The sequence below is a fragment of the Streptomyces sp. NPDC026062 genome (assembly GCF_055568375.1).
Window position 1 is genome coordinate 56,300 of record NZ_JBVHOQ010000029.1, and the last position, 57,197, is coordinate 113,496.

Below are 57,197 nucleotides of genomic sequence, written 5' to 3' on the forward strand. Positions count from 1 at the left end.
TGTGGCGCAGTCTGGTAGCGCACCTCGTTCGCATCGAGGGGGTCTGGGGTTCAAATCCCCACAGGTCCACCGCACAACTGTTCTTGAGTTAGCTCAGGAATGGTGATGAGATCCCGTCCGATCGCAAGATCGGGCGGGATCTTCGTCGTTTCAAGGGTCGTTCGATGTCTGTGCGGGGTGGCAGCATCGCCCGGTGGGCCGTGAACGCACCACAACTCGTCGCCCTGATCCGGGCAGGCGCCCGGATCACACGCGGCCACCGCGTCGAGCGGCCGGAAGGGAGGGCGGCATGACCGGCCCGCATCTGGACGAGGAGCCCGCAGAGCACCGGCGCTTCGACCACTATCTGCAGACCCTGGAGACCGTCGCCGAGGAGGACGAACCCGGCCTGGTGGCAGCTGTCCTGCGCGACGAGGATGCGACGATGGCGGACAGCGCGGTGGGCCGCCATCTGGACCGCCGGGCCGCCGGCCTGCTGATCGACCCCCAGTTCGTCGCCTGGGCCCGAACCATCACCGCGGTGATCACGGACCGCGACTTCCTCACCCGCCGCCTGCGCGAGTGGACCCTCCTCAGAACCATCGTCCTGGGCAGGCCGTGGGACGCCGAGGAGCTCACCACCGCATCCGACTGGTGCCAGCGCATGGCCGGGACCACGCAGATCGTGACCTCGCCCGAGGCCCTCCGCCTGCTGACCGAGCGCGGACGCACCCGCCGGGTTCGCAACGCGGCAAGCCGCCGACTGCGACACCTGCACCAGTCACTCTGACGCGCGCAACACCTGCGCCGGTCACTCTGACTCGGTCCACATGTCTTGCCCCTTCCTCGCGCCACCAGGCGATCGGAGGGCCCGAGCACCATGGCCGGATCGGCCGCCCCCTCGGCGTCGACGGCCCGGCGAGTGCCGTGGCGTCCGGGTGCACCTGGTCAGTCGTCGCTCCTTCGCGGGCCAGGAAGGAAGCCGGCGTGCAGGCGCTCGTGAACGTCACCGTGTCGTGCGTGACAGCACTACGCGATACTCCTCGTATGGAGTGGTTCGAGGAGGCTCGGGCAGCGGAACAGCTCAGGGACTGGGGTGCGGCCATCGCGCTGGTGAGTGCCCGCGCCGAGTGCTACTCCGCCGATCACCACATGCACAGCAACCATCTGTGGCACATGGATCTGCTCGCCGGTGCGGGGATGTTCCCGGAACTCACGGAACTCGCCCTCACGGATGTCCACGCACGGCGGAGACTCAACCGATCGCTGCGTGACCACGGGATGGAGGCCGAGCTCCGCGGCCGGGCGGAAGAGGGCGACCGCGACGCCCTGTACGTACTCGTCCGGTTGCTCTGCAAGACGAACCGGGTCCAGCGGGCGCATCGCGCGGTCCAGGATCTCGGCCCGGAGGACCAGCACGCACACGAGATCGTGGCCGGCTTCCGATCGCCGTCGGGCGACGCGTAGCCGCGCGCTGCGCCTGTGCCGTCGCGCCGGCGGTGAGGCGGGCGGTGAGGCGGTGACGCGGTGGCGGGCATCATTCCGCTGTGGATACGCGGTTGGCGGCTACGGCAGATCGCGTTCCGCATCGCGTCCTGCCGCGATTCCCGACATCACGTCTTCGAGGACGAGTTCCGGAAGTATCGCCAGGCCCAGAGTCCGAGGATCCACGTTCGGGCCTGCGCCCTTCTCCGCGATGCCGGGCAGCCAGGAGGCCAACCGGTCCAGTGCGGCCGGCAGGCTCTCCCGGTCGTCGTCGAGCAGTGCCGCGACGAGCGATACGACATCGGCGCGGGAACTGCCCGCCGGAGCAGGCAGAGCTGCCAGGCCCGAGAGCGCGCGCCGGTCCTGAGCGCCGCAGAGCGCCGTGAGGGCTGCGAGAGCGAACCGGGCGGCGTCGCTCTCCCGCTCCCGGCGGGACAGCAGCCTCGGCAGCCCGCGCCCGATGGCCCGGTGTGTCAGGTGGTCGGCCGCCGACTCCTCCCGGGCACCCCCGAGTGCGGCTGTGCGGTCGGCCAGGGAGACCGCTGCCGCCGGGCCCGACGCGGCAAGCCGCACCAGGTCGCAGAGCAGGACCAGCCGGCTGCCGGGCGCGAAGCTTTCGTCACAGACCAGCTCCATCAGGAACGGGACGGCCTCTGCGGTGTCTTCGGTGCAGCTGCCCTGGTGCGCCACGGCATCCGCGAGGTCGCCGAGGAAGTCGCCCGTCGACCCGTACGGCTCGCCGAACGCGAACTCCTCGTCGAGCAGCCACCCCACGGCGTCCGGCGCGTCCTCCGCGCTGCCGTACATACGCTCCGCTACCGCCACCACGGCCCGGACCACCGCTGCGGGTTCCCCGATCGCACCGCTCTCCCAGGGCGGACCCGCCGGAGGGCGTGCGGGGTCCTCGGGCAGGGGATTCGGGAGGGGGACTTCGGCGGCGTCCCGCTCATGGGCCAGGCCGTCCCGGGTGAAGAACTCTTCGAGCGTCGCGGCATGCCCCTCGCTGTACCCCTGCTGAAAACCGCCGTGGGCACGGGCCACGCCGGCCACTCGAATCCGTTCGCTCCGGAGGAAGGGCTCAAGAGCCGTCCGCTCGTGTCCGCGGTGGACGGCCAGCGAGAAGACCTGCCACCACCCCTCCAGCTCCGGATCCGTCGACGGCCGGCCGTACCAGAAGCTCGACGGCACGTACCGGAAGTGCTCGTGGACGCGCACCGCCGTCAGACGGTGCCCCGCCCCGGACAGTTCGGCGGCGGCGGCGCGGGCGGCCGCCTCATCCGGCAGGCTCAGCGTGTACTGGACTCCCCAGTCGGGAGGTGCCGCGACCATCAGCCGCACTGCCAGGTGAACATCGCACGCTCGAAGCGCCGTTCGGCGAGATCCTCCGGGCGGATCAGCCAGTACAGGGCTCCGGCATCGCCCCACATCATGTCTGCGGCGTCCTCGCTGTCGAACTGGGCGAGCAGCACCCAGGCGGCCGATTCCTCGGACAGCCGGGGGTCGTCCCAGGACGCGCCGCCGTCCAGGACGGCCTCCGCGATCTCGATCTCGACCGGGTTCTGCACCGAGTGAGCGTGGCCGCCGATCTGATGCCCCACCTCATCATCGAACTCCCCCAGCGCGTCGAGGAACTCCTGCGAGCAGACAGGGTGGTCGTACCGGTTGCTCAGCGGGGCGCCCGGCGCGAACGCTGCCCGGACGGACGGATGCCAGGGCTCCGTCGCCGTCATCTCCATCCGGGCGGCCAGCGGCACGGCCGGGTACGGCTTGAGACCTGCGGGCGCCTCGCGCTCCGCCACCTCTTCACCGGCTGACACATGGAGCACGCGGGCGCCCGCCCAGCTCTCCGGGTCCTCGGCCAGAACAAGAGCGTCGCCGTCGTCCAGCTGCCCGTCGAAGTAGAAGAACAGCAGCGTCCCCGCAGTGGGCAGACCGATGTCCAGCCCCGTCGCCGGCAGGCGCCCGCAGTCGATCGAGGCGACGAAGGAGTGCGGACCGTGCCCCTCCCACACCGGCCACTCCGTCGCAGCCGGCAGAGCGGGAAGGCCACCGAGCCGGCCCACCACCTCGTCGGAGCCGGTCGCCACCTCAAGACGCACACCAGGACGGAGCAGGCCGAGCCATTTCTCCGCGTCCTCGGGCGACAGATGCCGCAGGGCGAGGGAGTGAAGTGCCTCTCGGGAACCATGTGTCATACGCCCGATCATCCACGGCACCACTGGCAGAGACCACGGCAGCCCGTCAGCAGCACGTCGCGGCGGCGCCGGTCCGCGTTGTCCGGGCCCGCTCCACCGGCCGGCCCTGTCCAGCCGCCGGGCCACCCCTCGCGTGACTCCCGGCAAGGCGGCCGCGGAAGGGGCCGGCCGCGTCCCGCCCTCCCGCTCCGGGATCAGGGAGGGAGCGGGCCGGTGCGCGGCGGCGGTTCCGCCTGCCCCGTCAGGCCGCCCTGCCCGCCGGTTGCCGAGCCGGTGCCTCGCTCCGGAGCGGCTTCGCGAAGCAGCGGCTGGAGTCGTACATGCGGTAGTGGCCGAACTTCGGGCAGGGCGTGTAGCCGCTGGAGAGATACAGCGCGATCGCCTCGGGCTGCTGGTCGCCCGTCTCCAGCACCATGCGGGTGCGGCCCGCCGCGAGGGCGTCGGCCTCCAGCGCGGCCAGGATGCGGCGGGCCAGGCCCTGGCCGCGGCCCTCGGCTATCACGAACATCCGCTTGAGCTCGGCGTCACCGTCCGAGTACTCCTCCGCGTTGCGCTCCTGCGAGCGCCAGCCACCGGTGGCGACCGGGCGCCCCGACGCGTCGTAGGCGAGCAGATACAGGCCGTGCGGCGGGTCGAACATCGTGGCGTCCAGCGGTGTGATGTCGCCCTCGTCCCCATAGCGCTCGGCGTATTCGAGCTGCACGAGATCGTTGAGTTTGACGGCATCGGGGTGATCGAAAGGACGAGGCTGGATAAGCATACGGTGAATGGTACATGTATGCGGTCGATCGGGTCGGTATCGTGCCGGAATGCTCACTGTGACCACCGTGAATGTAAACGGTCTCCGCGCCGCCGCGAAAAAGGGCTTCACCGAGTGGCTGGCGCAGACCGACGCCGATGTGATCTGCCTCCAGGAGGTGCGGGCCGAGGCGGAACAGCTCCCCGACGAGGTGCGTGAGCCCGAGGGCTGGCACACCGTCCACGCCCCTGCCGCGGCCAAGGGCCGGGCCGGCGTCTCGCTCTACTCCCGCCGGGCGCCCGAGCGCGTACAGATCGGCTTCGGTGGCTTCGGTGACGCCGGGGGCGAGGAGTTCGACGCGAGCGGCCGGTACGTCGAGATCGATCTTCCGGGCGTCACCGTCGCGAGCCTGTACCTCCCCTCCGGCGAGGTCGGCACGGAGAGGCAGGAGGAGAAGGAGCGCTTCATGGCGGCCTTCCTGCCCTACCTCGTCGGTCTGAAGGCGCGGGCCGCCGCCGGGGGGCGTGAGGTCGTCGTGTGCGGTGACTGGAACATCGCCCACCAGGAGGCCGACCTCAAGAACTGGAAGGGCAACAAGAAGAACTCCGGCTTCCTCTCCGAGGAGCGGGAGTGGCTGACGCGGGTCTTCGGCGAGGCGGCGTACGTCGACGTCGTGCGCGCCCTGCACCCCGGCGTGGAAGGGCCCTACTCGTGGTGGTCCTACCGGGGGCGCGCCTTCGACACCGACACGGGCTGGCGCATCGACTACCAGGTGGCGACGCCCGGTCTCGCCGCGCGTGCCGTGAAGGCATGGGTCGAGCGGGCCGCCACCCATGGTGAGCGGTGGAGCGACCACGCCCCGGTGACGGTGACGTACGAGCAGTAGGGGATGACGTACGGGCGGTAGGCGCGGGGCGACCATGTGCCGATGCCGATGCCGATGCCGATGCCGATGCCGATGCCGATGCCGATGCCGGTGTCGGTGTCGGTGACCGTGGCGTACGAGTGGCAGGGAAGTGGTCAGGCCGGCGGTTGCGGTGGCGGCGATTCCGCGTCGCGGCGCAGCCGCCGGTCCAGGGCCATGGAGAGTTCCGCGTCCACCACCGCGCGGGCCAGTGGGCGCAGTTGGGGTGGTTCGGCCTCCGTGCTGTGGGCGCGCAGGGCCGAGACGAAGAGGTCGGCCAGCGCGTCCGCGTGTTCGCGGACCTTGCGGCCCGAGGCGAGCACCTCGGCGAGCGGGACTCCTTCGCGTACGAGTTCGGCCGACACGTCCAGCAGGCGGCGGCTGATGTGCACGATCTCGGCGCCGTCCGTGCCGAGGTAGCCGAGTTCCATGGCCGTCGCCAGGTTCTCCGGCGTGGAGTCGTCCTTGAAGTAGTCCGCCAGCTGCTCCGGTGTGAGCCGGACCGGGGTCTCCTCGGTCGGTTCGCCCAGGCCGAGCACCTCGGCGACATCCCGGCCGCTCTCGAAGGTGCGGGCCAGGTCGGCGATGCCGGTGAGGGTGTGGCCGCGTTCCAGCAGGCCGGCGATGGTGCGCAGGCGGGCCAGGTGGTGGTCGTCGTACCAGGCGATCCGGCCTTCGCGCCGAGGTGGCGATATCAGGCCGCGTTCGCGGTAGAAGCGCAGGGTCCGCACGGGGATGCCGGCCTTCTCGGCCAGTTCCTCCATGCGGTATTCGCGGTGCGCGCGTCTTTCAGCCACCCCCGCACCCTACCGGCCTCCCTGTGGCAGGGGCCGGTGGTTGTACCGTCGGTAACTTTCCTCTGCGGGCCCCCTACCCATCGGTACGAAGCTGCTCTACTCTCCCAACAATGCCAGTGATTGCTGGCAGAGTCGTGTGACGTACCGCAGGAGGCGGCAGCATGGCCCAGCACGAACATGTACGAGTGGCGGTGATCGGATCCGGATTCGGGGGACTTGGGGCCGCCGTCCGGCTGCGCCGCGAAGGCATCACCGATTTCGTGGTCCTGGAGCGGGCCGATTCGGTCGGTGGCACCTGGCGCGACAACAGCTACCCGGGCTGCGCCTGCGACGTACCGTCCCACCTCTACTCGTTCTCCTTCGCCCCCAACCCCGAGTGGCCGCGCACGTTTTCCGGACAGGAGCACATCCGCGCCTATCTGGAGCATGTCGCCGACACCTTCGGGCTGCGCCCGCACCTCAGGCTGAACCATGAGGTGACGATGATGCGTTGGGACAACGACGCGCTGAACTGGGTCATCGAGAGCGCCAATGGCGCGACGGTCGTCGCCGATGTCGTCGTCTCCGCGACCGGCCCGCTCTCCGACCCGAAGGTGCCCGATATCCCGGGGCTCGCCGACTTCCCCGGCAAGGTCTTCCACTCCGCCCGCTGGGACCACGACGCCGACCTGACAGGCAAGCGTGTCGCCATGATCGGCACCGGCGCCTCCGCGATCCAGATCGTGCCGGCGATCCAGCCGAAGGTCGGCAAGCTGACGCTCTTCCAGCGCACCCCGCCCTGGGTCATGCCCCGGATGGACCGCCGGATCAGCGGCGCCGAGCGCTGGCTGCACCGCACGCTCCCCTTCACCGGCACCGCGCGTCGCGGACTGCTGTGGGGCATAAGGGAGTTGCAGGTCAGCGCCTTCACCAAGCATCCGAACGAGCTGGGCCTGATCGAGACCATAGCCAAGTCCAACATGGGCCGTTCGATCAAGGACCCGGCGCTGCGGGCCAAGCTGACCCCCTCGTACCGCATCGGCTGCAAGCGCATCCTGCTCTCCAGCGCCTACTACCCGGCGCTCGCCCGGCCCAACGTGGATGTGGTCGCCTCGGGTCTGAGCGAGGTGCGCGGCTCCACGGTCGTCGCGTCGGACGGTACGGAGGCCGAGGTCGACGCGATCATATTCGGCACCGGTTTCCACGTCACCGACATGCCGATCGCCGAGCGGGTGGTGGGCGCGGAAGGCATCACGCTCGCCGAGGCCTGGAAGGGCGGCATGGAGGCGCTGCGCGGTGCGAGCGTCCCCGGCTTCCCGAACTGGATGACGATCATCGGCCCCAACACCGGGCTCGGGAACTCCTCGATGATCCTCGTGATCGAGTCCCAGCTGAACTACATGGCCGACTACATGCGCCAGTTGAACGTGCTGGGCGGCCGCGTCGCACTCGACGCGCGCCCCTCGTCCGTCGGGGCGTGGAACCGGCGCGTCCAGGAGCGGATGAAGCGCACGGTCTGGAACACCGGCGGCTGCGACAGCTGGTACCTGGACGCCAACGGGCGCAACACCACCGTCTGGCCCGGCACCACCTCCGAGCTCCGCAAGGTGACGCGCAGGGTCGACGTCGCGGAGTACGAGGTCGTCCGGGTCCCCGCGCAGCGCCGGGCGGACAAGACCGTGGCCGAGGAGGTGGCGGGATGAGCCGGCCGGTGCACGGCGCGCACCCCCGGCCGGTGCCGGGGCGCGAACTGATGGCTGTCTCCGCCGACGGATCCCGCATCCATGTCGAGGTGCACGGGCAGGACGGCGCACCCGCGGTGGTCCTGTCCCACGGCTGGACCTGCAGCACCCGCTTCTGGGACGCGCAGATCAGGGACCTCGCCGTGGACCACCGCGTCATCGCCTACGACCAGCGCGGTCACGGAACCTCGCCCTCGGTGGGGCGCGAGGGCTACAGCACCGAGGCGCTGGCGGACGACCTCGAAGCGGTACTCGCTGCCACCCTCGCCCCGGGTGAGAAGGCCGTGCTGACCGGCCACTCCATGGGAGGCATGACGATCATGTCCGCCTCGCGGCGGGCCGGGCTGCGCGAACACGCGGCGGCAGCCCTGCTGTGCAGCACCGGCAGCTCCCGGCTGATCGCGGAGTCGCTGGTGGTGCCGCTCGGGCCCGGCGCCGTGCGCACCCGGATGACGCGTGCGATCCTCGGGGCGCGGGCGCCGCTCGGACCCGTCACGCCGCTCTCCCGGCGCATCCTCAAGTACGCGACGATGGGGGCCGGTTCGGCTCCTGACCGGGTCGACGCCTGTGCCCGGATCGTGCACGCCTGCCCGCGTGCGCCCCGCTTCGCCTGGGGCCACGTACTCGCGGACCTGGATCTCGACGAGGGGGTACGGAACCTGAACGTGCCCACCGCCGTCATCGCGGGTACGGACGACCGGCTGACGCCGCCCGCCCACGCCAGGAGAATCGCGGCGGCGCTGCCCGACAGCCTCGGTCTCACCGAACTTACTGGTATGGGTCATATGACACCGGTCGAGGCGCCGGAGACAGTCACGGCGAAGATCCGGGAACTGGTGACCATGTATCTCCCGGTGCGGGGTACGACTGGCATCGAGGGCAAGGAGGAGGTCGCATGAGCGGCAGGCGTGTTCTGGAGGGGCAGGTAGTCGTCGTCACGGGCGCGGCACGGGGTGTGGGCGAGCTGCTGGCCCGCAAGCTCTCGGCGCGCGGCGCGAAGCTGGCGCTGGTGGGCCTGGAGCCCGATGAGCTGAAGAAGGTCTCCGAACGGCTGCACGGGGACAGCGACCACTGGCACGCGGACGTCACCGACCACGAGGCGATGGCGCGGGTTGCCCAGGAGGTCAAGGCGCGGTTCGGGAAGGTCGACGTGGTCGTGGCCAACGCGGGTGTCGCGATGGGCGGGCCGTTCGTCGACTCCGACCCGGTGGCCTGGCGGCGGGTCATCGAGGTCAACCTCATCGGCGGTGCGGTGACCGGCCGGGCGTTCCTGCCGGTCCTGATGGAGAGCCGGGGCTACTTCCTCCAGATAGCGTCGCTCGCCGCGATCACCCCGGCCCCGATGATGACCGCGTACTGCGCGTCCAAGTCGGGCGTCGAGGCGTTCGCCCACAGCCTGCGCGCGGAGGTCGGCTACCGGGGTGTGAGGGTCGGGGTCGGCTACCTCTCCTGGACCGACACGGACATGGTGCGTGGTGCGGACGAGGACGACGTGATGCGGGAGCTGCGCCAGCGGCTGCCGTGGCCGTCCAACCGGACGTATCCGCTGGGCCCGGCCGTCGACCGGATCGTGGCCGGTATCGAGCGGCGTTCCTCGCATGTGTACGCCCAATGGTGGCTGCGTGGCATGCAGTCCGTGCGGGGCTACCTGCCCAGCCTGATCGGTGCGGTCGGGCAGCGGGAGATGAAGCGGTTCGGGCCACGTCTGGAGAACGTCGGCAAGGGGCTCGTGGGCGCCGGAGGAGCCGCTGACCAGGACGAACGTATGTCGAGAGCGTCATCGAATACGCAGCGTAAGTGATCGAAATGCGTTGAATGTGCCGTCGTGTAAGTCTGGTCGAGGCCCTGACGGGGCCACCCCACGCACCCCCACATAGGAGTGAACAGCATGGGCATCGCCGACCAGTTCAAGGACAAGGCGCAGCAGCTTGCCGACCAGGGTCAGAAGCGGATGAAGGACGGCAAGGGCGAAAGCCGGCGCCAGGGCCAGGGGCAGGGCCAGGACCGTCGCCAGGAGGCGACCGACCGGGCCCGCCAGGCGTCCGAGCAGGGCCGTGACAGGGCCCAGGGTGCGGCGGACGACGTTCGCGAGAAGTTCGACCGCTGACGCGAGTACGGCTCATGCCGGTACTGCTGACGGCAGTACTGCTCACGTGAGTACTGCTCACGGCAGTACCGCCGGCGCGTTCTTGCGTCGCATGGTGAGGGGCGCGCCCGGATCTTTCGGGGCGCGCCCCTTCCCGCGTGGTGGATGCGATGTACGGCCGGGGAGCCGGAGCCGCCCCCGAAGCCCTGGGCCCCGCGAAGCCCGAGCTCGACCCGGAGCCGGGCAGCACGGGCCGGCAGGCAGGCGCAGGCCCCCTGAAGGCAAGGATTTCCCAGGATCCAGACATCTCCAGGGATCCAGACATCTCCCGGGTTCCAGACATCTCCCTGAAGGCAGAGATCTTCCGGACGGCGGCTGTCAGCCTGACGTCAGAGGTCGCCCTGAAGATAGGCGCGAGCCGCGGTCATGACTTCCTTGTAGCGCTCACCGGCGATCGCCGCAAGTGGTGAGTCGTCGTCCAGTTGGGGGTTCATCCCGATCATCCAGGCGCGAGCGGTGTGGAGATTCTCGGCACTCTCGATGAACTTGAAGATCTGGTAGGCGGTGCGCATGCGCATTTCGGAGTCGAAGCGCGGAGCGTTCTGCTCCCTGCACCACTTTCCGACCTGCTTGGGATCTTCGATGCCTGCGATGAACGCTACGACGCGCTGACTGAAGGTGTCCTGAAGGAAGCGCGCGATGCCCGCGATGGACTGCTCCGTCGTGTCGCGGAGTGCGCGGGCTTCGGGCGTGGTCTCTCGCTGAGTCTGCATGGTCTCCTCGTTTCCTCGTCGCTCGCCGGAGGCGTCAGCGGAGGATGTGTGCGCTGGATGCGCGAAGGCTGGGCGTGGGCGCGATTCGCTGCCGCTTGTCAGCCATGTCCATGGGGTGCTTGCGGCGGGTGGGCAAGGGGTATTGCCGCGGCCGTGGTGTGCACCACTACAGAAGGGAGGAGGTGACCGGGATGCCGGGGCGAGCTGATCGCTCCGGGTCTGCGGATGGGCGCAGCACTCGCTAAACGTAAGTGACTTGAGGTCAACATTGCATCCCCCCATGTGGTGTTGACGAAATGCTACCCGCTTACATGCAACTTACTCCATGGATTTCCCTCCTTGAAAGGGTGGTAAATCCCTCCTCATGTTGCCGGTCGGGCCTGTGAGCTGCATGTTTTCCGAGGGGTCCACTGACGTGGACTCACAGGTGCTACTCCGTACGAATCGCTCAGACATCAGATCGGGGGACATTTCGCACGGCCAGTCGGTCGAGCGGGGGCGCTCACGAGACGGAGAACGTCGAGCGGGGCGTTCGCCGGACGGAGAACGTCGAGTGGGCGGCGTTCGTCGGGAGGAGAGCGGAGAGCGAAGAGCGGCGAACGAGCGGTGCTCACCAGACGGTGAGTCCGTACTCGCGAGCCACTTCCTGTAGTTCGACGGATTCGGCGAGGATCGGGCGGCGTTCCGCCTCCGTGTAGTCGGTCCCGCTCAGGACGGCCCAGCAGCGGCGTCCGCCGAATCCGGAGCGGTAGACGATTCCCTGGGCCAGCTGGTGGCCTTCGGCGTTGCGCTGGGCGACGGTCCAGGCAGCGATCTGGCGGGCGACACGGCGGTCCTTGCCGTGGATGTGTTCGTCGGTCAGCTCCCCTTCGACCCCCCATTCGCGGAACTCGTTCCGGAGCTCGTCCGCGAGTACCTCGCGGGTGATGTCCGCGTCCACGTCGAGGAACCGGGCCTCGGCCGCCAGCTTCAGCCGGACCAGGATGTGGGCGTCGCGCCAGCCGGACGCCAGGTGGCCGATCCTCATGTGACCCGGCTTGTGGGGTTCGTCGGCGAGGAGGGCCCGTACCTCCGGATGGACGCGGAAGTAGGCGAGCGCCTCGGCGTAGCAGCCGGTCGGTTCGGAGGCGCAGTACAGCATTCCGTAGGTGAAGAGACTGAAGCGGCCGGCCGAGGAGCCCCCGATGGTTTCGGGTTCGACGCGGTTGAACCTCAACGGTGCGCTTGCCTTGCCCAGGCGCCATACACCCCGGTCGGGGGCGTGGGCGAGTACGACAGGGGGTACGGAGGCGGTCATGCCTGCGGCCTCCGTCCAGCGAGGTCGTTCCCTCGTTTCCCCGTCCGTTCGGATTGTTCGACCCGTCCCGGCCGGTCGTCCCGGCCGGCGAACGCGTGCGGGCGGGTGCGGAGGCGGGTGCGGGGCAACGGGCCGGCGGTGGGTGCTAAGACAGCGGTCATGGATCCTCGACAAGGCTTTTCGCGACGGTCGTCGGGCAGGAGTCGGCGGCGGGTCCGGGCGGGCCTCTCCGGCCGCCGACGCGGCTGATCATTGTTGCGCAGGTGAGCATCGCGTGACGGCCCGCTCGCCGACACCGGGCAGGCGCAAAGACATCGCGTTGAGGCGCGCAGAGGGCGCATCCGGTCCCGGAGGCCGTCGGACGACCAGCGATCGGGCGCCCCCTCACAGGCGGTCGTGATGGATACGGAAGATCATGGTGCCCGCCTCGCCGGTCGCCAGGAGCACCGTGGAGGGGTCGCCGGGTTGCTGCGGGGCGGTGCGCAGCGCGTTGACGCGATACCCGGTGACGATCTGAAGGAGATGCCGGGAGGCCGAAGGTTCCCACAGGTGGATGCTGGTGCTGCCGGCCGCGGCGAAGGCGACGCGCTTCCCCTGGACGGGGAAGGCCGTCACCGCGTTCAACTCACCGTCACCCGGGTCGAACTCGTACAGGGCCTCGGTTCCGGTGCCGGGCTCCCAGAACTTCAGGGTGCCGTCCTGGCCGGCGGTGACGAGCTGCGGGCCCGCCGCGCCGCTTCCCGGGGCGAAGGCGACGTCGTTGACGATGTGCTGACCGCACCGGATGGTGCGGCCGTACTGGGTCAGATCCGCCGCCTCCCAGATCCGGAGATTGCCGTCGCTGCCGCCCGACGCGAGAAGGACACCGTCCTCGGCGCTCCCGGAGGCCAGGCACCGGACGCTGAACTTGTGATCCTTGCGCATCGCGACGGCCCGCTCGGTATCGAGGTCCCACAGGCGTACGGATCCGTCGGCGCTCGCGCTCGCCAGCCGGGCGGAATCGCCGGGGCCCTCGATGGCCACCATCGCCAGGGCGGGGGAGTAGTGACCGCGCAGTATCGCCGCGGGGGCCGAACCCCTGGGGGCGGAGGTGTCGAACAGGGCGATGCTGTTGTCGCTGCGGGCGGCGGCCAGCAGCACACGGTGACGCAGCCTCGCCCAGGCGAGTGCGGTGACTGGTTCGTCATCGATGACGGGCTGCTTCCCGCCGGTCTCGATGTTCCACGTCAGCGTGCTGCTCCCCTCGGTGACCGCGAGCCGGTGCGGCAGCCCGGGGGACAGTGCGCTGGCGGTGACCGGGGTCCAGGCGGCCCGGCCGTGCCGGAACGTGTCGCCGTCCAGGGGCCAGTTACGCACGGTGCGGTCGGCTCCGGCCGTGATGAGGCGGTCGCCCGGCCGTTCGGTGAACGAGGAGAGCGCGGTGACCGGGGCGGAGTGCGCCTGGACCGACTGGCCGAGGGCCTCCAGCGGGTCGGTGCGCCACAGGCGTACGGTGCCGTCCGCCCCGGCACTGGCAAGCGCCTGCCCGTCCGCCACCTCGACCGGCGCCAGCGCGGTCACCGCGCCCTCGGACGTCGCGACGGTGCTGACGACACCGGTCCGCCCGTGGGGGGTCACGTCGTGCACGGACAGGGTGCCGTGGCCGTCGCCCACGGCATACCGGCCGGCCGACGGCAGGGCGACGAGGGCGCGCACGGCCGCCGGATGGCGGGAGCGCATGACGGCTGTGCGCCCGTCGAAGCTGCTGACGGTGTCGTGCTGGGCGTAGAGCAGGAGTCCGGCCCCGTCCGGTCCGGCCGTCCCCCGCAGAATGGCCGCCGCTCGCTCAAGCCTCGGGAGCGGTACGTCGATCCGCTGGAACGCCGCGGTGTTGAACGCGGCGATGTGGCCGTCGCTCCACGCGGCGAGCAGCATCCGGGCCCGGCCGCCCGGCCGGTAGAGCGTCAGCGAACTGACCCAGGTGCCCGGACGCCGGAGCACCGGCACGATGGTGCGGCCGCGGAGCGCGTCCAGGACGGAGACGGTGCCGTCGGTGGCGCCCGTGGCGAGAAGGCCCTCGTGCAGCGTGACCAGGTGCTCGATGGCGCCGTCGTGTACGGCGATCGGGGGAGCGGCGGCGGAGCCGTCGTGCCGCAGGATACGGATGACCCCGTGGTCGTCCCCCGTGACCAGCAGCGGCTGGACCCGCGCCCGCCGGCCCGCGTTCACCGTGGTCAGCGAGGTGACGGCGGCCTCGGTCACGGCCCAGACATTGTCCGGGCTCGCGCAGTCGCTCCAGAGCGGGGTGACCGGTGACCCGGCGAGCACCGCGTCCTCCGGAGGCGAAGGGGGCAGGGGCTGGTGGCGTGCCGTGGCCGCGTGGTGGGCCAGGTGCAGGCTGGTCAGCCGCGACAGCGGAGTGAGCCCCCGGGAGAAGGGTTCCAGCTTCGCCCAGGCCTGCAACCACTGCTGACGGTCCGACGGGTTGTTCCCGCCCGCCAGCAACCGGCCGAGACCGGAGCTGGATTCCCACGGGAGGAGGGACGGGGGTACGTGGACGTCGTCCAGCACCCTTCCCTGAGCGGCGTGTTGGGCCAGATGGCGCCGGAGGTAGGGGTGCGGCGGGATGCTGGGATCGTCGGGCACCAGCTCGGCCAGGGCCGCTGCCAGCCGACGGTGGATCTCGGCATGCCGGTCGCCACCCGGCCGCCGGCTCATCCGCCCGCGCCCGGGGCGGACGGGGCCGAGCCGGTGTCGGCGGCGGACGGGGCCGCGTCTGCCGAATCCGCGCCGCGCGGCTCCCTGTCCGCCGGCTCCGTGTCCGCCGGCTCCGTGTCCGTCGGCACCCCGTCCGCCGGGCCCGCGTCGAGCAGGTCCGCGTCGAGGTCGCACAGCACCTCGGTCACCGCTTCGTGGGCCGGGCGGTAGACCCGCCGGTCGTCCTCGTGATCGTGCGCGAGATAGCCGTTCAGGCGGCTCTTCAGCAGCTTCCCGATCATGTCGTCCCAGTCCGGTAACTGACGGCCCAGAAAGACCCGCCCCATCCTCGGCCAGATATTCGACCAGGGGATTCCCGCCCCTCCGGCGAAGGCCGACGCCCGCAGCAGTGCCAGCGCCACATCGGACGGAAGTCCGTCCCCGGCCACCAGCACCAGATCGCGTCTGAGGAGCCCCGACATCCCCCGCTGAAGCATCGCCAGCCACTCCGCCTGCCGCGCGACCTCCGCCGGATCATCGGCCGAGCGCAGCTGCTCCCCCGCGAGACGGGCCAGTATGAAGGACGGCCACACCTCGGGCGCCACCAGGGCCGCCGCCTCCGCGGCCGTATCGCGGTGCCCGCCCTCGCCGATGAACGCCTGAAGATACTGCTCGATGTCCTTCACGCTCGCCTCGCCGTCCGTCCGCTGCTCCTCGGCGGTGGGGAACGCGGCCTGAAGGGCCTCGCTGAGCCCCTGCTCCGCGTCGGCCAGCTCCACGGGTGACTCGCTGAGCGGCAGGCTGGAGCGCACCCCGATGAGCAGGCGCAGGCCGGCGGGCGCGGACGGGGGAGGCGGGCCGCCGTCCTGGCGGGGGGCGGGTACCTGTCCGAGCTGCGGGGAGCAGAACTCGCTGAGCGGGGCGAGGACATCGTCGATGACACGGGGGAGTTCGGCCGCCTCGTCGAGACCGTCGATGACCAGCGTGACCGGCTCGCCGCGGTCGCGGAGGGTATCGATGATCTGCTGGGTGCAGGTGATGACGGGGTCCTCGGTCGAGGCCGGCGGGCCGGGTTCGGTCCCGAGCGCCCGCAGGATGTCGCGGGCCAGGTCAGCCGGTCCCCGGTGACGCGCCAGAATCGCCCCGGTGATGGAACCGGGAGCGGGCACGGTGCCGTCCGTGGACAGGTCGACCGCCGCCTTGAGGACGGGTTCGTCCTGGAACAGCGGATTGCTCAGAACCACCGCCCGTGCCAGCACGGCGGACTTGCCGCTGCCCGCGGTCCCGGTGATCAGCAGGACCCCCCGGGTACGCGCGGGGCTCAGGAACTCGGTGACACTGCGGTTGATGTCGTCCCGGCCTCGGAAGTACCACCCCGGATCGCTGTCCTGGGTACGGCCGGTGGCCCGGTCGAGCCAGTAGTCGTCGGCCGGGGTCCCGGTCTGCCGCAGCCCCGCCCCGACCGGGTCCTGGCCGTAGCGGTAGCCCGGGTTGGGGATGCACGGCGTCGGCGTGAGGATGCCGCTGCCGTCGATCACCCGGTGCAGCCGGTGCAGTCTGATCTCGTCCTCCGTGCCCAGCCCGCGTTCGAACTCGGCCATGAGCTCGGCGACCGTGAGGTACGGGGTGGTGATGCCCGCGGTGGTCCGCAGCCGCTGGAGGGCGCCGCGCAGCAGCGTGGGGAACCGCCGCACCTGGACTTTCCTGTCGTGCCCGCACGTCACCAGGACATCGAGACTGCACTTGGTACGCCGCTCCGCGCGGATGTCCTCCAGTACCTCGTCGAGCTCGCTGCGGATCTTGCCCGCGTAACAGGTGTTGACGATCACGAGGACGTTCCGGACGTGCGAGTCGAGGGCGGCGGTGATCAGTTCCGTGGTGCGTACCGAGGTGTTGAGGTGCCGTCCCCTTTCGGAGCCCGGCAGTTTGAGGAAGTGCGTCCGGGTGGTGGAGACTCCATGCCCGGTGATGAACATGACGAGCGCCTGCCCCTTCATCTCCCTCACCTCGTGCTCACGCAGGAAGTCCTCGACGTCCTCGCGCCTGACCAGATCCGGAGGCGGGACCTGGCGGAAGGGCGGCTCGGAGCCCTGCCCGGACCACCACTCCGACACGACTTCCAGCTGCTCGTCGATCCCCTCGGTGAAGCTGTCGTTCCCGTCGCCGTAGTCACGTACCGCCAGGGTCAGCAGCGTCCGTTGCGCGTCGGAATCCGCCTCGGCGTCCTGCGTTTTCGTGAACTCCCCCGCCCTGTTCCGCATCTCCCTAGTGTTTCAGGCATGACTGAGCAGCCGCAGACGAATCCGCCGGGCCGTGTCCCCGGCGGCCGTCCACGTACGACTCCGGGACTGACCCCCGCCGTCACGCACGACGCCGTCGTTCTCGTACCGGGAATCATGGGGAGCGAGCTGTACGACACCGACGCCCGCAAGGTGGTCTGGGGTCTGGCACATCCCACCTGGCTGGCCAAGGCCTGGCTGACGAAGGGCGGGCTCGCGCCCCTGCATCTCACCCCCGAGGAACAGGCCGGGGAACACGGCCGGATCGAGGCGCGCAGGCTCCTGCGGATCCCGGCCTGGAGCCCGGTCCTGCGCGGCATCGAGCCGTACCACAGGATGACCGCCGCCATCGAGAACACCGTCGCCCATCCGGCCGCCGTCATGCCGTTCCCGTACGACTGGCGGCTGTCGGTCGAGGTCAACGCGCGACGGCTGGCGAGCGAGGCCCGTGACCACCTGGAGCGGTGGCGACAGCACCCGGCCCACGCCGCGGCCCGGCGGCAGGCGGTGGACGAACGCGAGGCCCGCCTCGTCTTCGTCGCCCACTCGATGGGCGGCCTCGTCACCTACGCGGCCCTCACCCTCGGTTTCGACGGCGATCTCGAAGCGGACACCCGGGGCGTCCTGACCCTCGGTACGCCCTTTCGCGGTTCGGTCGTCGCGGCGAACATCCTGAACACGGTCCAGGGCGCCCCGCTGCCGCTTCCGCACAGCCGACTCGCCGCCCTCGCCTCCGCGATGCCGGGCGTCCACGATCTCCTGCCCGGCTTCCTCTGCGTCGAGGACGGCCTCGACGTCCGTCGCCTGACCCCCTCCGACGTCGCCGCGCTCGGCGGTGACAAGGACCTGGCCCGAAGCTCCCAGGAGTTCTTCGACGCGCTCCGGGCGAAGCCGTTCCCGCACCACCGGCAGGTCGTCGGAACCGGTCAGGAGACCGTGCAGTCGATGCGGCTGGAGAACGGCACGGTCATCGCCTCGGAGTACTGCTTCAGGACCCACTCGGACGGTGAGCTGATGCGCGACCCGGACGGGGCCCCGCGCCGCTTCCAGGTCGGGGGCGACGGCACCGTCCACCGCGAATCGGCTGCCCTGACCCGTGCCGCGGTGCCCCTCGCCCTTCAGCACGGCGCCCTCGCCGCCGACAAGGCCGCGACCCGGGCCGTGGTCGACTTCCTCCTGGAGGACGACCACTTGGGCCCCGACCAGGCGGACGACGACCTCGGCCTGACGGTCCCCGACTATGTGGTGCCGAACACGGAATGGACGGTGCGCGTCACCGGTACGGACGACCCGTCCGGGATCGACTGCACCGTGACGGCGGTCGACGGCGGCTTCCGGCAGGAGACCGGCCTCTACGCAGGTGACGACGGTGCACTCGAAGCGGACCTGGAGGTCCCCGACACCGGCCTCTACCGGGTCACGGTGGAGGCCGACTACCTCAACTCCCCTCTCACCCAGCTGGTGTTCGCGGGGCCGGACGGTGTGACGCCGCTGGACGACTGACCCGACGGCGTCGGAGCGGGGCGTCGACGGTGTCAGGGAGCCTTGACGGACGCGATGAACGGCAGCCAGGCGGCCGCGTGCACGGTGAGCACGGGGCCGTCGGGGCGCTTGGAGTCGCGTACGGGGACGAGGCCGGGGACGTCGTCGGCGACCTCTAGGCAGTCGCCGCCGGACGTGTTGCTGTAGCTGCTTTTACGCCAGCGGGCGAAGTCCAGTGCCACTTCGAGGCAGTTGCCGCCGCTGCCGTTGCTGTAGCTGCTTCTGTGCCAGGTGGCGGTGCTGAGGTCAGGGTCGGTGCTGGCCATGCCGGTACTCCTCGGCCGCCTTTTTGATCAGGGCGAGGGACGCCTCTGGCGGCAACGCGGCGGCCCTCAAGTGATCGTAGGCCTTGCGATACAGCTTCACGAGTGCCGGATCATCAATGGTCTGACCGTGGTACGGGCCCTCGGTGTAGACCAGTGGTGGCTCGTTGTCGAAGTCCATGAAGAAGAGCGGCAGCTCGGTGAACGCGCGGGTCGGGGCACTCCACGGAAGGATCTGTGCAACGATCCGCCCCCGTTGCACCAATCCTGCGATGTGGTCCAACTGCTCGGCCATCTCCGCAGGCGTGACAATGGAATGGTGCACCACTGACTCGTGCAGCACCACCCAATATTCGGGCCGCTTGGGGCTGTCGAAGAGCTTGGCCCGCTGCATCCGGACTTCGACTTTGGCGTTCGCTTCCTCCGGCGTGTCCAGCATGTGTGTGGACAGAACGACGCGATGGGCATAGGCCCTGGTCTGAAGTAGGCCGGGGATGAGAGTGCCGGACCACTCGTCGATGGCCGCAGCCCGCGTCTCCGCTTCGGCTACGCCGGCGAAGAACGCCGCGTGAGCCCCCTGCCTGGCCTTCCGCACATCTTCACAACGCCGCTCGAAGAACCCGTCCGTCCTCAGTACCAGGTCCACATGCCGCGCCAGTTCCATCGGCATCCGCCGGTGTCCGTGCTCGATCTCGCTCAGGTACGTGATGCCGAAGAAGCTGCCCTCCGCCAGCTTTTCCAGGGTCAGGCCCGCTTCCTCCCTCTTGAAGCGCAACTCCTTCCCGTAGAACTGCGGGACTCCCGCCGATCCGTCGATCTCCTTGCGTGTGGCCACTTTCCCGACCGCCTTTCGCGCTGTGTTCTGTGGAGCGGGAACCCCTTTCAAGGTAGAGGTCCGTACGGCAGCGTGTGAGGTGTTCGTCACAGTCAGCAACGAAAGGCGTACGGCCCCCCATGGACGACTCGCAGGACGTCACGTACGACATCGGCGCGGAGATCGACGCGCTCCGCGCCGCGCTCACCGCGCACGGGATCACCCTTCCTTCCCTCGGCGTCGCCCCCCTCACTCTCGCCGCGCGCACGACCAGGCCGCCGCTGATCGCGCTCGGCAACTGCAATGCGGCCACCGCGCGTCGGCTGGCCGAGGCGCTGCGGACGGGGGCCGGAGGGTGACCGCCGTGCTGCCGTTCGCGGTGGAGCTGCCTGCCGTGCCGAAGGCCGTACCGGACCTGCGGCGGATGCTGCGGGCCCGGTTCGCGGGGGAGGACGTGGACGATCTCCTGCTGTGCGTGGGTGAGTTGCTGTCGAACGTGATCGCGCATGTCGGTGAGGGGGCGCCGGTCACGGTTCGTATCAGCCGCACGCGGACGGGCCGCGTCCGTGTGGAGCTGAGCGATCCCGCGCCCGGTGTCCGGCCGGTGCTCCGGTCGGCCGGTGACGGTGACGAGTCCGGACGCGGGCTGCTGCTGGTGGAGGCGTTGGCGCTGGGGTGGGGCGTGGAGCGGGGACCGTACGGAAAGACGGTGTGGTGCGAGCTGCCGGCCCCGGTCCGGTCCGCCTACCTCGCTGGTGGCAGGGGACTGTTCGGGACGGTGTCGTAGCTCGGGGGGTGGACCGGTGGTGCGTCGCTCTTCTCGGGCTTGCGGGCCGGGTGCAGTGCGGCCAGCAGGACGGCCGCTCCGAGGAGGGCGATGCCCATGATCCAGACGGCGCCGACATGCATGGAGTGGATGAACGCCTCGTCGGCGGCGCGCGCGAGTCCGGGCAGGTGGGAGACCTCGGCGGCGTGCCGGGCCTGTTCGGCGGAGATCCGTGCCTGGTCCGCCACCGGGCCGGGCACATCGTGCAGCGAGGGTTCGATCGCGCTGCGGTAGACGATCGACATGATCGTGCCGCCGACGGCGATCCCGATGACGCTGCCGGTCTGCCGCACGGTGTTGGTGACGGCGGACCCGGCGCCGGCCCGGTCCAGCGGCAGTGTGCTGATGAGGGCGGCGGTCACCGGTCCGAGGACCATCCCGGTGGAGAGGCCCATGACCAGCAGCAGGAACTCGATGCCGATGAGAGGGGTGTTGAGCCCGAAGAGCCCGTACGTGCCCATGCTCAGCCCCGCGACGGTGAGGGCGGGGACGGTGACGAGGCGCAGGGACCAGCGGCGTACGAGCCGGGCGCCGACGGGGCCGCCGAGGATCGCGCCGAGCGCGGTCGGCAGCCCGGCCAGGCCCGCCTCGATCGGTGAGTAGCCGCGTGCGCCCTGGAGGTAGAACGCGCCGTAGAAGGTGACGCCGGCCACGGCGAAGAGGAGCAGCCCGAGCGCCGCGTTCCCGCCGCCGAAGATACGTCGGGCGAGCAGCCGGGGTTCGAAGCCCGGTGCCCTGGAGCGCAGTTCGACGCGTACGAACACGGCCAGCAGGACCAGTCCGACGGCGAGGGGCGTCCAGACGTCCGCCCGGTTCCAGGCGGCCATCTGTCCCGCGCGGATCAGTCCGTAGGCGAGCGCCGCGAGGCCGCTGACCGACAGCAGCATCCCGGCCGGGTCCAGGGGGCGTGCCACGGGGCTGCGGAAGTCGGGGACGAGTACGGCGATGCCGGCCAGCGCCACCACCACGACGGGCACGTTGACGAGGAAGACCGAACCCCACCAGAAGTGGTCGAGCAGTACCCCGGCCAGGACCGGGCCGACGGCCATCCCGACACCGGCGGAGGTCGAGGAGATCGCGACCGCGGACGACCGGGCGGGGCCGGTGAAGGTCCACATGAGGATGGCCATGTTGGCGGGCATGATCAGCGCGCTGCCGACGCCCATCGCGGCGCGTGCGGCGACGAGTTGTCCGGCGTCGCCCGCGTAGGCGGCCCAGACCGAGGAGCCGGCGAAGACCACCAGGCCCGCGATGAGCACGGTCCGGTGGCCGAACCGGTCGCCCAGGGCGCCCGCGGTGAACATCAGGGTCGCGAAGGCCAGCGTGTACGAGCCGGTGGCCCATTGCAGCTCGGACGGTCCCGCGTTCAGGCCGCCGACCGGGTCGGCGAGGGTTTCCAGGGTGGTGCTCAGGACGGTGTTGTCGAGCCAGATCAGCAGGGAGCACACCATGAGGACGGCAAGGATCAACTGCTGCTTGGACTTCGGCAACGCAGATGTGGTCATGAATACCTTCGGTCGCGATCAGGAAATGCTGACGACCGGACCGTAGGTAATCAAGAAGCGTGTGTCAATTCCCTTTCGGTGATTTGATGTTGGCGTTTTTCGAGTGAATGCAAGGGCATAATGGCGGGCTTTCTGTCAATTACCGATGTGCCTTTGACTTCACGCCCATTTCGTGCCCCGGGGTGGAAGGGAAAACGAGGAGCGGGCCGGAGCCCGCCCCTCGTCGGGGTCAGATCCTGACGGTCGGGCGGTGCATGTCGAGCCAGGCCCCCAGGTCGAGGGTCCTTTCCAGGAGCATCCGCTGCCGCTGGTTCAGGTCGGCGGCAGGGAGGGTGGTGGCTTCGGTGAGGAGCGCACGGTTGACCAGGTCCGTCGCCGCGTGCCCGGCGCGCAGCAGGCCGGCCCCCTGGGACTGGATCGCCTCGACATAGGCGGGGTCGAAGGTGCCCGGATAGCCGCTCTTCTTGCGGTTGGCGACCGACGCGGGCAGGACGTCCCGGGTGGCGGCGCGCAGCAGGCTCTTCTCCCGGCCGTCGAAGGTCTTGAGGGACCAGGGGGCGTTGAAGACGTACTGCACGAGACGGTGGTCGCAGAACGGGACGCGCACCTCCAGTCCGACCGCCATGCTCATCCGATCCTTGCGGTCCAGGAGGGTCTGCACCATGCGCGTCAGATGGAGGTGGCTGACCACCCGCATACGCTGGTCGAGGCCGGTCTCACCGTCCAGGACAGGGGTCTGCGCGACGGCCGTGCGGTAGCTCTCGGCGATGAAGTCACCAAGGCCGAGAGCTGACTTGAGGTCTTCGCTGACCTGACCGCCCGACTCGACCAGCGAGTGGGACCCCGCCAGCCAGGGGAACGTCTCGGCGTTCCGCCGCTCGTCGTGGAACCACGGATAGCCGCCGAACACCTCGTCGGCCGACTCGCCGGACAGCGCCACGGTGGAGTGGCGGCGGACCGCCGCGAAGAGCAGATAGAGGGAGTTGTCGCGGTCACCGATGCCGGTCGGCAGGTCACGGGCACCGACGGCCGCGCGGCGGACCTCCGGGGCCGACAGGGCCGCCCCGTCCAGGACGATGTCCTGATGCGCGCAGCCCACGTGTTCGGCGACGGCGTGGACGTAGGGGGTGTCCTGGGTGGGCGAGACGTCGATGGCCTGGAAGTGCTTCTCCTGGTCGGGGAAGTCGACGGCGAAGCTGCGCACGGTCTCGCCCTGGGGCGCGAGGTGGATCTGGGAGAGAGCGGTGAGCGCGGAGGAGTCCAGCCCGCCGGAGAGCAGGGTGCAGCGGGGCACATCGGCGACGAGCTGCCGCCGGACGATGTCGTCGAGCAACTCCCGTACATGGGCGACGGTTTCGTCCTTGGTGTCGGTGTGCGGCTCGGAACGCAGCTGCCAGTAGGTGTGGCGCCGCAGCCCGCCCCGGTCGAGGACGATGATCTCGCCGGGCCGCACCTCGTTCATGCCTTCCCACACTGCGGCGCCGGGGGTCTTGGCCCCGGCGAAGATCTCACGCAGTCCATCGAGGCCGACGACGGGGGCGACGGCGGGGTTGGCCAGGATCGCCTTGGGCTCCGAGCCGAAGATGACGCCGTCCTCGGTCTCGTAGTAGTAGAACGGCTTGATGCCCATCCGGTCGCGGATCATCACCAGGCGCTCGGTCCTGGCGTCCCAGATGGCGAAGGCGTACATGCCGTTGAGGTGTTCCACGAGCTTCTCGCCCCACACGACGTAGCCCCGCAGGACCACTTCGGTGTCGGAGTCGGTGTCGAACCGCTGCCCCGCGCGGCGCAGTTCCGCGCGCAGCTCGGTGAAGTTGTACGCCTCGCCGGAGTAGACCATGGAGACCGCCCCGTCGGGGGTCTCCACCGTCATCGGCTGCGCGCCGCCGGGCAGGTCGATCACTGCGAGCCGCCGGTGCCCGAGGGCGGCGTGGGGTGCGACCCAGACGCCTGCGGCGTCGGGGCCACGGCACGACATGGTCTGCGTCATGGCGTCGATGTCGGCCTGGTGTTCGGTCAGATCACGCCGGTAGGAGACCCAGCCGGTGATTCCGCACATAACGAACCTCGATTCACTCGATCGAAGAAGGTTGCCTCAGACAACTGTTGCCCTATGCATGCAGTGAGTCCACGGCGCAATGCGGATTGCCTGTGTGGTATTTCAGACAGGTAAATTCCTGTTAACGCCAGGTTTCGTACGGGCCCGGAAACTTTGAGCCAATTACGGGGCGAGAGGGAAATGCCCTGGTGGGTGGTGGGGGGTGAGGGGGCGGGCCCGTGGGGCCGTGAGGCCGAGGGAGGTAGCGGGCAAGAGATCTGCCGGGCCGGTGATCGGGCGTGTTCAATCCATGTGCGCCTCATGGGCCCCGCCTCGTAGCCTCCGGCCCATGACTGAACGTGCGCTCGTCCCCGAAGACTTTGTCGTCCCCGTGGAACTGATCACCCCTCGGTTCCGGCTGGAGCCCTTGGGCCCCCAGCACAACGCCGCCGACCACGCCGCCTGGACCAGCAGCATCGAGCACATCCGCGCCACACCCGGCTTCCAGGACCGGGAGTGGCCACCTGTGGACGGGATGTCTCTGGAGGCGAACCTCGGCGACCTGCGGAGTCACGCGGCCGACTTCGCCGCACGCAGCGGATTCACCTACACCGTCATCGGGACTGCGGGTGGGGCCGAGGGTGCGGGTGAGGCTGAGACTGCGGGTGGGGCTGAGGCTGCTGGGGGCGGTGAGGGTGGTGCTGCTGGTGTGGGCGGTGAGGCTGCTGCTGGTGGGGCCGAGGGTGCTGGTGGGACTGGTGCTGTGGCTGCGGGCGGGAGCGCCGGCGGCAAGGTGATCGGGTGCGTCTACATCTACCCCTCCCGCAGCGACGACGATGTCACTGACGTCCGCTCCTGGGTCAGCGCCGACAGGGCCGACCTGGACGAGCCCCTGTATGCGGCTGTCATGGCCTGGCTGACGGCGAAGTGGCCCCTCGGCACCCTCAACTATCAGCCTCGTTGACGTCCGGCGACGGGCCCGGTCGCCATCGGCCGCCTCCGGGCGTCGGCCGGGGACACGCGCAGGCCTGTGTATGTGCCTCCGGCGGTGGGCGGCCGAGTTCGTCAGCGCAGCTTCAGTTGTTTGCGAAGCCGCTTCACGTGGGCCTGGATGTCGCGCTCGATGCCCGGCTCCTCGGCGGATCCCGGACCGGCGTCGGGGCCCTGGGCGGGCCGGCGGCAGGGGCCGCACAGGCCGTCCCGGAACGCCTCGGCCCTGCCGGGCGCGCCGCAGTCGGTGCACTCGACCATCAGGCGAGGTGCGGGAGTTCCCGGCGGCGCGGGTGAGGGGGCCGGTGCGGGGGACTGCCGGGGCGGGAGCTTGGTGACGAGGCGCTTCCTGACGAAGCCCAGGGGCGAGTCCACGGTGGCGGGCAACCCTGCGGTGAGCGTGTGGACGAGGTAGTCGGCGTCCGCACCGCGTGCGAACCACTCGGCGGCCAGCCCCTCCAGCTCCCGGCAGTCGTCCTCGGAGAGCCCCAGGCGCCTGTCGGCGGGGCCGAGCCGGGTCAGGGCGAGGAAGGCGGGCGACGGGTCTGCCGGATGGTCGGCTTGAGACGGGATTCCCGGGGCGTCGGCCCGCGACTGTCCGCTGCGCTGCTGCGGCAGGAGCGGGGCGGGGACGGGCCGTTGGGATGCGTGGTGGTGGGGCGCGTGGTCGTCGTCAGGCGAGTGGCCATGGGAGGTGTGTTTGTCGGGTGCGTGCTTGTCGGGTGTGTGCGTGTCGGGGGCTGCGGGATCCGCCGGGACCCACGGCGGAGGGGGCGCTGCCGATGTGACCACCGGTTGCGGCAGCTGGTGGCGCGCCTCGGCGGTGAGGAAGGTGTTCCACCACTCGTTGTCGCGGGCCGTCCGGGACCAGAAGGTACGGGTGACCCAGCGGAGGTTGTCGCCGTCGCCGACCGCGCACCGCGCCTGGCGCAGGTGTCCGGCCACACCCAGGGCCCGCAGCGCGCTGCCGACGGCCATCTGCCCGTACAGCGGCTGGCATTTGGCGAGCCACTTGATGTTCATGGCCGCGCCCTCGGGGAGCGTGTCGACGTATCCGGCGATGTACCGCTCCCGCTCCGGCAGAAACGCGAAGTCGTCGGCGCGGGGCGGGAGCTGGTCCGGGACGGAACGCTTGCCGTAGCCGGGCCTTGCCCTCGGGTACGGGGACGGGACTGGCGCCGGAGCCGGGTCCGGCGCCGAGGGCGGGGCCTGGGCCGGGACGGCGGGCGTCGGCGGGGCAGGGCTAAAATTCTGGGCAGCCACGAGATCGGTTCCTTTTGCTGCGATCTTGAGGTGAGACCCCGGCCGGTGCTTCAACACCGAGTCGGGGTCGTTACGTTGGGGGCACCGTAAGCAGCCGCCACGCTGTGCCGCAAATCGGTCACAAATAGTCACACTTGCTCGCCGTTACGGGTCCGGGAGGTGGGGAGGTTTTCCCTCACCACCTTCTTTTACCTACCGGTTGTCAGACATCGCTCGAATCTCGGAACCCGGAACTCGACGCTCGGATCCCGAGGCCCAAGACCCGGGCCGAACCCTCGTCACGTACCCACGAACGAGTGAACAGGACCTTCCGTGTCTCGAACCCCGTGTCTCGAACCCCGGGTCTCGTGTCTCGAACCTCGGGTCTCGAACCCCGGGTCTCGTGTCTCGAACCTCGGGTCTCGAACCTCGGTTCTCGGGTCCGGGGTTCGAGAGCCGAACCCCGGACCCGAGGCGGGTGTTCGGGTGGCGCTCTCGTGCTGCGGCCATGGTGGGCGTCCGCCAACCCCCCTCCGCCGGGCGGCACATGGAAGGCCCCTGGCACGATGCGGGGATGACGGAGGACATACAGGCCCGGGGTGAGGCGCTCGTCGCCGCCGCCCGTGCCGGTGACAGCAAGGACGCCCGACGGCACACGGATTTCTTCGTGTTCGGCAAGCACGTGGACGAAGGAATCCCCTTCTGGGAGCAGGCCGCGGCGGCCGGGGACGCCTTCTCGAACTACACCCTGGCCAGGTACCGGAAGATCCGGGGCGACCGGCCGGCGGCGGACGCGCTCTACCGGTCCGTCGCCGATCGGCACCCGGGCTCCGCGTACGGGCTGGGCGTGCTGTTGAAGGAGGACGGGAACCCGGAGGCCGCCGAGTGGTTCCGGCGGGGCTGGGAGAACGGGCGGCACCTGGACTGCAAGATCGAGCTCGGCAAGCTGATGGCTGCCGAGGGGCGGGTGGAGGAAGCGTCCGAGTTCCTCATGCGCGGTGCCGAGTTGGGTGACATCGGGGTCTACCGATGGTTCCAGCTCTTCGACTCGTTCCGGGAGGCGTTCGAGAACACCGCCAGGGGTCTTGATGCCGCCGAGGCCGACGCGGACGGGGAGGCGGCAGTGGAGGCGGTGCGGTCGCTCTTCGACCTGGACAAGCACTTCGCGACCTACCCGGGGCTGACCGTCAAGGCCGACGCCCTCTACCGCCGGGCCGCCGCGCTCAGCGCCCAGGCGGGCCTGTACTACGCGATGTTCCTCACCGAGACCGACGGCGACGCGTCCTGGCCGCGCGCCCGCGACCTCCTGGTACGGGCACACGAGGACGGGCGCGAGCAGGTCGCTGCCCTGCTCGGTACCAAGTACGAGCAGCGCGGGGAGCTGGAGGACGCCGAGCGCTGGTACCGCCTCGCGGTCGAGGCCGGTGGGCAGGCGTCCATGTGGAACCTCGGCATGCTGTGCATGCGGCAGGGCCGGTACGAGGACGCCGAGCGCTGGTTCGGGGGGTTCGGCGCGGGCGACGAGGAAGCCGTCGGACAGATCGCCCGGATCGCCGAGATCCGCGGCGGCGATCCCGCCACCTCCGAGGAGGACTGCTACCGCGGGCTGCCCGAACGGCGCGAGCGGGCCGAGGCCGGGGACGTACAGGCCGGATACGCGTACGCGTCGGTCCTCAACGACTGGCGCGGTCAGAACGCCCGCTACCTGCTGCCCTTCATGGAGCCCGCCGCCGAGGCCGGTGACGCGGACGCGGCGTACGCCGTGGGGCGGCTCCACGAGGTGCTGGGCCGCTACCCGTTGCGCGACGAGTGGATGCGCAGGGCCGCCGACGGCGGTCATCACCGCGCGTGCGCCCACATGGGCTGGCTCTCCGACTTCCATCGCGACTACCAGGAGTCCGAGCGCTGGTACGTGCGCGCGGCCGAGGGCGGGTCCCTCCGGGACGTCATGTTCGCGGGCAAGCTGAAGGCCCAGCGGGGCGCGTACGCGGAGGCGGAGCCGTTCCTCCGGAAGGTCTGGGAGGAGGCGGAGGACGGCGACTCCTGCCGGACGGAGGCCGCCGGTTACTACGGCCTTGTCCTGCACCGGCTGGGCCGCCCGGAGGAGGCCTTCGAACCGCTGGAGGAGGCCGTGGACCGGTGGGAGGAGGACGTGATCCCCCGGTACGACCCCGACGACCTGGACATGCTGTCGCGCATGGTCCGGCCGGAGAAGGTGCTGGAGGAGGCGGAGGCGGCCCTGCTGGCCTGATCCCGCCCCCTTCCCCGCACCCTTCCCTGTTTCCCCGACCCCGCCCCCGCCCCGTCCTCGCCTCCGTCCCTTTCTCCTGGCGCTACTTGACTTCGTGCTTCCCGTGATTCCCGTGCTTCCCATGAAGCACGAGGTCAGGGCGTCACGGGTGCCAGCCGTAGCCGCCGGACCGGCCAGGGCGGTGGCTCGGCCGGGCCGAACCAGACCCGGACGTCCTCCCCGGTGCGGACGGGCAGGCGGGGAAAGTCGTTCTCGGCGTGCTCGGTGCGGTGCAGCGCATGGCCCGGACCCAGGTGCCGGGCGGCGTACGCGTCGAAGGCGGCCGCGTCGGCGGGGTGGCAGACGGTCGCACACACTTCACCGACGCCGGGCGGAGGTGTGAAGGCCGGGCCGCGCAGCAGCAGGACGTCATCGCTGTCGATCATGGTGGCGTTGGCCGCGTCGCGGTGCTCCCGCCAGACCGGGCCGGAGTAGAAGGCCTCCAGCGCGCGCCGGCGGTGCGCCATGTCGGGGAACGCGCGCAGCCAGACGAAGCGGTCCGGGTCGTCCAGGTCGCGGAACCGGCCTGCGACGGTGATGCCGACCGCCTGCTGACCGGCCACGAACTCGCCCTCGAACAGCTCGATCAGCGTCTCCCGGGCTCCGGGGTGCAGGGTGTACTGCCGGAGTTCGACGATGCTCATCCGCCGGCCCGTCCCGTGCGCGTGAGATCCATGATCCAGTTGAGCTCCCAGGAGCGGCCGTCGTCGGCGGAGAACTCCTGCTCCCAGCGGGCGGTGTCCGGGCCGAGGCGGTACCAGGTGAAGTGCACGCGGATCGGCCGGCCGTCATACGTGTCCTCTCCGTGGAAATCGCCGCGGTCACCGGTGAAGGAGCCGAACACCGGCGGATCCAGCCGGCCCGTCCGGCTGTCTGACCAGTGGAGGGACCAGCGCTCCGTCTCCCGGTCGAACAGCCGCAGGGTCACGCCCTGGCGGCCGAGGGTGGGAAAGGTGATCTCGTCGATGTTGCCGGCGCCCCCGAAGAGCGGCCGGACCGACGCGTGGCCGGGGAACTCCACCCAGGTGCCGGAGCCGGTGCCGAGTGGGGTGGTGAGGCGGCGGTTGGCCACGTCCCAGAAGCCGTGCAGAAAGTCGAAGTCGTTCATGCGCCGCAGGCTAGGGCCGCTCCACTGACATCTGCTGTCAGTGGATATGGGCTCCGGATATGGGCTCCGGACATGGGCTCCGGATATGGGCTCCGGACATGGGTTCCGGATATGGGGTCCGGACAGGGAAACCGGATACGGATACTGGGCGGCATGCGAGCGAGCCGTTTGGTCACCCTGCTTCTGCTGCTCCAGAACCGGGGCCGGATGACGGCCCGGCAACTGGCCGACGAGCTGGAGGTCTCCGTAAGGACCGTCTACCGGGACGTCGAGGCACTCGGCTCCGCCGGTATCCCGCTCTACGGGGACGCCGGACACGCGGGCGGCTACCGGCTGGTCGACGGCTACCGGACCCGGCTCACCGGACTGACCGCGGACGAGGCGCAGGCCGCGTTCCTTGCCGCGCTTCCCGGCGCCGCCGCCGAACTCGGGCTCGGCGAGGCGCTCGCCACCGCCCGGCTCAAGCTGCGGGCCGCCCTTCCGGCGGAGCTGCGCGAGCACGCCGAGCGGATCCAGGAGCGCTTCCTGCTCGATGCCCCCGGCTGGTACGGCGACGCCGACCGTACGCCCCACCTGACCTCGGTCGCCGCCGCGGTGTGGGCGCGGCAGGCGGTGGTGCTGCGGTACCGGCGGTGGCGGGCGCCGGAGGAGATCGAGCGGCGGGTGGAGCCGTACGGGCTCGTACTCAAGGCGGGCCGCTGGTACCTGGTCGCGGGCGGGCCGTCCGGGATCCGTACCTACCGCATCGATCAGATCCTCGGACTCCGGCCGCTGGACGAGCAGTTCGCCGTTCCGGAGGGGTTCGACCTGGCCGGGTACTGGAACAGCCATCTGGCCGGCTTCCGGGCCCGGCTGCACACCGGGGAGGCCCTGGTACGGCTCACCCCGGAGGGCGCTCGCCGTCTCGGCGTCACACCCGGGGGCGACGGATGGACGGAGGCCCGGGTGCCCATCGAGTCGATCGACCACGCCCACGGAGAGTTCCTGCGGCTGGGCGCCGACGTCGAGGTCATGGCACCGGCCGAACTCCGGGACCGCATCGCGGAGACGGTACGGAACCTGGCCGCCCACTACGGGGAGCGGCCCTCGGCGGAGGGGCCTGGCAGCACGGGAACCCGGGATCCGTTGTCGGTGGCTGCGCGTACGGTCTCCGCATGACCGATCAGTGGTGGGTGGGCGTACGTCAGCGGGTCGAGGCGGCTGGGGCAGCGCCCGGGGGCGACAAGGTGTTCGGGGCACGGGGGCACCAGTGGGTCGTGGAGGAGCCGCTCACCCGGGGCGAGCTTGCCGAGTTGGAGGCCCGGACAGGCGTGCGGCTGCCCGAGGAGTACCGGGACTTCCTGCTCCACGTGGGCGCGGGTGGCGCAGGACCGGCGTACGGCCTGTTCCCGGTAGGACGGCAGCAGGGCCGGTGGAGTTGGGAGGGCGACGGCGCGGATCTGGCCGATCTTTCGATGCTTGCCGAGCCGTTCCCCGACCGTGGCCCGGACCCGAAGGTGCTCGATGACCTCCTTGCCCAACGCCCCGAGGAAGAGGACTTCGATGACATCGAGGACTTCGACGATGCCGTCGAGGCGTGGGACGAGCGGTGGGAGGCCGTCATGTTCGCCCCGGAGCGCACCGCCGGCGCCCTCGTGGTCTCCCATCTGGGCTGCGCCCAGCGGGAGTGGCTGATCATCAGCGGCAGCCACCGCGGCACGATCTGGTCCGACTGCCGGGTGGACGACGTCGACCTCGCGCCGCTCCTCGACGACGACGGCAGGCCGCTGGGGTTCGCCCGCTGGTACACCGACTGGCTGGAGAAGGCCGAGCAGACGGCCCTGTCGGCACCGTAGGCGCGTTGCGCTGTGCTGTGGGGCGTTTCGCGCCGGACAAGAGAACGGTTCGCCGGGTAGGGCTGGTGGAGGGGGAGCGGAGCCTGCGTCTCCAGGCCTTCGGCAAAGTAACGCTTCGTCCGGATCGGTGATCAGGCGATCCCGAGGAGAGCGAGGGGCCGGTGGGGGCTTCTCGCGTGATTGGGGGCTTCTCGCGTGATGTCGCAGGCAGGCGGCGACGCTTCTCGGGTACTCACCTGCTCACCTGCTCACTGCGGTCTCGCCGGGGGCTGTCTTCCGGGGGCGGATGGGGATGCTCCGTAAGCCACAGCATGGGCGGCACCGCCCGTGACGCGGCGAAGGCCCGCGCCCCGCACGCCCTGGCGGTCACCGATACGCTCGACATGCACTGCCGGTCACCACTGTTGCCCCGTGAGCCCCCGTCTCTGCCACACGGACGCTCTCCCCGGCACGGCGGCCGTCACAGCCGCCTCCCTCATGCTTGCGGCGGAGCGATCCTGCACACCTGTGCTTCTGGGGGCGTCACCTTCTCGGACGACGTCGGTGTGCTCAGCTCCGGAATTCCCACCGGTGGCGGCGGGCCGGCTCCGGAGTCCGTCGGCCACCAGCCCGAAGGTGGCTGCGGCGATGACCGCGGCGGCGACGACGGGTAGGGCTCCGGCCTGCCAGGTGTCGAGTACCGCCCCACCGAGCGTCGCCCCGGTGGCGATCCCGAGGTTGAGCACGGTGATGCCGATCGCCCCGGAGGCGGCCTCCCGACCGGGGGAGGCGATCCGTAGCAGGTGCATCTGGAAGACGGGGGGCAGCAACCCGATGAGTACGCCCCAGCCCGCGATCACCACGACTGCCACGGAGAGATGGAGATCGAGCAGGAGCAGTGAGGCGGCGCTGCCGGCGAAAGCGGCGCCGACCCAGCTGAGCGCCTGCCGCGGGAACCGGTCGGAGAGCGGTCCGGCCCCGATGGTGCCGACCACCCCGGCCGCTCCGAAGACGAACAGCATGATGCCGCTGGTGGCGTTGTCGTAACCGCCGAACTGCTTGAGCAGCGGTGCGATGTACGTATAGATCAGGAAGTGGCCGGTGAGGACGAGCCCTCCGGCCAGCGCGACGCCGAGTACGGTCCACAGCGCGGGGTCTCGGCCTTCCTGCCGTACGGCCGGCCGGGGCGCGTCCGGAAGCGTCAGGGAACGGACACCCAGGGCCGCGAGCGCGAGCAGCGCCGCCAATACGCCGAAGGAGACCCGCCACCCGAGCGAGACGCCGACGGTGGCGCCGAGCGGAATGCCGACGATGCCGGCCATCGCGGGACCGGCCAGCACCACCGAGACCGCCCGCCCGGTCCGCGCCGGCGGGACGAGCGTGGCCACCGTCGGCACGAGCAGTGACCAGAAGAGGCCGTGCGCGGCGGCGGCGGTGATACGGCTGGCAAGCGCCCACCCGTACGAGGGGGCGAGCGCGGCGCCGGTGGTTGCGAGGGCGAGCAGCAGCAGAATGACCGTGAAGAGCCGTCGGCGTGGTACCCGTGAGGTCAGCCGGGTCAGCGGGACGCTGGCTACGGCGATCGTCAGTGCCCATGCCCCGACCAGTCCGCCTGCGGTCGCGGGTGTGATGTCCAGGCCGTCGCTGAGCTGCAGCAGCATGCTCGCGGGCAGCAGTTCGGTGGTGACGGTGGCGAAGGCCGCGCCCGAGAGGAGAAGCAGTGCTCCCCAGGGCAGCCCCGGCATCGATTCCGCAGAAGTTTCGGTGGATTGAGTGCTCATGGCCGGTACCGTAAAGTCTCACATTCATGTGAGAGTCAAGGAGCGGTTCATGCGGATCGGCGAGCTGTCCGAGCGCACCCGGATTCCGATCCGGATGCTGCGGTACTACGAGGAGCGGGGGCTGTTGGAGCCGGAGCGCGCGCCGAGTGGCTACCGGCACTATCAGGAGGCGGACGTCGAACAGGCAACGCTGGTGAGCAGCCTGGTCAGATCAGGGCTGCCGACCAGACTGATCCTGCCGCTGCTCCAGGAGAACCAGGCGGGCGGGGACGAAGCAGACGACGGAGACGACCTGATCGCACTGTTCGACGCCGAGTTCGCCCGCCTCGACAGCCAGGTCAAGTGCCTGAGCTTCAGCCGGAACGCCGTCCAGCAGCACCTGCGACGCCTCCGCGCCGACCGGGCCGGTCAAGAGCCAACGGGCACCTGAGTTGCCCAACCACCTTGCGTACGGCGGGTGCCGGCTTCAAGGCGCTCGTGCGGTCGGCCTGCCGCCTCATGCGGAACGTCACCGGCCGCGAGCCGCTCGCAGGATACGGCGCGCCCTTTAGCGGCACTCACGTGCGGACAGGGCCGACGACAGCAGCCTCGCCACGAGGCATCGTGTCGTCCATGCGGTGTGAGCTGTGATGACGGACCGACGTGAAGGCCCGGGGACCGCCGATATCCCTCAGTGAATCCATACCGGGCCGAGGTCGCCGGGCGTACTCCCCGGCCTCTGCTCATTCCGTGGATTTCGGCGATCGGCGGTCATGGCTCCTTCTCGGTGCCGCCCACGACCGGGGGTGGTGAAGTGCGGAGAAAGAGAAGTGATTCAGGAGGCCTTCGTGACGATTCCGCCACTCTGGATAGTTGTTTCTGGCGGGCAGTAGGCCACGGAGTACCCGCTGCTGCTCCAAGCAGTCGGCCGATGATGGACGGCAGAGCCACCCCGCCAAGGCTTACACAGGGCAGTCGCCTTGTAGTGCCCGCCATTGCTTCCATGGCTTCCCTCTCCGTCGAGCGAGCGGCGAAAAGGTGGAATCCCTCGCGATGCGCACCAATAGCGCATCTCCGACACCGAGGCCGTGCGCTCCAGCAGACGAAGCGGCCCCCCCGGACCCCGGCCCGGCGCGGGCGACCACTCCGATCTCGCCGTGGTCGAAGGGCCGCGCCTCCACCCTCTTGGCGGGCGGCGCCGCAGATCGTCGCGGTGCGGCGGAATCGCGACGAACTCGACAGCAGGCACGGCCGGTTGCCATTCCGAAACACTCATTCGAAATCGGCGAACCGCTCGGACGAAATGCCACGATATAAAGACCATGCATGTTCTGAACGAGCCCTGCGAGGTCAACGGATCCAAGCCGCATGTGCCCGGACCGTTATCATGCAAAGCGTGCGACCGTACGAGTGAGTCGGTTAACGTTCAATGGCCAGAGTGAAAACCGCCATATCGAAGAAGGTCGCTATTCATGGCAAAGTCCCTCGCCGATCTCGCATCAGCAAGAGTGCGGAGGATCTTGCGCTTCTTTCCGGAGAGCTCGCAGGCCGAGCGCGAGGAGTTGCGTGCCGCGGCGCGGGACCTGCTCGACGCCCACGGGGAGGAGGCACTCGCCGGCCTCCGCCCGACCGAGCGCGTCATCTGGCATCTCGCTGCCGAGGGGCGCGCCGAGGATCTTGTCGAGGTGGTCCGCAACCAGCGCAGGGACCCGGGCGCCTTCCACGTGGCGGGCACCAGGCGCCCCCGGATGGTGCTGCCGGGGCTTCGGAGCCTCGCGCTGCCCGAACGGATAGCCGCACTCAAGCCGCTCGACCTGCCGGTGACGGCTCAGCTCACCTCGGTCGACTGGCGGGGCGACGACCTGGTGTGGGAAGGGTACGCATTTGTCGCGAACCTGCCGCGTCCGTCGAGCCGCGTCATCGGCCGGTCCGCGGTGCTGGAGCACGGCGAGACCGGCCGGCGCATCAAGCTGCGCCTGCGCCGCACCAGAAACGAGCAGGCCACCGCCGCCTCCGGACAGGCGCTGCACTGCTACGACCGGACGGGCTTCGAGGTCGTCGTCCCCGCTCGTCGGCTGAGCGAGCTGGCCGAGCTCGGTGCCGGTCAGTGGTTCCTGCACATCGGCATACCGGGTCCCGGCGGGACCTACGAGGCCCGGGTGCGCCAACGCGACGCCGGCTCGGCCGGGCACAACCAGGTGCGTCATCTGGCTGACGGCTCACGCCTCGTGATCGGCTTCTCCAAGAACGCCGTGAGCATCACAGTGCGGCAGCCCACGGTCGAGGTCGAGTCCTGCACCGTCGTGGACGGCGAACTGCGACTCGTCACCAGGGCGCGGAGCGGCGGCGCGAAGGCCCCCACCGCCGTGAGCATCACCGAAGGCGACAACAGGCTCGACAGCCCGCTCACTCCTCTGCCCGCTTCCGCCGACGCGTTCCGGCGTCACCAAGCGGTCTTCAGTCTTGCCCAGCTGGTCGCGGACGACCCACGGGGAATCAAGTCCCGCCCCTTCAAGGTGACTTTGCGTGGGGACGACGGGCAGAACCAGGAAGCGCTTCTCGCCGAGGGCTTCACCACCTCACGGCATGGGCTCACCTCCGGCCGCGAACTGGCCGTCCACCGCGACGGGCCCGGCAGGCTGATGCTCGCCACGCGAGCCGTACGGCCCGTCGTCGACGCGATGACCGTGACGGGGTCGGGGGATCTGGTACTCGAAGGCACGTATCCCGGTGAGGAGGTGGCCGGGAAGAAGTTCATCCTGCGGCACGGCGTCCGCTTCGAGGAGAAGGAGCTACCGGTCGAGCTCGCCGACGGGCGGTTCACCCTTCGGATCAAGCCCGAGGCGGCCCCTCAGACACACGGTCCCGAGCTTCCCCTGTGCCCCGGTCGCTGGTACCTGTTCTTCCGCGACGCGGACGCCTGGGACAAGTCCGGGGACGTCCCGGTGACGTTGCGCCCGGAGCAGGTGCAGGAGCTTCCCCTGCGCTCGACGGGCGGCCCGCGGCGGGCCTACACCGTGGACCGCCGCTACTTCGACCGCATCTTCATCGAGCCGGAACGGCTGCTCGGCCCGGATGAGCACGGCGCCTACCGGCAGCGCATACTGCGCGAGTCCTACTTCCACGAGCAGCGCAAGCTCCCTCTGCGCGACGCGGTCCTCTACATCAGCCTTGAGGGCAGGCAGTTCTCGGATTCCCCGCGGGCGGTCTACGAGGAGCTGGTGCGCCGGGGCGTCGAGGTCGAGCACATCTGGGCCCAGGACGGGGGGCTGCCCGAGATGCCGCCGGAAGCGCGTGTGGTGGGCTGGGGCAGTCGCGAGTGGTACGAGGCACTGGCGCGCAGCCGCTACGTCGTCGTCAACACGGCGGTGGGCGACTGGTTCGTCACCCGTCCCGGGCAACGGGTCGTGCAGACCTGGCACGGCACGCCGCTGAAGAAGATCGGCAAGGACCTGCTCGGCTCTCCCCAGTCGAGCCCCGCCTATATCGCCGGTCTGCCGCACAGCTACCGGCAGTTCGACTTCGTGGTGTCGCCGAACGCGTACACCACGGAGATCATGCGCAGGGCGTACTCCATCGAAGGCGACATGCTCGAAAGCGGCTATCCGCGCAACGACGTCTTCCACGCCTCCGACCGCGACGCGCGGGCCGCGCGGGTCAGGGAGCGCCTCGGCCTGCCCGAGGGCAAGAAGGTGGTGCTCTACGCTCCCACCTGGCGGGAGGACCAGCGGCACGCGAGCAATCTGTACAAGCTCGATCTGCACATCGATCTGGCCGCGGCCCAGGCCGAACTCGGCCATGACCATGTGCTGCTCTTCCGTAAGCACCCGAGGGTCCACGACAACGTGCCGGGTGCCGGCCAGGGCTTCGTATGGGATGTCACCCGCTACCCGGACATCGCCGATCTCTACCTCGTCGCCGACGTCCTGATCACCGACTACTCCTCGGCGCTCTTCGACTACGCGCACTCGGGCAAGCCGATGCTGTTCTTCACCTACGACCTGGCGCACTACCGGGACTCACTGCGCGGCCTGTACTTCGACTTCACCACCCGGGCGCCCGGTCCGCTGCTGGAGACGTCCGAAGAACTGGTCAAGGCCCTGCGCGACGTCCATACCGTCGAAGCGGAATACCGGGAGAAGTACGCCCAGTTCAGGAAGGACTTCTGCGAGCCCGGGGACGGTCTGGCGACAGCGAGGGTCGTGGACCGCATGCTCGTCGACGGACCCCATGCGCCGGCCCCGGCCGAGGCCTGAGGGCCGGGTGTGCCGGACGAGCCCGGCCCTCCGCCCGGTCCAGGAGACCGATGGTCGCCTCGCTCGGCGGCGCCCAGCAGGGCCGCCGGTCATGGTGTGAGCAGGAACGCCATCGCCGTTCATTTCGGATAAAGGACTCTGTCAGGCGCATCTCGCCTCATGCGCGGGCTATGCATGACGTGTGGTTCTACTCCGGCATGAAGGAATTCCTTTCAGGCCAAGTTCTCAGTGACCGACACCCTGCGAATCGGGCACTTGGCGGCCTCTCGTGCCCCTCTGTGTCTTATTCATTGGCATATGCCGGAAGGTGCGGTGGGGTCGGGTTCCGGGCATGTTCTTTCACGGGCCATGTAATTCGTTGACGTGCGACGTTCGCCGCGCCTAGAGTCCGCCAGCGGCCTTCACGAGAAGGTCACAGGTGTGATGGGCCCGGGGGGGTCCTGCAACGGGGCCGGGGTGGGGCATGTCTGTTGGCAGGCGGAGATCTGCACGGGTTCTGGGCCCGCTGTTGGGCCTCGCTCTCATGGCCGGGGCGGCGCCCGCCTATGCGACCAGCCCTGGTGCCGTGGCTGAGACGACCGCGCAAGCGCCGGGCTCGGTTGCGGAGCAGACCGCACTGGCCCGGGCCGCCGAGACCGGGGAGCCGGTCGAGATCACGGCAGCCCGTACCGAGTACTCCATCACCGAGGCGAATCCCGACGGCTCGTTCACGCTGACCCAGTCGACGGCGCCGCAGCGCGTGCGTGTCGGTGACGGTTCGTGGCGCAGCGTGGACACGACGCTGGAGCGCCGTCCCGACGGTTCGGTGGGGCCGAAGGCGTCCGTGGTGGACCTGGCTTTCAGCGGCGGCGGCAATGGCGAGGACATGATTCGTCTGGGCGGCAAACAGGGTTCCTTGTCACTGAGCTGGCCGGACGCGCTGCCCGAACCGACCCTTGACGGCCCGACCGCCACGTACGCGGATGTCTTGGCGGGGGTCGACCTTGAGTTGACTGCGACAGCCGAGGGCTATCACGAAGTGCTGGTCGTCAACTCGGCGTCAGCGGCTGCCAGCCCGGAACTGGAACAGGTGACCCTGTTGGCCTCCGGTGAAGGCCTGCGGGTGGTGCCGGGAGCCGGCGGGGGCTGCGAGCGGTCGACGAGAACGGGAACACCGTCTTCAAGGGGCCGGCCGGCCAGATGTGGGACTCCGCAGGCAGTCAAGCTGAAGCAAGCCCGTCTGTCCGCGCGGCGGTGACGGAGGAGCCTCAGGATCCAGCAGGTGAGGGCAATGGCACTCAGCCGGGGGTGGGCGACTCCACCTCGGTGCTTCAGGTGCGAGTCGACGGCGAGGCCGTCTCGGTCACTCCTGATCTGGACCTGCTGCGGGGTACGGAGACCGTGTACCCGGTACGTATCGATCCCTCGGTCGGGCTCGGTGTTTCCGAGCGGTCGGTGATCTCCTCCGACGGCGACCGGTGGTGGCAGTTCGACGGGGATTACGGAGTCGGACTCTGCGGGAACGCGGATGGGTACTACTGCGGTAACGGATACAAGAACCGGATGCTGTTCGAGCTTGCCCCGACTCAGCTGGCAGGCAAGTACGTTCTGGACGCGACGTTCCGCGCGCATGAGACCTGGTCGTTCAACTGCAACGCGCACTGGGTGGATCTTGAGCGGACCGACAACATGTCCGAAGGTACACGTTGGCCGGGACCGAAGGCCCTTGACCTCATGGGGGACAGGAATGTGTCCTACGGGCGGGGAGACAACTGCAGTCCTTCGCAGCCCGACAGCTGGGTCGAGTTCAATGACAACCCTGCCGAGTCGAACGAGAACCTGACGCCGACGGTCCGTTCGTTCGCGGACGGCAAGATCAGCCGTTTGACGTTCATGCTCAGGGCGAAGGACGAGACCGATGCCCGAGCTTGGAAGCGCTTCGACGACAACGCCGAACTCAAGGTCAACTATGCTCACCGGCCAGGCGTTCCGACCAGCGTGGGAGTCATCCCGGGCAACGGCAACACCGCCTATTGCAGGAAGACTTCGACGGACCCGCTGATGGTGACCCGGATCGACCCGATGGTCCAGGCACGTGTTCAGACCAAGGTTGAAGCGCATCTGGGGGAGAACGAGGGATCTCTGCAGGCTGAGTACGTCGTCGAGCGTGGCGACGATGCGGCCTGGCACGAGGTCTGGTCCGCCTACCGGCCTGCCAGCGGCTGGGTCCCGGACGAAACGCTGCAGAGTCTGCGCACCTCCAGCCGTGCGGACGGGGGTCTGTACCGGCTCAAGGCGCGTACGCAGTCCCATTGGTCGTACGACGGTGGCTCCGGCGACCTGTTCTCCCCGTACTCGTCCTGGTGCTACTTCAAGATCGACTCCACGGCACCGAAGGCGCCCACCATCACTGCGGGCACTCCGTACACCGAGTGCACGGTGAACCTGTGCGAGCCCGGCGGAGGCCCTGGCACACCGGGTAGCTTCACCTTCGCGCACAACGCTGCGGACAGTGACGTCAAGGCATTCCGGTGGCGCCTGCTGACCACCTCGGCCCAGAAGACCAAGCAGGTCAGCGGGTCCACCGTGACAGTGAACGACGTCACCCCCTCACTCGCCGGCACTCAGGTGCTGTCGGTGGAGGCCAGCGACCTCAAACTCGACTCTTCCGGCCGGACACGTTGGGGAACGCCGTCGGAGTTCACCTTCAAGGTGTCGACACCAACCGGCCCCGTCGGTCGCTGGCACCTTGACGACGGCACCACCGGATCGGGTGTCGTGGTGGCGAAGGATGTGGCCACCGAGCCCGGCGCACGGCGCGACGCAACGCTTGTCGGCGCTGCCGGCGCCACCTGGTCGGGTCGCGGACGCCGCGGCGATCCGGACTACTCGTTGCGTCTCAACGACGCCGCGACGAACGTGGCTGACCAGGTCGGACACGCGGCCACGGCCTCGGCTGCGGTGAACACGAAGGACTCGTTCACCGTCTCGGCGTGGGTGCAGTTGTCGGACGACTCGAAGAACCGGGTCGTTCTGTCCGAGTCCGGTGCGAACGGCAGCGCGTTCGCTCTGTACTACTCCGCCAGTTTCAAGAAGTGGATCTTCAATCGTATGGACAGGGACCAGGCGAATCCCGCGTTCATTCGATCCGTTGCCGAGGGGAGTGACCCACCCCTGAACGTCTGGACACATCTGTCCGGAGTGTTCGACTCCCAAGGTGATACGAACAAGAGCAACGACACCATCCAGCTCTTCGTGAACGGACGACCTCAGGGCGAACCTGTCACGCTTGCCGCAAGCGCCTCCACCTACGAACCGTGGGTCGCCAACGCAGGCTTGCAGATGGGCCGTTCGATGGAGAACGGCGGGTACGGCGGATACTTCTTCGGCCTCCTGGACGAGGTCGCCGTCTGGCAGCGCCCACTCACCGGGGACGAGATCATGGAGGAATCGAAAGCCGTCGAGGACGATGTCCCCACCAACGAGTTGGTAGCCCACTGGGATGCCGCAGCAGCCACGGACACAACGATTCCGGAGAGTCCTGCCACGCTCTACGCCCCGGGTTCCCTGACGCTGGCCGGCGGGGCGGTCCGCAACGACGAGCACAGCGCTGTGGTGCTCAACGGAACCACTGCCTACGCGTCTGTGAAGGGCCCGGTGGTCGACGAAAGCGGTTCCTTCACCGTCTCGGCGTCGGTTGAGTTGGACGCGATGGCGCTGGGAGAGAAGCCGGTGGGCTATACCGGGCAGGTCGCGGGCCAGCGCACGGGTAATGAGTCCGCCTGGGCGCTGTGGATCATAAAGATCGCGGACGACGCGTACCAGTGGGAGTTCACCCGGACCGCTCTCGGCTCCGACGGCCGGGTCGAGCAGAGCGCCGAAGTCCTGGGCGAAGATCTCGCAGAGACCGACACATGGGTTCAGGTCACCGGGGTCTTCGACGCCCAGGAGAGCGGGGGATCGGCCGACGCGTCCTACGGGCAGCTGCACCTGTATGTCGGTACCTCCCACCAGGCATCCGGTGAGAATTCAGGCTTTACGTCCGCGCAGCCCGGCAGCGGTGAACTGGCAATCGGCCGTGGCGCCAAGGGTGGGACCACGGGCAACTACCTGCCCGGAAGCCTGGAGAGCCTGAAGATCTGGACCGGAGCGATGACTTCTGACCAGGTGAGTGCTCAAGTGCAGGCCGCCACAGGCGCGGGTTGACCCGTCGCGGTCGGGGGAGCGCGGCTGCGCTGCCCCGACCGCATGCCTGGCCGCGCTGTCGCGACGGCCCTCACAGTCTTTGCGTCACCCACCCATCGTCCCCGTCGGCACAGGCTGCGGGGCAAGAGCGCAGGGCACCTTCCGGGTCGCTCGTGCGGGAAGCGGAATCCAGATGAACGGGATCGGATCAGCCAGGCGTATGCGCAGATTCCGCGCAGGCAGAGCGGGAGCCTGGACGCGACGCGTCGCGACGCTTGCCGGCTTCACCCTCATACCCGGACTGCTCACACCGGTGGCGTTTGCCGAGCATGTTGATCCGCTGGGCAGACCAGAGATGACGCTGCACCCCGACAAGGTGTCACCGTTCACCGCGAAGACGGACAAGAAGATCGCAGCGGCGGTGAAGGAATCGGCTGCGCACAACCGAGCCGCCATCGCGCGGGCCAGGAAGGATCGCACTCAGACCGTCTCCTGGCCCACAGCAGGCCAGGCCGAACTGATCCTGCCCACAACAGGGTCGGCCAAGGCGTCGCCGGGGGTCGCTCCCGCTGACTCTGGACCGTCCGCAACGGGCCAAGGGAGAGAAGCAGCCCGAGGCAGCCCGGTCGGTCAGGGTCAAGGTCCTTGACCAGAAGCAGACGGCCAGGCTCGGGGTCAAAGGAATCGTCCTGTCCGTAACCGGTCCCGTCACCGGCGGGGGTGTCCAACTCGGCGTCGAATACGCCAGGTTCGTCTCCGCGTACGGAGGAGACTGGGCCGGTCGCCTGCAAGCGTTGCGTCTGCCCGACTGTGCGCTGACTGATCCCTCGAAGGCCGCATGCCGTACCCGAACACCCCTTGAGTTCACCAATGTCCGCAGGCACAACCGCGTCGATACCCAGCTGACCTTCGGTACTGAAGCTGCCTCCGGGCAGGCCGCCCAGGCCGAAGGACGCACGATGGTGATCGCCTTGGCAGCGGGCACCAAGTCGGGTGAGGGCGACTACAAGGCGACCCCGCTGGCGGCCTCCTCCACCTGGGAGGCAGGAGGCTCCGCGGGCACCTTCACCTGGTCGTACCCGCTGCGTACTCCGCCCGCGGCGGCGGGGCCGGCGCCGGATCTCTCGATCTCCTACGACTCCGGAGCGGTGGACGGCCAGACCGCGAACACCAACAATCAGGGCACCACGATCGGCACCGGCTTCGACATCACCTCGTCCTATGTCGAGCGCAAGTACGGCGTCTGCGACGACGACGGTCAGACCGACAAATACGACCTGTGCTGGAAGTACGACAACGCCTCACTCGTCCTCAACGGCAAGTCCACCGAACTGGTCAAGGACGACACCACCGGTGTGTGGCGGCTGAAGAACGACGACGCCTCCACCGTCACCCACTCCACCGGCGCCGACAACGGTGATGACAACGGTGAGTACTGGACCGTCACCACCGGGGACGGCACCAAGTACGTCTTCGGCCTCAACAAACTGGACGGCGCAGGAGCCAGTGACCGTACCGACTCGGTGTGGACGGTGCCGGTCTTCGGCGACGACTCGGGCGAACCCGGCTATGCGGACGGGACAGCCTTCTCCGGCCGTGCCAAGAAGCAGGCCTGGCGGTGGAACCTCGACTACGTCGAGGACACCCACAAGAACGCCATGTCCTACTGGTACACAGCCGAGACCAACAACTACGACCAACTCGGCGACGACAACACCGGCACCCCTTACACGCGTGGCGGCTACCTGAAGGAGATCCGCTACGGACAACGAGCGGACGGCCTCTTTGCCACTCAGCCCGCCTCGAACAAGGTCGCCTTCACCTACGCCGAGCGTTGTGACGCATCCGGGACCGGCTGCGACGCCCTGACCGAGAACACCCGGGACAACTGGCCGGACGTTCCGTTCGACGCCGTGTGCAAGGACGGCGGCAAGTGCACCGGCAACGTCAGCCCCACCTTCTTCACCCGCAAGCGGATGACTGGCGTGACCACCTACGCCTGGGACGCCGCAGCAGCCACCCCTGGCTTCTCAGCCGTGGACAGCTGGGCGCTGGAGCAGCACTACGTCGACCCCGGCGACACGGGAGACTCCACGGACCAGTCGCTGTGGCTGGACGCGATCAAGCACACGGGTAAGCGCGGCACCGATCTGAGCCTGGACCCGGTCACCTTCACCTCGGAGTCCCACCCCAACCGTGTCGACTCCACCAGCGACGACATCCTGTCCCTGGAGAAGCCACGACTGAAGAAGGTCACGTCCGAGGCCGGTGCCGAGACTGTCGTCACCTATATGGAAGCCGGATGCGTCGCCGGACAGACCATGCCCCGGCCGGATGAGAACACCGGCCGCTGCTACCCCGTGTACTGGTCCCCGAACGGGGGGAAGACACCGATCCTGGACTGGTTCCAGAAGTACCCGGTCTCCTCGGTGCTCACCAACGACACGCACGGCGGATCCGCGGCCGTGCAGAACACCTACACATACTCCGGTGGTGGTGCCTGGCACTACAACGACGACCCGATGACCAAGGAGAAGGAGCGGACCTGGTCCATCTGGCGCGGTTACGCCCGGGTGACCCACCTCACCGGCGTCTCGGGCAAGACCCAGTCGAAGACCGTGACCGTCTATATGCGCGGCATGAACGGCGACCGCGTTCTCAAGGACGACGGGAAGACGCTCGACCCGGACAAGCGCAAGACAGCCAAGGCCACGGGAATCAAGGCCGCGGAGATCACGGACTCCGAACCGTACGCCGGCTTCACCCGCGAAACAGCCACCTACAACGGTGCGAACGAGGTCGGCGGCACCATCAACGACCCGTGGTCGAAGAAGACGGCCACCCAGCACAAGTCGTACGCCGACACAGAGGCGTACTACGTGCGCACCGGCGCCAGCCACGTCCGCACCAACATCACCAGCAGCGGAACGCCCAAGGACCGGGTCCGGTCCGCCGCCACCACCTTCGACGACTACGGCATGCCCGTGACCGTCGAGGACAAGGGTGACGACGCCGTCGCGGGTGACGAGAAGTGCACCCGCACCTGGTACGCCCGCAACGACACTCGGAGCGGCCGATCTTGAGGCGGGCCATCGCCTCGGGGACGGTGAGGAGTTCGTCGTCACGCACCGGCCGTCACCTCCTGCTCGCGCGCTGGGCCGCCACCGATGAGAACGGCGAGGCGTTCGAGGTCGGGGGTGAGGCCGGTGCCGTCGTAGGCCCAGTGGGTGAGGGCGGCGGGGTGTGGCGGCGGTGTCAGGCGGCGCGGGCGGCTCGGACAGCGCCGAGGGTGGTGGAGTAGGTGCGGGTCTTGGTGGAGAAGTGGCCGCGGAAGCCGAGCATGTGGGCCCACTTCCGCAGGTTCGGGTGCTTGAGGTCGTCGCGGGCGCCGAGGGTCCAGGCGGTGCGGATCATGCGGGCGGCGTGCTCGGGTACGGACTCGAATCAGAGGTCGGTGATCCTCTTCAACTGGTGGTCGAGGGTGCCGGTCGCGGCTTCGGTGCCCTTGGTGGCGTACTTGGCGACGTATCCGGCGACCTCGCCCTCGGTGATCGTGGTCCCGCCCTGGACGGCCGTGGACCGGATGATCCTGATGTCGATCAGCTCGCCGAGGACGAAGGAGCGCGCCCGGCCGGCAACCTCCGGCTCGTCGATGCGGGCACGGGTTGCCGTCAGCCGGACGGGGTCGGCCCGGAGTTCGAGGCGGGCGGCGAGACGTAGGGGCCTGCGGGGCCCACATCGGCAACACCGTTTCCCTTGACGTTGACGAGGAGCTCGGGGCCCGATCGCCCCCTACCGCGGCGGCAACGCCGGCCGTCGCCGGTCCGGTGCCGAGTCGTACGTCGGTGCCGTCGCCGGCGGGTGCGCGGCCAGGAGGTCCAGGGCGACGCGCACCGCGTCGTCCAGGACCGCGTGGTGGCCCTCCGCCCAGTCCAGGGGGGTGCGCAGCGCCTCCAGGTCGGGTTCGACGCCGTGGTTCTCCACCGACCAGCCGTACGTGTCGAACCAGGCGGCATTCATCGGGACCGTGATCACCGTGCCGTCGCCCAGGCGGTGGCGGCCCGTCATGCCGACCACGCCGCCCCAGGTGCGCTGGCCCACCACCGGGCCCAGTTTCAGCAGGCGGAACGCGGCGGTGATCATGTCGCCGTCGGAGGAGGTCGCCTCGTCGGCCAGGGCGACCACCGGGCCCCGGGGGGCGTTGGAGGCGTACGAGACGGGCTGGGCGTCGCGGGTGAGGTCCCAGCCGAGGATCGTGCGGGTGAGTTTTTCGACGACGAGTTCGCTGATGTGGCCGCCCGCGTTGCCGCGTACGTCGACGATCAGGGCCGGGCGGGACACCTCCAGGCGCAGGTCGCGGTTGAACTGGGCCCAGCCCGAGCCGCCCATGTCGGGGATGTGCAGGTAGCCGCATCGGCCGCCGCTCAGGTCACGTACGACTTCGCGGCGTTTGGCCACCCAGTCCTGGTAGCGCAGCGGGCGTTCGTCGACCAGCGGGACGATCGCGACGCGGCGGGAGCGGCCCTGGCCCTCGGCGGGGCGGAAGGTCAGTTCGACCGTGGTGCCGCCCGCCGCGGAGAGCAGGGGGTAGGGGCCGGTGACCGGGTCGACGGGGCGGCCGTCGACGTGGGTGAGGACCGCGCCCTCGCGGATGCCCGTACCTGCCAGCGGGGAGCGGGCCTTGGAGTCCGAGGAGTCGCCGGGCAGGATACGCAGAAGGGTCCAGTCGCCGTCCCGGCAGACGAAGTTGACGCCGAGCAGGCCGATCGCGCGCTGGTAGTGCGGGGGGCCCTCGTTGCGGCGGGCGGGGGAGACGTACGCGTGCGAGGTGCCCAGTTCGCCGAGGACTTCGCGCAGCAGGTCGGCGAACTCGTCCGGGGTGGCGACCCGTTCGACCAGGGGGCGGTACTGGTCGAGGACCGCCGGCCAGTCGATGCCGCACATGTCAGGTTCCCAGAAGTACGAGCGGATGAGGCGGCCCGCCTCGGCGAACGCTCCCCGCCACTCGGCCGGCGGGTCGGCCTCGTGCAGGATGCGGCGCGGGTCCAGGTAGACGGTGGAGTCGTTGTCGCCGGGCTCGTTGGCGGGGACGGCGCGCAGCTCGCCGTCGTCCATGACGACGAGGCGGGAGGCGTCGCCGCTGACGGCGAACCAGTCGAGGTGGTCGACGAGTTCGGTCTTCCTCGCCTTGGTGATGTTGAAGTGTTCCAGGGTGGGGCGGCCCGACATGTCCGCCGGGTTGGCGAACGTCTCCCCGAGCGCGCCGGAGATCGGCCAGCGCAGCCAGACCAGCCCGCCGCCGCTGACCGGGTACAGCGCCGAGTACTTGGAGGCGGAGACGGGGAAGGGGGTGACCCGGCTCTCCAGGCCCTCGAACTCGACGGTGACCGTGGAGCCCTCCGCCGCCTCCGCCTCGTCGGAGTCCCCCGGGTCGAGGCCGCCCGCGGCCGGCCGGCCGTCGGGGGAGAGGGCGAAGGGGGAGGGGGTCGCCGAGGAGAGCGGGACGAGGTACGGGCGGCAGCCGAGCGGGAAGGAGAGGTCGCCGGTGTGCACGTCGTAGACCGGGTCGAAGCCGCGCCAGGAGAGGAAGGCGAGATAGCGGCCGTCGCCCGTGAAGACGGGGTTCTCGTCCTCGAAGCGGCCGTTGGTGACATCGACGATCGCGGGGGCGCCGGGGCCCTGGATGCGGGCCAGTTTGATCTTGCGCAGGGAGCGGCCGATGCCGGGGTGCGACCAGGTCAGCCAGGCGCCGTCCGGGGAGAACGCCAGGTCGCGGACCGGGCCGTTGACGGAGCGGATCAGTTCGGTGGGCACGCCGGTGGGCGGCTGGTCGGTGGCGTCCGGTTCGGCGGTGGGCGTCTCGTCGGCGGTGGTGGGCACGCCGGTGGTGGTGGGCACGCCGGTGGGCGGCTCGGTGGTGGTGGGCACGCCGGTGTGCGGCTCGGCGGTGGCGGGTTCGTGGGTGGATGTCCGGTCGGCGGTGGTGTCCGGCTCGGCTGTGTCCAGGAGGAGCAGCCGGCCGTCGTGCGTGGCGATGGCGAGCCGTTCGCCGTCCGGGTCGGAGATCAGCTCCTGGACCCGGCCGACCAGGCCGGAGGCGAGGCGGCGCGGGGCGCGGTCGCCGCTGGCGCGCGGCAGCGAGGCGATCTCGATCGCGTCCTCGCCCTCCGCGTCGGTGACGTACGCGACCTGGCCGCCGCTGCCGAGCATCTCCGGCAGCCGGACGCGGACGCCGGGGGTGTCGGCGATGGTGCGGGCGGGGCCGTCGCGGTGGGTGAGCCAGTAGAGGCTGCCGCGTACCGCGACGGCGCTGGCGCGGCCGGTCTCGTCCACGGAGAGGGAGTCGATGTTGCTGGCGGCCGGCACCTGGTACGTACGCCGCCCGGCGCGCGGGCCGCCGAGGCGGACCTCCAGCTTCCGGGGCACGGCGTCGGGCGACCGGAGGTCGTCGACCAGCCACACCTCGCCCGCGCACTGGTAGACGACCCGACGCCCGTCGCTGGAGGCGTGCCGGGCGTAGAACGCGTCATGGTCCGTGTGGCGGCGCAGGTCCGTGCCGTCGGGGCGGCAGGAGTAGAGGTTGCCGACGCCCTCGTGGTCGGAGAGGAACGCGATGCGGCCGTCGACGAACATGGGTGAGTCGAGATGCCCGCCGATGTCCGGGAGCAGCCGCTCGCCGTGCAGCCACAGGCGCCCCGTCGCGCCGCCCCGGTACCGCTTCCAGGCGGCCGGCTCGTGCGGCGGCTTTCCGGTGAGCAGCAGGGTGCGGCGCTCCCCGTCGATGTCGGCGACGGCGATGTCGGACACCGGACCCCAGGGCAGCCTGCCGCCGGGGCTGCCGTCCGTGGGCACGCTGTAGGCCCAGGAGAAGTACGAGAACGGCTGCCGGTGCGAGGACACGGCGAGGATCTGCGCGCTGTCCCCGGCGCCGCCCCCGTTCCCGTTCCCGCCCCCGTTCTCGTTTCCGTCCCCGCTCCCGGAGCTGTCTTCGTCCCGGTCCCCGGGGGTCCAGCCGCAGACCCGGGCGTCGGTCGATCCCCAGTACGTGAGCCGGCGGGCCGGGCCGCCGGCCACGGGCGCCAGATGGATCTCCGGGTCGAGGCTGCGCCAGGTCGTGTAGGCGATCCGGGTCCCGTCGGGGGAGAAGCGCGGGTGGCTGACTCTGGTGCGGTCGACGGTCACGCGCCAGGCGCGTCCGGGCGCCTCGCCCTCGGCGACGAGCGGGGCCACCCAGAGATCGTCCTCCGCGGCGAAGCAGAGCAGATCGTCGTGGAGGTGCGGGAACCGGAGATACGAGACGTCGTCACTCACCCCCCAATGCTTTCCGCGCGAGGAGGGCCCGGCAACTTGTGGTGCGGAACACAAGCGAAACGATTTCGTTTCGCTCGACGCGCGGGGTACCTTCGAGGTGTACGAAACAGTTTCGTTCGATTGACTGACGTACACCTCACCGAGCTCAGGGAACAGGAGGTCGACCATGGCACGCACACGGCTCACGCCCGAGCGTGAGAGCGAGCTGTACGCCGCCGTGCTCGACCTGCTCCGCGAGGTCGGCTACGACGCCCTCACGATGGACGCCGTCGCCGCTCGTACCCGTTCCAGCAAGGCCACCCTCTACCGCCAGTGGGGAAGCAAGCCCGAGCTCGTCGTCACGGCCATGCGGCACAACAAGCCCGTGACGCTCGGCCAGGTCGACACCGGCTCGCTGCGCGGTGACTTCCATGCCGTCCTGGGCCGTAGTGACGACTGTCAGATGGAGAAGGACTCCGCGCTGATGCGGGGTCTGAGCCATGCCGTCCACGACAACCCCGACCTCCTCCAAGCCCTGCGCGAGCTGCTGATCGAGCCGGAGATGACCGGCCTCGACCTGTTGCTGCGACGGGCCGTGGACCGAGGGGAAGTGCGTCCGGACAATCCGGCGCTCAAGTACATGCCGCACATGCTGATCGGCGCCTTCGCCGCTCGGCAGCTGGTCGAGGACCGCGCCGTCGACCAGGCCTTCCTTCTCGACTACGTCGACTCCGTGATCCTCCCCGCTCTCGGAGTCTGACCAGCCGTCCCCACGGCTGCACCCGCACGGCCCCCTCCCCAAGCCCCACCTGACACGCCGCTCTCGTCGTCGGGCTGGTTCCTCACGCCCATTTCCACTCAACGACCTGACCGGGAGTACGCCTCCGTGGCTACATTCCTCTACAAACTCGGACGGCTCGCCTTCCGGCGCCGCCGCTATGTCGCCCTGATCTGGGTGGCACTGCTGGCGCTCGCCGGATTCGGCGCGGCCACCGCGTCCACCGCCACCTCCAGCTCCTTCTCGATACCGGGTACGGAGGCTCAGAAGGCCTTCGACCTGCTGGAACAGCGCTTCCCCGCCTCCAGTGCCGACGGCGCGACCGCGCGCATCGTCTTCAAGGCCCCCGAGGGCGAGAAGATGACCGACCCGGCCCACAAGGCCGACGTCAACAAGCTCACCGGTCAGCTGAAGTCGGGCTCGGACCAGATCGCCTCGGTCGTCGACCCGTACGCCGGGAACGCCGTCTCCAAGGACGGCTCGACCGCGTACGTCTCCGTGACGTACAAGGTCAACTCCATGGAGCTGACCGACGCCACCCGGGATTCCCTGGAGGAGGCGGGCGAGTCCGCGCAGAAGAGCGGGATGACCGTCGAGATCGGCGGTGACGCGCTCCAGGTGATGCCGGAGACCGGGGCCACCGAGGTCATCGGGATCGCGCTCGCCGCCGTGGTGCTCGTCATCACCTTCGGCTCGCTGATCGCGGCGGGGCTGCCGCTGCTCACCGCGCTGATCGGGGTCGGCATCGGCGTCTCGTCGATCACGGCGCTGGCCAATGTGCTGGACCTCGGTTCCACCACCTCGACCCTCGCGATGATGATCGGCCTCGCCGTCGGCATCGACTACGCGCTCTTCATCGTCTCCCGCTACCGCGCCGAACTGGCCGAGGGCCGGGACCGCGAGGAGGCGGCGGGCCGTGCTGTCGGCACGGCGGGCTCCGCGGTCGTCTTCGCCGGGCTCACCGTGGTCATCGCCCTGGTCGGTCTCGCGGTCGTCAACATCCCGATGCTGTCGAAGATGGGCTTCGCCGCGGCCGGTACGGTCGCGATCGCCGTCCTCATCGCCCTCACCCTCGTCCCGGCCATGCTGGGCTTCGTGGGCAAGCGGATCATGGGACGCAAGGCGCGCAAGGCCACCGAGGCCGAGAACAAGCCCGACGCCAAGCCGAACATGGGCACCCGCTGGGCGCGGTTCGTGCTCCGCAAGCCGGTGTGGGTGCTGCTGGTCGGTGTGATCGGCCTGGGCACGATCGCCGTACCGGCCGCCTCGCTGGAGATGGGTCTGCCGGACGACGGCTCCCAGCCCACCAGCACCACCCAGCGCCGCGCCTACGACCTGCTCTCCGAGGGCTTCGGCCCCGGCTTCAACGGCCCGCTGCTGGTCGTCGTCGACACGGCGAACAGCTCCGACGGCAAGGCCGCCGCCAAGCAGGTCGGTGACGAGATCTCCGGCATGAAGGGGGTCGTGGCCGTCACCCCGGCCACCTTCAACAAGTCCGGTGACGCGGCGATGATCACCGTCGTCCCGAAGGACCGGCCGAGCTCCGTCGACACGGAGAACGTGGTCCACGCGATCCGCGACGCGGGCCAGGACATCAAGTCCGACACCGGCGCCGAAGTGCTGGTCACCGGTGCCACCGCGATGAACATCGACTTCTCGCAGAAGATGAACGACGCGCTGCTGCCGTACCTGGCGCTCGTCGTCGGCCTCGCCTTCCTGCTGCTGATGGTGGTCTTCCGGTCGATCCTGGTGCCGCTGAAGGCGGCGCTCGGCTTCCTGCTCTCGGTCGTCGCGGCCCTGGGCGCGGTCGTCGCGGTCTTCCAGTGGGGCTGGCTCGGCGGACTGTTCGGGGTCGAGCAGACCGGTCCGATCATGTCGATGATGCCGATCTTCATGGTGGGCGTGGTCTTCGGTCTCGCGATGGACTACGAGGTCTTCCTCGTGACCCGGATGCGTGAGGCGTACGTCCACGGCGAGAAGCCCGGCCAGGCCATCGTCACCGGTTTCAAGCACGGTGCCCGGGTCGTCACGGCCGCGGCCGTGATCATGATGGCGGTCTTCTCCGGATTCATCGGATCCAGCGAGTCGATGATCAAGATGATCGGCTTCTCGCTCGCCATCGCCGTCTTCTTCGACGCGTTCGTCGTCCGCATGGCCATCGTGCCCGCGGTCCTCGCGCTGCTCGGGAAGCGTGCCTGGTGGCTGCCGCGCTGGCTGGACCGGGTGCTGCCCAACGTGGACGTCGAGGGTGAGGGGCTGCGCAAGGAGCTCGCCGACACCACCGGTGACGCGGGCGACGCCGGTCCGGACGCCGGCGGAGAGCGTGAGCTGAGCCGGGTCTGAGCCGGCCGGTGAGCCGCCCTCGGGCCGCTTGACGAGCCGCAGACCTCCGGGGCCGCGTCTGAGCGGAACGTGGCCCCGGAAGCGCCGGTTACCTGTGGGGACGGGGGGCCGGAGCGTCGAGAGCCCCCGTGCACACGTGCACGGGGGCTCTCGGCATGCCTGTCTGCCTGTCTGCATGCGGTGGCGGTGGCGGTGGATCGGGCGGGTACGGCGGTGGGCGGGTGCGGTCGTTCCGGTGGGCGGTGGCGGGTGGATCAGGCGTGCGCGGTCTCGGCTCTGGAGACCCCGCCGCGGGTGCGCCGCAGGAAGCGGATCAGCGGCGCGCTGTCGAACTGCACCACCTCGACGCCGTCCGCCGCGTGGCGTTCGACCACGAGCTGGACCCGGCCGCACGGCCAGATCCGGAAGCTGTCCCGGTCGACGGGGGAGCGCAGTCCGCGCTCCAGCAGATCGCGGGCGACGGACCACTCCGTGCCGCCGGGGAAGGCGATGTGGATGGTGTCGGGGGCGTCGGCGGTGTCGTGACGCAGCTCGACCCGGACCACGGGCAGGTCGCGGGCGTCGGTGACGAGCCGGGCACGGGCATGTTCTCTGATCACGGGGGACATGGGCCGGCTCCTCCTGTGTATACGTCTTTGTCATCCAATGTCCCATATTTTCGCAAAAGAGCACGACGGTGGTGTCGTGCGCGCGATGGTGGTGCCATGCAGTTGTGACAGACCCGCTCTTGCGAACCGTTCGCAACAAGGTCCTATCATTGAGAGGTTCATGACCCCGCACAGCAATGCAGGAACGCAGGAAGCGGAGCCGCCCCCATGCATGTACCCGACGGATTCATCAACGCGCCCGTCTCCGCCGTCGCCGGAGTCGTGGCCGCCGGAGCCGTGGCCGTCAGTCTGAAAGGGGCCCGGCGCGAGCTGAACGAACGCACCGCGCCGCTGGCCGGGCTGGTCGCGGCCTTCATCTTCGCCGTGCAGATGCTGAACTTCCCCGTCGCGGCCGGCACCAGCGGGCACCTGCTGGGCGGGGCGCTGGCCGCGATCCTGGTCGGGCCGTACACCGGGATCCTCTGTATATCCGTCGTCCTGCTGATGCAGGGCATCCTCTTCGCCGACGGCGGGCTCACCGCGCTCGGCGTGAACATCCTCGACATGGGCGTCGTGACCACCGTCGTCGCGTACGCCCTCTTCCGGGGCCTGGTCCGCGTGCTGCCGCGCACCCGCCGCTCCATGACCGCCGCGTCCTTCGTCGCCGCACTGGTCTCCGTGCCGGCCGCGGCCGCCGCGTTCACCCTCATGTACTGGATCGGCGGCACCACCGACATCCCGATCGGCAAGGTCTTCACCGCGATGGTCGGGGTCCACGTCCTGATCGGCATCGGCGAGGCCGCGATCACCGCGCTGACCGTCGGTGCCGTCGTCGCCGTACGCCCCGACCTGGTCCACGGCGCCCGGGGCCTCACCGCCCCGCTCAAGCTCCGCGTCGACGGCGAACTCGTCGACGCCCCCGCTCCCGCCCGCGAGCCCGCCGTCGCGCACCGCTCCACCAAGGGCCTGTGGGCCACCGGTCTGATCACGGCCCTCGTGCTCGCCGGCTTCGTCTCCTACTACGCCTCCGCCAACCCCGACGGCCTGGAGAAGGTCGCCACCGACCAGGGCATCGACAAGGAGGCCAAGGACCACGCGTCCAAGGACTCCCCGCTCGCCGACTACGGCGTCAAGGACGTCTCCGACGCGCGGATCTCCGGCGGACTGGCCGGCATCATCGGCGTCGGCGCCACCCTCGTCGTCGGCAGCGGCGCCTTCTACGTGGTCAGCCGACGCCGTCGTACGGACGACCGGTCCGAGCGCGGCGACTCCCGTACCGAAGAGAAGGTCTGACATGGGCGCGGGCCACGCCCACAAGCTCTACCGGCACGGGCACTCGCCGGTCCACGACCTGCCGCCGCACTGCAAGATCGCCGCGGTCTTCGCCTTCGTCGTGGTCGTCGTGACCACCCCCCGCGAAGCGGTGTGGGCCTTCGGGCTGTACGCACTGCTGATCGCGGGCGCCACCGCCGCGGCCCGCATCCCGGCCGGCTTCCTCCTCAAGCGGCTGCTGATCGAGGTGCCGTTCGTCGCGTTCGCCCTGCTCATGCCGTTCGTCGTACCCGGCGAGCAGACCCACGTCCTCGGGATCTCCGTCAGCGTGCCCGGACTCTGGGGCGCCTGGAACGTCCTCGCCAAGGGCACCCTCGGCGTCGCCGCCTCCGTGCTCCTCGCCTCCACCACCGAGCTGCGCTCCCTGCTGCTCGGCCTCCAGCGCCTGAAGCTGCCCCCGCTGCTCGTCCAGATCGCCTCCTTCATGATCCGGTACGGCGATGTGATCACCGACGAGATGCGCCGGATGTCCGTCGCCCGCCGCTCGCGCGGGTTCGAGGCGAGCGGGATACGGCACTGGGGTGTCCTCGGCAAGTCGGCCGGTGCCCTGTTCATCCGGTCGTACGAGCGCGGCGAACGCGTCCACCTCGCGATGGTCAGCCGCGGCTACACCGGCTCCATGCCGGTCATCGACGAGGTGACGGCCTCGCGCACCCAGTGGGCGTACGCCTCGGCACTCCCCCTGCTCGCCCTCGTCGTGTGTCTGCTGGGATGGACGGTATGAGCCAGCCTTCCGCCCCGTCCGTACCGCCGCCGTCCCTGGAGGTCAGCGGTCTCGCCTACGCCTACCCCGACGGCCACCAGGCGCTCTTCGGCGTCGACCTGACCGTCGCGCGCGGCGAGCGGGTCGCCCTGCTCGGCCCGAACGGCGCCGGCAAGACCACCCTCGTCCTCCACCTCAACGGCATCCTCGACGCCGGAGCCGGCACCGTCCGCGTCGCCGGGCTCCCGGTCGAGAAGCGCAACCTCGCCGAGATCCGCCGCCGTGTCGGCATCGTCTTCCAGGACCCCGACGACCAGCTCTTCATGCCCACCGTCCGCGAGGACGTCGCCTTCGGACCGGCCGCAGGCGGGCTGCGCGGCGCCGAACTGGAGGAGCGCGTCACCGAGGCGCTGAAGCAGGTCGGCATGGAGGAGTACGCGGACCGGCCACCGCACCACCTCTCCTTCGGCCAGCGCCGCCGCATCGCCGTCGCCACGGTCCTCGCCATGCGGCCGGAGATCCTCGTCCTGGACGAACCCTCCTCCAACCTCGACCCGGCGGCCCGCCGCGAACTCGCCGACGTCCTCCGGTCGTTGGACGTCACGGTGCTGATGGTGACGCACGACCTGCCGTACGCCCTCGAACTCTGCGGCCGCGCGGTCATCCTCAGCGAAGGCGTCATCGCCGCCGACGACCGCACCCAGGACCTCCTGTGCGACGAGGAACTCATGCGCACCCACCGGCTGGAGCTCCCCTTCGGCTTCGACCCGCGCTCGGTGACGGTCCGCACTCGGTGACGGTCCGCGCCCGGTGACGGTCCGCGCTCGGTGACGGTCCGCGCCCGGTGACGGTCCGGGCTCGGTGAAGGTGCCCGTTGTCGTCGAGGGTGTCGACCACGACGGAGACGGTGACTGCGCCTGCGACTGCGTCGGCGCCTGCGACGGCTCATGTTCCATGACGGTGAACATGAGGTGACCCGCCCCACCCGCGACCTGCGGAGCAATGCACCATGGGGGGATGAGCGGGAGCGCAGGAGCAGGCGTGGACGTACGGGGCACGGCAGCGCCCGGATTCGAACCGGTCCGGGATGCTTTCATCCGGAACTTCGAGCAGCGCGGAGACCGAGGGGCAGCGGTCACCGTCTACCGGCACGGGCGCAAGGTCGTCGATCTGTGGGCCGGAACGAGAGATGTCGACGGCGTCGAACCGTGGGCCGTCGACACCGTGCAGATCGTCCGCTCGGCCGGCAAGGGCATCGCCGCCGCCGTCCCGCTGCTGCTGCACCAGCGCGGCCAGATCGACCTGCACGCCCCGGTCGGCACGTACTGGCCGGAGTTCAAGGCGAACGGCAAGGAACGCGTCCTCGTCCGCCATCTCCTCGCCCACCGGGCCGGAATCCCCTCCCTGGACCGGCCGTTGACGCCCGACGAGGCGGCCGACGGGGTCAGCGGGCCGCAGGCGGTCGCCGCCCAGCGCCCCGAGTGGGAGCCCGGCACGGATCACGGCTACCACGCGCAGACCTACAGCTGGCTCGTCGGCGAACTGGTGCGACGCGTCACCGGCCGGACCGTCGGCCGCTGGGTCGCCGAGGAGATCGCCCGCCCGCTCGGCCTCGACTTCTGGTTCGGGATCCCGGCGGACGAGGCGCACCGGATCGGCCGGATCGGCCCGGTCGAGACGCCCGAGGGCGAGGGCACGGGCGCGCTGCGGATGCGCCCCAAGCGCTCGGTCGTCGACGCCTACCGCGACCCGGACTCGCTGACCCGCCGGGCGTTCGGCGCCATCGATCCGTTGCCCGACGAGAACGACCCCGGCTACCGGGCCGCCGAACTCCCCGCGTCCAACGGCATCGCCACCGCCCGGGGCCTGGCCCGCTGCTACGCCGCGATGATCGGCCCGGTCGACGGCCACCGGCTGTTCGCCCCGGCCACCCTCACCCTGGCCCGCACCGAGGAGTCGGCGGGACCTGACCGGGTCCTGGTCGTCAACACCCGTTTCGGCCTGGGCTACATGCTGCACGGCCCGGCGGCCCCGCTGCTCGCCCCGGGCTCCTTCGGCCACCCCGGCCGGGGCGGTTCGCTGGGCTTCGCCGACCCCGAATCCGGCATCGCCTTCGGCTATGTGACGAACGGTCTCCAGAAGGGAGTCACCGCCGACCCCCGTGCCCAGGCCCTGGTGCGGGCAGTACGTTCGGCGCTATGACTCCTGAGACCTCTGCTTCCGTGCTCCCGCGCTTCGACGGATACCGCGTCCTCATCACCGGCGCCGGCCAGGGCATCGGCGCCGCCACCGCCCGCAGGCTGGCCGCCGAGGGTGCCCGCGTCCTGGTCACCGACCTGGACGGCGGCCGGGCCGAGAACCTCGCCGCGCAGATCGGGAAGAGCGGCGGCCAGGCCGAGGCGCTGGTCTGCGACGTGGCCGACCGGGCGGCGGTCGAGGCGGCGGTCGCGCACGCCGTCTCGGTGTTCGGCGGGCTCGACGTACTGGTGAACAACGCGTACGCCTGCTCTCCCGGCACCACGCTCCTTGAGGACGAGCCGGACGAGATCTGGCAGCGCGACCTCGACATCACACTCTCCGGCGCCTACCGCTGCGCCCGCGCCGCCCTCCCCCACCTCGCC

Annotated in this window: 43 protein-coding genes, 1 tRNA gene and 2 pseudogenes (2 of these 46 running past the window's edge); 27 read left to right on the top strand and 19 right to left on the bottom strand. The window is 69.9% G+C overall.

The window, feature by feature from the left end:
* The 3 genes from ACZ4LX_RS24975 to ACZ4LX_RS24985 form a co-directional block, all read left to right on the top strand.
* A tRNA-Ala gene (locus tag ACZ4LX_RS24975) sits at positions 1–69 on the top strand; it begins 5 nt to the left of the window's first position.
* 220 nt (positions 70–289) lie between these two features.
* On the top strand, positions 290–769 hold the full coding sequence (locus ACZ4LX_RS24980) for a hypothetical protein (RefSeq protein WP_467648697.1): 480 nt from the start codon (positions 290–292) through the stop codon (positions 767–769).
* Between the two features lie 257 nt (positions 770–1,026).
* A complete protein-coding gene (locus ACZ4LX_RS24985; protein WP_467648700.1) occupies positions 1,027–1,446 on the top strand; it encodes a hypothetical protein in 420 nt (139 codons plus the stop codon).
* A 99-nt stretch (positions 1,447–1,545) separates the two neighbouring features.
* Here ACZ4LX_RS24985 and ACZ4LX_RS24990 read toward each other — a convergent pair whose 3' ends face one another.
* From ACZ4LX_RS24990 to ACZ4LX_RS25000, 3 genes are all read right to left on the bottom strand, one after another.
* Positions 1,546–2,793 (bottom strand): hypothetical protein, encoded by a 1,248-nt coding sequence (locus ACZ4LX_RS24990; protein WP_467648702.1) that lies wholly within the window; start codon positions 2,791–2,793, stop codon positions 1,546–1,548.
* Positions 2,793–3,659 (bottom strand): YwqG family protein, encoded by an 867-nt coding sequence (locus ACZ4LX_RS24995; protein WP_467648705.1) that lies wholly within the window; start codon positions 3,657–3,659, stop codon positions 2,793–2,795. Before ACZ4LX_RS24995 ends, ACZ4LX_RS24990 begins: the two co-directional genes overlap by 1 nt.
* A 241-nt stretch (positions 3,660–3,900) precedes the next feature.
* Positions 3,901–4,419: a GNAT family N-acetyltransferase gene (locus tag ACZ4LX_RS25000; RefSeq protein ID WP_467648709.1), complete on the bottom strand. Its 519-nt coding sequence runs from the start codon at positions 4,417–4,419 to the stop codon at positions 3,901–3,903.
* 49 nt (positions 4,420–4,468) lie between these two features.
* Between ACZ4LX_RS25000 and ACZ4LX_RS25005 the strand changes: the two genes are divergently transcribed.
* Positions 4,469–5,284 carry an exodeoxyribonuclease III gene (locus ACZ4LX_RS25005; RefSeq protein WP_467648712.1) on the top strand — a complete coding sequence of 272 codons (816 nt, stop codon included), beginning with the start codon at positions 4,469–4,471 and terminating at the stop codon, positions 5,282–5,284.
* A 134-nt stretch (positions 5,285–5,418) separates the two neighbouring features.
* On the opposite strand, the gene ACZ4LX_RS25010 is transcribed toward ACZ4LX_RS25005, so the two are convergent.
* The gene (locus ACZ4LX_RS25010) at positions 5,419–6,066 is read right to left on the bottom strand and encodes a MerR family transcriptional regulator (RefSeq protein ID WP_467648855.1); all 648 of its coding nucleotides are present in this window, start codon (positions 6,064–6,066) and stop codon (positions 5,419–5,421) included.
* 194 nt (positions 6,067–6,260) lie between these two features.
* Between ACZ4LX_RS25010 and ACZ4LX_RS25015 the strand changes: the two genes are divergently transcribed.
* The 4 genes from ACZ4LX_RS25015 to ACZ4LX_RS25030 all read left to right on the top strand — a co-directional run bounded on the left by ACZ4LX_RS25015 (position 6,261) and on the right by ACZ4LX_RS25030 (position 9,927).
* Positions 6,261–7,781 carry a flavin-containing monooxygenase gene (locus ACZ4LX_RS25015; protein WP_467648715.1) on the top strand — a complete coding sequence of 507 codons (1,521 nt, stop codon included), beginning with the start codon at positions 6,261–6,263 and terminating at the stop codon, positions 7,779–7,781.
* The gene (locus ACZ4LX_RS25020) at positions 7,778–8,719 is read left to right on the top strand and encodes an alpha/beta fold hydrolase (RefSeq protein ID WP_467648718.1); all 942 of its coding nucleotides are present in this window, start codon (positions 7,778–7,780) and stop codon (positions 8,717–8,719) included. The genes ACZ4LX_RS25015 and ACZ4LX_RS25020 overlap by 4 nt, the downstream gene beginning before the upstream one ends.
* Positions 8,716–9,621 (top strand): SDR family oxidoreductase, encoded by a 906-nt coding sequence (locus ACZ4LX_RS25025; protein WP_467648721.1) that lies wholly within the window; start codon positions 8,716–8,718, stop codon positions 9,619–9,621. Before ACZ4LX_RS25020 ends, ACZ4LX_RS25025 begins: the two co-directional genes overlap by 4 nt.
* A gap of 87 nt (positions 9,622–9,708) precedes the next feature.
* Positions 9,709–9,927, top strand: a complete 219-nt coding sequence (locus tag ACZ4LX_RS25030) for a hypothetical protein (RefSeq protein WP_467648724.1) — start codon at positions 9,709–9,711, stop codon at positions 9,925–9,927.
* A gap of 368 nt (positions 9,928–10,295) precedes the next feature.
* Here the strand turns inward: ACZ4LX_RS25030 and ACZ4LX_RS25035 are convergent, their stop codons facing one another.
* The 4 genes from ACZ4LX_RS25035 to ACZ4LX_RS25050 form a co-directional block, all read right to left on the bottom strand.
* Positions 10,296–10,679: an XRE family transcriptional regulator gene (locus ACZ4LX_RS25035; protein WP_467648726.1), complete on the bottom strand. Its 384-nt coding sequence runs from the start codon at positions 10,677–10,679 to the stop codon at positions 10,296–10,298.
* Between the two features lie 610 nt (positions 10,680–11,289).
* Positions 11,290–11,976: an RES domain-containing protein gene (locus ACZ4LX_RS25040; RefSeq protein ID WP_467648729.1), complete on the bottom strand. Its 687-nt coding sequence runs from the start codon at positions 11,974–11,976 to the stop codon at positions 11,290–11,292.
* A gap of 384 nt (positions 11,977–12,360) precedes the next feature.
* Positions 12,361–14,673: a WD40 repeat domain-containing protein gene (locus ACZ4LX_RS25045; RefSeq protein WP_467648732.1), complete on the bottom strand. Its 2,313-nt coding sequence runs from the start codon at positions 14,671–14,673 to the stop codon at positions 12,361–12,363.
* On the bottom strand, positions 14,670–16,913 hold the full coding sequence (locus ACZ4LX_RS25050; RefSeq protein WP_467648735.1) for an ATP-binding protein: 2,244 nt from the start codon (positions 16,911–16,913) through the stop codon (positions 14,670–14,672). The genes ACZ4LX_RS25045 and ACZ4LX_RS25050 overlap by 4 nt, the downstream gene beginning before the upstream one ends.
* 18 nt (positions 16,914–16,931) lie before the next feature.
* Here ACZ4LX_RS25050 and ACZ4LX_RS25055 point away from each other — a divergent pair, with 18 nt between their 5' ends.
* Positions 16,932–18,434 (top strand): lipase/acyltransferase domain-containing protein, encoded by a 1,503-nt coding sequence (locus tag ACZ4LX_RS25055; protein ID WP_467648738.1) that lies wholly within the window; start codon positions 16,932–16,934, stop codon positions 18,432–18,434.
* Positions 18,435–18,466: 32 nt separating this feature from the next.
* Here the strand turns inward: ACZ4LX_RS25055 and ACZ4LX_RS25060 are convergent, their stop codons facing one another.
* The gene (locus ACZ4LX_RS25060) at positions 18,467–18,739 is read right to left on the bottom strand and encodes a DUF397 domain-containing protein (RefSeq protein WP_467648741.1); all 273 of its coding nucleotides are present in this window, start codon (positions 18,737–18,739) and stop codon (positions 18,467–18,469) included.
* Positions 18,720–19,571: a helix-turn-helix domain-containing protein gene (locus tag ACZ4LX_RS25065; protein WP_467648743.1), complete on the bottom strand. Its 852-nt coding sequence runs from the start codon at positions 19,569–19,571 to the stop codon at positions 18,720–18,722. The genes ACZ4LX_RS25060 and ACZ4LX_RS25065 overlap by 20 nt, the downstream gene beginning before the upstream one ends.
* Positions 19,572–19,690: 119 nt before the next feature.
* Here ACZ4LX_RS25065 and ACZ4LX_RS25070 point away from each other — a divergent pair, with 119 nt between their 5' ends.
* Complete coding sequence (locus ACZ4LX_RS25070; RefSeq protein WP_467648746.1) at positions 19,691–19,909, top strand: hypothetical protein; 219 nt, start codon at positions 19,691–19,693, stop codon at positions 19,907–19,909.
* A complete protein-coding gene (locus tag ACZ4LX_RS25075) occupies positions 19,906–20,337 on the top strand; it encodes an ATP-binding protein (protein ID WP_467648748.1) in 432 nt (143 codons plus the stop codon). The genes ACZ4LX_RS25070 and ACZ4LX_RS25075 overlap by 4 nt, the downstream gene beginning before the upstream one ends.
* Here the strand turns inward: ACZ4LX_RS25075 and ACZ4LX_RS25080 are convergent.
* Positions 20,295–21,881, bottom strand: a complete 1,587-nt coding sequence (locus tag ACZ4LX_RS25080; RefSeq protein ID WP_467648750.1) for an MFS transporter — start codon at positions 21,879–21,881, stop codon at positions 20,295–20,297. The genes ACZ4LX_RS25075 and ACZ4LX_RS25080 overlap by 43 nt on opposite strands.
* Before the next feature lie 229 nt (positions 21,882–22,110).
* Positions 22,111–23,940, bottom strand: a complete 1,830-nt coding sequence (gene asnB / locus ACZ4LX_RS25085; RefSeq protein WP_467648753.1) for an asparagine synthase (glutamine-hydrolyzing) — start codon at positions 23,938–23,940, stop codon at positions 22,111–22,113.
* A 328-nt stretch (positions 23,941–24,268) separates the two neighbouring features.
* On the opposite strand from asnB, the gene ACZ4LX_RS25090 reads away from it, so the two are divergent.
* Positions 24,269–24,883 (top strand): N-acetyltransferase, encoded by a 615-nt coding sequence (locus ACZ4LX_RS25090; protein ID WP_467648755.1) that lies wholly within the window; start codon positions 24,269–24,271, stop codon positions 24,881–24,883.
* Between the two features lie 101 nt (positions 24,884–24,984).
* Here the strand turns inward: ACZ4LX_RS25090 and ACZ4LX_RS25095 are convergent, their stop codons facing one another.
* On the bottom strand, positions 24,985–26,172 hold the full coding sequence (locus ACZ4LX_RS25095; protein ID WP_467648758.1) for a MarR family transcriptional regulator: 1,188 nt from the start codon (positions 26,170–26,172) through the stop codon (positions 24,985–24,987).
* A gap of 553 nt (positions 26,173–26,725) precedes the next feature.
* On the opposite strand from ACZ4LX_RS25095, the gene ACZ4LX_RS25100 reads away from it, so the two are divergent.
* On the top strand, positions 26,726–28,402 hold the full coding sequence (locus ACZ4LX_RS25100; RefSeq protein WP_467648762.1) for a tetratricopeptide repeat protein: 1,677 nt from the start codon (positions 26,726–26,728) through the stop codon (positions 28,400–28,402).
* A 134-nt stretch (positions 28,403–28,536) separates the two neighbouring features.
* Here ACZ4LX_RS25100 and ACZ4LX_RS25105 read toward each other — a convergent pair whose 3' ends face one another.
* Both ACZ4LX_RS25105 and ACZ4LX_RS25110 read right to left on the bottom strand, forming a co-directional pair.
* Complete coding sequence (locus ACZ4LX_RS25105) at positions 28,537–29,085, bottom strand: NIPSNAP family protein (RefSeq protein ID WP_467648765.1); 549 nt, start codon at positions 29,083–29,085, stop codon at positions 28,537–28,539.
* Complete coding sequence (locus ACZ4LX_RS25110; RefSeq protein WP_467648768.1) at positions 29,082–29,549, bottom strand: hypothetical protein; 468 nt, start codon at positions 29,547–29,549, stop codon at positions 29,082–29,084. Before ACZ4LX_RS25110 ends, ACZ4LX_RS25105 begins: the two co-directional genes overlap by 4 nt.
* Before the next feature lie 153 nt (positions 29,550–29,702).
* Here ACZ4LX_RS25110 and ACZ4LX_RS25115 point away from each other — a divergent pair, with 153 nt between their 5' ends.
* Together ACZ4LX_RS25115 and ACZ4LX_RS25120 are read left to right on the top strand one after the other, a co-directional pair.
* The gene (locus ACZ4LX_RS25115) at positions 29,703–30,707 is read left to right on the top strand and encodes a helix-turn-helix transcriptional regulator (protein ID WP_467648772.1); all 1,005 of its coding nucleotides are present in this window, start codon (positions 29,703–29,705) and stop codon (positions 30,705–30,707) included.
* On the top strand, positions 30,704–31,384 hold the full coding sequence (locus tag ACZ4LX_RS25120) for an SMI1/KNR4 family protein (protein ID WP_467648776.1): 681 nt from the start codon (positions 30,704–30,706) through the stop codon (positions 31,382–31,384). Before ACZ4LX_RS25115 ends, ACZ4LX_RS25120 begins: the two co-directional genes overlap by 4 nt.
* A 395-nt stretch (positions 31,385–31,779) precedes the next feature.
* Here ACZ4LX_RS25120 and ACZ4LX_RS25125 read toward each other — a convergent pair whose 3' ends face one another.
* Positions 31,780–33,144 (bottom strand): MFS transporter, encoded by a 1,365-nt coding sequence (locus ACZ4LX_RS25125; protein ID WP_467648780.1) that lies wholly within the window; start codon positions 33,142–33,144, stop codon positions 31,780–31,782.
* A 49-nt stretch (positions 33,145–33,193) separates the two neighbouring features.
* On the opposite strand from ACZ4LX_RS25125, the gene ACZ4LX_RS25130 reads away from it, so the two are divergent.
* The 5 genes and pseudogenes from ACZ4LX_RS25130 to ACZ4LX_RS25150 form a co-directional block, all read left to right on the top strand.
* Positions 33,194–33,574 (top strand): MerR family transcriptional regulator, encoded by a 381-nt coding sequence (locus tag ACZ4LX_RS25130; protein WP_467648783.1) that lies wholly within the window; start codon positions 33,194–33,196, stop codon positions 33,572–33,574.
* Positions 33,575–34,595: 1,021 nt separating this feature from the next.
* On the top strand, positions 34,596–37,379 hold the full coding sequence (locus ACZ4LX_RS25135) for a CDP-glycerol glycerophosphotransferase family protein (protein ID WP_467648788.1): 2,784 nt from the start codon (positions 34,596–34,598) through the stop codon (positions 37,377–37,379).
* 565 nt (positions 37,380–37,944) lie between these two features.
* Complete coding sequence (locus ACZ4LX_RS25140; RefSeq protein ID WP_467648791.1) at positions 37,945–38,616, top strand: hypothetical protein; 672 nt, start codon at positions 37,945–37,947, stop codon at positions 38,614–38,616.
* Positions 38,617–38,921: 305 nt separating this feature from the next.
* Positions 38,922–41,564 (top strand): laminin G domain-containing protein, encoded by a 2,643-nt coding sequence (locus tag ACZ4LX_RS25145; RefSeq protein ID WP_467721279.1) that lies wholly within the window; start codon positions 38,922–38,924, stop codon positions 41,562–41,564.
* 199 nt (positions 41,565–41,763) lie between these two features.
* Positions 41,764–44,605, top strand: a pseudogene (locus tag ACZ4LX_RS25150) (RHS repeat-associated core domain-containing protein); the annotation flags it as partial.
* A 193-nt stretch (positions 44,606–44,798) separates the two neighbouring features.
* Here ACZ4LX_RS25150 and ACZ4LX_RS25155 read toward each other — a convergent pair.
* Positions 44,799–45,329: pseudogene (locus ACZ4LX_RS25155) on the bottom strand (replication initiator).
* 6 nt (positions 45,330–45,335) lie between these two features.
* Positions 45,336–48,854: a S41 family peptidase gene (locus ACZ4LX_RS25160; protein WP_467648797.1), complete on the bottom strand. Its 3,519-nt coding sequence runs from the start codon at positions 48,852–48,854 to the stop codon at positions 45,336–45,338.
* A gap of 166 nt (positions 48,855–49,020) precedes the next feature.
* Here ACZ4LX_RS25160 and ACZ4LX_RS25165 point away from each other — a divergent pair, with 166 nt between their 5' ends.
* Both ACZ4LX_RS25165 and ACZ4LX_RS25170 read left to right on the top strand, forming a co-directional pair.
* On the top strand, positions 49,021–49,593 hold the full coding sequence (locus ACZ4LX_RS25165) for a TetR/AcrR family transcriptional regulator (protein WP_467648800.1): 573 nt from the start codon (positions 49,021–49,023) through the stop codon (positions 49,591–49,593).
* A gap of 126 nt (positions 49,594–49,719) precedes the next feature.
* Positions 49,720–51,954, top strand: a complete 2,235-nt coding sequence (locus ACZ4LX_RS25170; RefSeq protein WP_467648803.1) for an MMPL family transporter — start codon at positions 49,720–49,722, stop codon at positions 51,952–51,954.
* Between the two features lie 254 nt (positions 51,955–52,208).
* Here ACZ4LX_RS25170 and ACZ4LX_RS25175 read toward each other — a convergent pair whose 3' ends face one another.
* The gene (locus ACZ4LX_RS25175) at positions 52,209–52,562 is read right to left on the bottom strand and encodes an SsgA family sporulation/cell division regulator (RefSeq protein ID WP_467648805.1); all 354 of its coding nucleotides are present in this window, start codon (positions 52,560–52,562) and stop codon (positions 52,209–52,211) included.
* Between the two features lie 207 nt (positions 52,563–52,769).
* Between ACZ4LX_RS25175 and ACZ4LX_RS25180 the strand changes: the two genes are divergently transcribed.
* The 5 genes from ACZ4LX_RS25180 to ACZ4LX_RS25200 all read left to right on the top strand — a co-directional run.
* On the top strand, positions 52,770–53,834 hold the full coding sequence (locus ACZ4LX_RS25180; protein WP_467648808.1) for an energy-coupling factor ABC transporter permease: 1,065 nt from the start codon (positions 52,770–52,772) through the stop codon (positions 53,832–53,834).
* Position 53,835: 1 nt separating this feature from the next.
* Positions 53,836–54,597 (top strand): cobalt ECF transporter T component CbiQ, encoded by a 762-nt coding sequence (gene cbiQ / locus ACZ4LX_RS25185; RefSeq protein WP_467648812.1) that lies wholly within the window; start codon positions 53,836–53,838, stop codon positions 54,595–54,597.
* Positions 54,594–55,373, top strand: a complete 780-nt coding sequence (locus tag ACZ4LX_RS25190; RefSeq protein WP_467648814.1) for an energy-coupling factor ABC transporter ATP-binding protein — start codon at positions 54,594–54,596, stop codon at positions 55,371–55,373. Before cbiQ ends, ACZ4LX_RS25190 begins: the two co-directional genes overlap by 4 nt.
* A 244-nt stretch (positions 55,374–55,617) precedes the next feature.
* Positions 55,618–56,778: a serine hydrolase domain-containing protein gene (locus ACZ4LX_RS25195; protein ID WP_467648860.1), complete on the top strand. Its 1,161-nt coding sequence runs from the start codon at positions 55,618–55,620 to the stop codon at positions 56,776–56,778.
* Positions 56,775–57,197, top strand: the 5' portion of a protein-coding gene (locus ACZ4LX_RS25200; protein ID WP_467648816.1) for an SDR family NAD(P)-dependent oxidoreductase. The gene runs 384 nt beyond the window's last position; the window shows 423 of its 807 coding nt (coding positions 1–423); its start codon is at positions 56,775–56,777; its stop codon lies off the right edge, out of view. The genes ACZ4LX_RS25195 and ACZ4LX_RS25200 overlap by 4 nt, the downstream gene beginning before the upstream one ends.

What these genes read in the sequence shown, in the direction of transcription:
- ACZ4LX_RS25175 (WP_467648805.1), bottom strand. Translation starts at nt 52,562, where the DNA reads ATGTCCCCCGTGATCAGAGAACATGCCCGTGCCCGGCTCGTCACCGAC.
- ACZ4LX_RS25125 (WP_467648780.1), bottom strand. Translation starts at nt 33,144, where the DNA reads ATGAGCACTCAATCCACCGAAACTTCTGCGGAATCGATGCCGGGGCTG.
- ACZ4LX_RS25045 (WP_467648732.1), bottom strand. Translation starts at nt 14,673, where the DNA reads ATGAGCCGGCGGCCGGGTGGCGACCGGCATGCCGAGATCCACCGTCGG.
- ACZ4LX_RS25035 (WP_467648726.1), bottom strand. Translation starts at nt 10,679, where the DNA reads ATGCAGACTCAGCGAGAGACCACGCCCGAAGCCCGCGCACTCCGCGAC.
- cbiQ (WP_467648812.1), top strand. Translation starts at nt 53,836, where the DNA reads ATGGGCGCGGGCCACGCCCACAAGCTCTACCGGCACGGGCACTCGCCG.
- ACZ4LX_RS25110 (WP_467648768.1), bottom strand. Translation starts at nt 29,549, where the DNA reads ATGAACGACTTCGACTTTCTGCACGGCTTCTGGGACGTGGCCAACCGC.
- ACZ4LX_RS25080 (WP_467648750.1), bottom strand. Translation starts at nt 21,881, where the DNA reads ATGACCACATCTGCGTTGCCGAAGTCCAAGCAGCAGTTGATCCTTGCC.
- ACZ4LX_RS24995 (WP_467648705.1), bottom strand. Translation starts at nt 3,659, where the DNA reads ATGACACATGGTTCCCGAGAGGCACTTCACTCCCTCGCCCTGCGGCAT.
- ACZ4LX_RS25020 (WP_467648718.1), top strand. Translation starts at nt 7,778, where the DNA reads ATGAGCCGGCCGGTGCACGGCGCGCACCCCCGGCCGGTGCCGGGGCGC.
- ACZ4LX_RS24980 (WP_467648697.1), top strand. Translation starts at nt 290, where the DNA reads ATGACCGGCCCGCATCTGGACGAGGAGCCCGCAGAGCACCGGCGCTTC.
- ACZ4LX_RS25105 (WP_467648765.1), bottom strand. Translation starts at nt 29,085, where the DNA reads ATGAGCATCGTCGAACTCCGGCAGTACACCCTGCACCCCGGAGCCCGG.
- ACZ4LX_RS25145 (WP_467721279.1), top strand. Translation starts at nt 38,922, where the DNA reads ATGCTGTTCGAGCTTGCCCCGACTCAGCTGGCAGGCAAGTACGTTCTG.
- ACZ4LX_RS25000 (WP_467648709.1), bottom strand. Translation starts at nt 4,419, where the DNA reads ATGCTTATCCAGCCTCGTCCTTTCGATCACCCCGATGCCGTCAAACTC.
- ACZ4LX_RS25190 (WP_467648814.1), top strand. Translation starts at nt 54,594, where the DNA reads ATGAGCCAGCCTTCCGCCCCGTCCGTACCGCCGCCGTCCCTGGAGGTC.
- ACZ4LX_RS25165 (WP_467648800.1), top strand. Translation starts at nt 49,021, where the DNA reads ATGGCACGCACACGGCTCACGCCCGAGCGTGAGAGCGAGCTGTACGCC.
- asnB (WP_467648753.1), bottom strand. Translation starts at nt 23,940, where the DNA reads ATGTGCGGAATCACCGGCTGGGTCTCCTACCGGCGTGATCTGACCGAA.
- ACZ4LX_RS25055 (WP_467648738.1), top strand. Translation starts at nt 16,932, where the DNA reads ATGACTGAGCAGCCGCAGACGAATCCGCCGGGCCGTGTCCCCGGCGGC.
- ACZ4LX_RS25030 (WP_467648724.1), top strand. Translation starts at nt 9,709, where the DNA reads ATGGGCATCGCCGACCAGTTCAAGGACAAGGCGCAGCAGCTTGCCGAC.
- ACZ4LX_RS25015 (WP_467648715.1), top strand. Translation starts at nt 6,261, where the DNA reads ATGGCCCAGCACGAACATGTACGAGTGGCGGTGATCGGATCCGGATTC.
- ACZ4LX_RS25060 (WP_467648741.1), bottom strand. Translation starts at nt 18,739, where the DNA reads ATGGCCAGCACCGACCCTGACCTCAGCACCGCCACCTGGCACAGAAGC.
- ACZ4LX_RS25010 (WP_467648855.1), bottom strand. Translation starts at nt 6,066, where the DNA reads ATGGAGGAACTGGCCGAGAAGGCCGGCATCCCCGTGCGGACCCTGCGC.
- ACZ4LX_RS25025 (WP_467648721.1), top strand. Translation starts at nt 8,716, where the DNA reads ATGAGCGGCAGGCGTGTTCTGGAGGGGCAGGTAGTCGTCGTCACGGGC.
- ACZ4LX_RS25180 (WP_467648808.1), top strand. Translation starts at nt 52,770, where the DNA reads ATGCATGTACCCGACGGATTCATCAACGCGCCCGTCTCCGCCGTCGCC.
- ACZ4LX_RS25040 (WP_467648729.1), bottom strand. Translation starts at nt 11,976, where the DNA reads ATGACCGCCTCCGTACCCCCTGTCGTACTCGCCCACGCCCCCGACCGG.
- ACZ4LX_RS24990 (WP_467648702.1), bottom strand. Translation starts at nt 2,793, where the DNA reads ATGGTCGCGGCACCTCCCGACTGGGGAGTCCAGTACACGCTGAGCCTG.
- ACZ4LX_RS25120 (WP_467648776.1), top strand. Translation starts at nt 30,704, where the DNA reads ATGACCGATCAGTGGTGGGTGGGCGTACGTCAGCGGGTCGAGGCGGCT.
- ACZ4LX_RS25100 (WP_467648762.1), top strand. Translation starts at nt 26,726, where the DNA reads ATGACGGAGGACATACAGGCCCGGGGTGAGGCGCTCGTCGCCGCCGCC.
- ACZ4LX_RS25115 (WP_467648772.1), top strand. Translation starts at nt 29,703, where the DNA reads ATGCGAGCGAGCCGTTTGGTCACCCTGCTTCTGCTGCTCCAGAACCGG.
- ACZ4LX_RS25090 (WP_467648755.1), top strand. Translation starts at nt 24,269, where the DNA reads ATGACTGAACGTGCGCTCGTCCCCGAAGACTTTGTCGTCCCCGTGGAA.
- ACZ4LX_RS25130 (WP_467648783.1), top strand. Translation starts at nt 33,194, where the DNA reads ATGCGGATCGGCGAGCTGTCCGAGCGCACCCGGATTCCGATCCGGATG.
- ACZ4LX_RS25050 (WP_467648735.1), bottom strand. Translation starts at nt 16,913, where the DNA reads ATGCGGAACAGGGCGGGGGAGTTCACGAAAACGCAGGACGCCGAGGCG.
- ACZ4LX_RS24985 (WP_467648700.1), top strand. Translation starts at nt 1,027, where the DNA reads ATGGAGTGGTTCGAGGAGGCTCGGGCAGCGGAACAGCTCAGGGACTGG.
- ACZ4LX_RS25070 (WP_467648746.1), top strand. Translation starts at nt 19,691, where the DNA reads ATGGACGACTCGCAGGACGTCACGTACGACATCGGCGCGGAGATCGAC.
- ACZ4LX_RS25005 (WP_467648712.1), top strand. Translation starts at nt 4,469, where the DNA reads ATGCTCACTGTGACCACCGTGAATGTAAACGGTCTCCGCGCCGCCGCG.
- ACZ4LX_RS25135 (WP_467648788.1), top strand. Translation starts at nt 34,596, where the DNA reads ATGGCAAAGTCCCTCGCCGATCTCGCATCAGCAAGAGTGCGGAGGATC.